General features: G+C 68.0%; 63 protein-coding genes (1 of these 63 only partly in view). 42 read left to right on the top strand and 21 right to left on the bottom strand.

Going from position 1 to position 54,762, the window contains the following annotated elements:
* A protein-coding gene (locus J7I97_RS05545) for a hypothetical protein (RefSeq protein ID WP_214931265.1) crosses the window boundary here: on the bottom strand, positions 1-1,357 show its 5' portion. It extends 449 nt beyond the left edge of the window; 1,357 of the gene's 1,806 nt are visible here — the first part of the coding sequence; its start codon is at positions 1,355-1,357; its stop codon lies beyond the left edge, outside the window.
* 513 nt (positions 1,358-1,870) lie between these two features.
* Entirely contained in the window at positions 1,871-2,068 is a 198-nt protein-coding gene (locus J7I97_RS05540) for a hypothetical protein (RefSeq protein WP_214931264.1), read from the bottom strand.
* Positions 2,069-2,273: 205 nt separating this feature from the next.
* On the opposite strand from J7I97_RS05540, the gene J7I97_RS05535 reads away from it, so the two are divergent.
* The gene (locus J7I97_RS05535) at positions 2,274-2,549 is read left to right on the top strand and encodes an isoamylase early set domain-containing protein (protein ID WP_214931263.1); all 276 of its coding nucleotides are present in this window, start codon (positions 2,274-2,276) and stop codon (positions 2,547-2,549) included.
* Positions 2,550-2,775: 226 nt separating this feature from the next.
* On the top strand, positions 2,776-2,979 hold the full coding sequence (locus J7I97_RS05530; RefSeq protein WP_214931262.1) for a hypothetical protein: 204 nt from the start codon (positions 2,776-2,778) through the stop codon (positions 2,977-2,979).
* 9 nt (positions 2,980-2,988) lie between these two features.
* Here the strand turns inward: J7I97_RS05530 and J7I97_RS05525 are convergent, their stop codons facing one another.
* Positions 2,989-3,228: a hypothetical protein gene (locus J7I97_RS05525; protein ID WP_214931261.1), complete on the bottom strand. Its 240-nt coding sequence runs from the start codon at positions 3,226-3,228 to the stop codon at positions 2,989-2,991.
* A 511-nt stretch (positions 3,229-3,739) separates the two neighbouring features.
* Between J7I97_RS05525 and J7I97_RS05520 the strand changes: the two genes are divergently transcribed.
* Positions 3,740-4,138, top strand: a complete 399-nt coding sequence (locus J7I97_RS05520) for a peptidase inhibitor family I36 protein (RefSeq protein ID WP_214931260.1) — start codon at positions 3,740-3,742, stop codon at positions 4,136-4,138.
* Here the strand turns inward: J7I97_RS05520 and J7I97_RS39815 are convergent.
* From J7I97_RS39815 to J7I97_RS05505, 3 genes are all read right to left on the bottom strand, one after another.
* Positions 4,083-4,514 (bottom strand): helix-turn-helix domain-containing protein, encoded by a 432-nt coding sequence (locus tag J7I97_RS39815; RefSeq protein ID WP_374195443.1) that lies wholly within the window; start codon positions 4,512-4,514, stop codon positions 4,083-4,085. The genes J7I97_RS05520 and J7I97_RS39815 overlap by 56 nt on opposite strands.
* 159 nt (positions 4,515-4,673) lie before the next feature.
* Positions 4,674-5,291 (bottom strand): hypothetical protein, encoded by a 618-nt coding sequence (locus J7I97_RS05510; RefSeq protein WP_214931258.1) that lies wholly within the window; start codon positions 5,289-5,291, stop codon positions 4,674-4,676.
* A 175-nt stretch (positions 5,292-5,466) separates the two neighbouring features.
* Positions 5,467-5,904: a pyridoxamine 5'-phosphate oxidase family protein gene (locus tag J7I97_RS05505; protein WP_214931257.1), complete on the bottom strand. Its 438-nt coding sequence runs from the start codon at positions 5,902-5,904 to the stop codon at positions 5,467-5,469.
* A gap of 862 nt (positions 5,905-6,766) precedes the next feature.
* Here J7I97_RS05505 and J7I97_RS05500 point away from each other — a divergent pair.
* Genes J7I97_RS05500 through J7I97_RS05490 form a run of 3 tightly spaced genes read left to right on the top strand, consistent with a single transcriptional unit; the run spans position 6,767 to position 9,483 of the window.
* The gene (locus J7I97_RS05500; RefSeq protein ID WP_308369288.1) at positions 6,767-7,156 is read left to right on the top strand and encodes a hypothetical protein; all 390 of its coding nucleotides are present in this window, start codon (positions 6,767-6,769) and stop codon (positions 7,154-7,156) included.
* Positions 7,157-7,159: 3 nt separating this feature from the next.
* The gene (locus tag J7I97_RS05495) at positions 7,160-8,272 is read left to right on the top strand and encodes an MAB_1171c family putative transporter (RefSeq protein WP_214931255.1); all 1,113 of its coding nucleotides are present in this window, start codon (positions 7,160-7,162) and stop codon (positions 8,270-8,272) included.
* 23 nt (positions 8,273-8,295) lie between these two features.
* Positions 8,296-9,483 (top strand): amidohydrolase family protein, encoded by a 1,188-nt coding sequence (locus tag J7I97_RS05490; RefSeq protein ID WP_214931254.1) that lies wholly within the window; start codon positions 8,296-8,298, stop codon positions 9,481-9,483.
* Between the two features lie 52 nt (positions 9,484-9,535).
* Here J7I97_RS05490 and J7I97_RS05485 read toward each other — a convergent pair whose 3' ends face one another.
* Positions 9,536-10,393 carry a helix-turn-helix transcriptional regulator gene (locus tag J7I97_RS05485; protein ID WP_308378342.1) on the bottom strand — a complete coding sequence of 286 codons (858 nt, stop codon included), beginning with the start codon at positions 10,391-10,393 and terminating at the stop codon, positions 9,536-9,538.
* 376 nt (positions 10,394-10,769) lie between these two features.
* Between J7I97_RS05485 and J7I97_RS05480 the strand changes: the two genes are divergently transcribed.
* The 22 genes from J7I97_RS05480 (at position 10,770) to J7I97_RS05375 (ending at position 28,085) form a co-directional block, all read left to right on the top strand.
* Positions 10,770-11,084, top strand: coding sequence for a transcriptional regulator (locus J7I97_RS05480; protein ID WP_214931252.1), 315 nt, complete (start codon positions 10,770-10,772; stop codon positions 11,082-11,084).
* A gap of 8 nt (positions 11,085-11,092) precedes the next feature.
* On the top strand, positions 11,093-11,470 hold the full coding sequence (locus J7I97_RS05475; RefSeq protein ID WP_308369289.1) for a hypothetical protein: 378 nt from the start codon (positions 11,093-11,095) through the stop codon (positions 11,468-11,470).
* A 60-nt stretch (positions 11,471-11,530) separates the two neighbouring features.
* Positions 11,531-12,118 (top strand): WhiB family transcriptional regulator, encoded by a 588-nt coding sequence (locus J7I97_RS05470; RefSeq protein ID WP_214931251.1) that lies wholly within the window; start codon positions 11,531-11,533, stop codon positions 12,116-12,118.
* Positions 12,119-12,179: 61 nt separating this feature from the next.
* Positions 12,180-12,539 carry a hypothetical protein gene (locus J7I97_RS05465; RefSeq protein ID WP_214931250.1) on the top strand — a complete coding sequence of 120 codons (360 nt, stop codon included), beginning with the start codon at positions 12,180-12,182 and terminating at the stop codon, positions 12,537-12,539.
* Positions 12,539-13,402, top strand: a complete 864-nt coding sequence (locus J7I97_RS05460; RefSeq protein WP_214931249.1) for a hypothetical protein — start codon at positions 12,539-12,541, stop codon at positions 13,400-13,402. Before J7I97_RS05465 ends, J7I97_RS05460 begins: the two co-directional genes overlap by 1 nt.
* A 2-nt stretch (positions 13,403-13,404) precedes the next feature.
* On the top strand, positions 13,405-14,130 hold the full coding sequence (locus J7I97_RS05455; protein ID WP_374195441.1) for an ATP-binding protein: 726 nt from the start codon (positions 13,405-13,407) through the stop codon (positions 14,128-14,130).
* A 62-nt stretch (positions 14,131-14,192) separates the two neighbouring features.
* Positions 14,193-14,486, top strand: coding sequence for a DUF4326 domain-containing protein (locus J7I97_RS05450; RefSeq protein WP_308378341.1), 294 nt, complete (start codon positions 14,193-14,195; stop codon positions 14,484-14,486).
* The gene (locus J7I97_RS05445; protein WP_214931246.1) at positions 14,483-14,902 is read left to right on the top strand and encodes a DUF6195 family protein; all 420 of its coding nucleotides are present in this window, start codon (positions 14,483-14,485) and stop codon (positions 14,900-14,902) included. The genes J7I97_RS05450 and J7I97_RS05445 overlap by 4 nt, the downstream gene beginning before the upstream one ends.
* 62 nt (positions 14,903-14,964) lie before the next feature.
* Positions 14,965-16,017: a DUF2637 domain-containing protein gene (locus J7I97_RS05440; RefSeq protein ID WP_214931245.1), complete on the top strand. Its 1,053-nt coding sequence runs from the start codon at positions 14,965-14,967 to the stop codon at positions 16,015-16,017.
* 211 nt (positions 16,018-16,228) lie between these two features.
* A complete protein-coding gene (locus tag J7I97_RS05435) occupies positions 16,229-16,648 on the top strand; it encodes a hypothetical protein (protein WP_251058502.1) in 420 nt (139 codons plus the stop codon).
* Between the two features lie 504 nt (positions 16,649-17,152).
* Positions 17,153-17,755, top strand: coding sequence for a hypothetical protein (locus tag J7I97_RS05430; protein ID WP_214931243.1), 603 nt, complete (start codon positions 17,153-17,155; stop codon positions 17,753-17,755).
* 9 nt (positions 17,756-17,764) lie between these two features.
* On the top strand, positions 17,765-18,742 hold the full coding sequence (locus J7I97_RS05425) for a bifunctional lytic transglycosylase/C40 family peptidase (RefSeq protein ID WP_214931242.1): 978 nt from the start codon (positions 17,765-17,767) through the stop codon (positions 18,740-18,742).
* Between the two features lie 48 nt (positions 18,743-18,790).
* A complete protein-coding gene (locus J7I97_RS05420) occupies positions 18,791-19,129 on the top strand; it encodes a hypothetical protein (RefSeq protein WP_214931241.1) in 339 nt (112 codons plus the stop codon).
* 3 nt (positions 19,130-19,132) lie between these two features.
* Positions 19,133-20,443: a hypothetical protein gene (locus J7I97_RS05415; RefSeq protein ID WP_251058501.1), complete on the top strand. Its 1,311-nt coding sequence runs from the start codon at positions 19,133-19,135 to the stop codon at positions 20,441-20,443.
* Complete coding sequence (locus J7I97_RS05410) at positions 20,424-22,052, top strand: hypothetical protein (protein ID WP_251058500.1); 1,629 nt, start codon at positions 20,424-20,426, stop codon at positions 22,050-22,052. Before J7I97_RS05415 ends, J7I97_RS05410 begins: the two co-directional genes overlap by 20 nt.
* 3 nt (positions 22,053-22,055) lie before the next feature.
* The gene (locus J7I97_RS05405; protein ID WP_251058499.1) at positions 22,056-23,582 is read left to right on the top strand and encodes an SCO6880 family protein; all 1,527 of its coding nucleotides are present in this window, start codon (positions 22,056-22,058) and stop codon (positions 23,580-23,582) included.
* A complete protein-coding gene (locus J7I97_RS05400) occupies positions 23,579-25,015 on the top strand; it encodes an ATP/GTP-binding protein (protein WP_214931240.1) in 1,437 nt (478 codons plus the stop codon). The genes J7I97_RS05405 and J7I97_RS05400 overlap by 4 nt, the downstream gene beginning before the upstream one ends.
* Positions 25,012-25,398, top strand: a complete 387-nt coding sequence (locus J7I97_RS05395; RefSeq protein WP_214931239.1) for a DUF6238 family protein — start codon at positions 25,012-25,014, stop codon at positions 25,396-25,398. Before J7I97_RS05400 ends, J7I97_RS05395 begins: the two co-directional genes overlap by 4 nt.
* Complete coding sequence (locus J7I97_RS05390) at positions 25,398-25,661, top strand: hypothetical protein (RefSeq protein WP_214931238.1); 264 nt, start codon at positions 25,398-25,400, stop codon at positions 25,659-25,661. Before J7I97_RS05395 ends, J7I97_RS05390 begins: the two co-directional genes overlap by 1 nt.
* 35 nt (positions 25,662-25,696) lie before the next feature.
* Positions 25,697-27,148: a type IV secretory system conjugative DNA transfer family protein gene (locus tag J7I97_RS05385; protein WP_214931237.1), complete on the top strand. Its 1,452-nt coding sequence runs from the start codon at positions 25,697-25,699 to the stop codon at positions 27,146-27,148.
* The gene (locus tag J7I97_RS05380; protein ID WP_214931236.1) at positions 27,145-27,651 is read left to right on the top strand and encodes a hypothetical protein; all 507 of its coding nucleotides are present in this window, start codon (positions 27,145-27,147) and stop codon (positions 27,649-27,651) included. The genes J7I97_RS05385 and J7I97_RS05380 overlap by 4 nt, the downstream gene beginning before the upstream one ends.
* Positions 27,651-28,085: a hypothetical protein gene (locus J7I97_RS05375; RefSeq protein ID WP_251058522.1), complete on the top strand. Its 435-nt coding sequence runs from the start codon at positions 27,651-27,653 to the stop codon at positions 28,083-28,085. Before J7I97_RS05380 ends, J7I97_RS05375 begins: the two co-directional genes overlap by 1 nt.
* 213 nt (positions 28,086-28,298) lie before the next feature.
* On the opposite strand, the gene J7I97_RS05370 is transcribed toward J7I97_RS05375, so the two are convergent.
* Positions 28,299-28,541 (bottom strand): DUF397 domain-containing protein, encoded by a 243-nt coding sequence (locus J7I97_RS05370; protein ID WP_214931234.1) that lies wholly within the window; start codon positions 28,539-28,541, stop codon positions 28,299-28,301.
* The gene (locus J7I97_RS05365) at positions 28,538-29,404 is read right to left on the bottom strand and encodes a helix-turn-helix transcriptional regulator (protein WP_214931233.1); all 867 of its coding nucleotides are present in this window, start codon (positions 29,402-29,404) and stop codon (positions 28,538-28,540) included. The genes J7I97_RS05370 and J7I97_RS05365 overlap by 4 nt, the downstream gene beginning before the upstream one ends.
* Before the next feature lie 398 nt (positions 29,405-29,802).
* Here J7I97_RS05365 and J7I97_RS05360 point away from each other — a divergent pair, with 398 nt between their 5' ends.
* The 12 genes from J7I97_RS05360 (at position 29,803) to J7I97_RS05305 (ending at position 40,969) form a co-directional block, all read left to right on the top strand.
* Positions 29,803-30,318: a hypothetical protein gene (locus J7I97_RS05360; RefSeq protein ID WP_214931232.1), complete on the top strand. Its 516-nt coding sequence runs from the start codon at positions 29,803-29,805 to the stop codon at positions 30,316-30,318.
* Between the two features lie 23 nt (positions 30,319-30,341).
* Positions 30,342-30,845 carry an ATP-binding protein gene (locus tag J7I97_RS05355; protein WP_308369290.1) on the top strand — a complete coding sequence of 168 codons (504 nt, stop codon included), beginning with the start codon at positions 30,342-30,344 and terminating at the stop codon, positions 30,843-30,845.
* Positions 30,845-31,264: a hypothetical protein gene (locus tag J7I97_RS05350; RefSeq protein WP_214931231.1), complete on the top strand. Its 420-nt coding sequence runs from the start codon at positions 30,845-30,847 to the stop codon at positions 31,262-31,264. Before J7I97_RS05355 ends, J7I97_RS05350 begins: the two co-directional genes overlap by 1 nt.
* Before the next feature lie 295 nt (positions 31,265-31,559).
* Positions 31,560-32,027, top strand: coding sequence for a LuxR C-terminal-related transcriptional regulator (locus J7I97_RS05345; RefSeq protein WP_214931230.1), 468 nt, complete (start codon positions 31,560-31,562; stop codon positions 32,025-32,027).
* Positions 32,015-32,428, top strand: a complete 414-nt coding sequence (locus tag J7I97_RS05340) for a DUF6415 family natural product biosynthesis protein (protein ID WP_251058498.1) — start codon at positions 32,015-32,017, stop codon at positions 32,426-32,428. The genes J7I97_RS05345 and J7I97_RS05340 overlap by 13 nt, the downstream gene beginning before the upstream one ends.
* Positions 32,425-32,850 (top strand): DUF6082 family protein, encoded by a 426-nt coding sequence (locus tag J7I97_RS05335; RefSeq protein ID WP_214931229.1) that lies wholly within the window; start codon positions 32,425-32,427, stop codon positions 32,848-32,850. Before J7I97_RS05340 ends, J7I97_RS05335 begins: the two co-directional genes overlap by 4 nt.
* A 444-nt stretch (positions 32,851-33,294) precedes the next feature.
* Complete coding sequence (gene fxlM / locus J7I97_RS05330) at positions 33,295-34,500, top strand: methyltransferase, FxLD system (protein ID WP_214931228.1); 1,206 nt, start codon at positions 33,295-33,297, stop codon at positions 34,498-34,500.
* Between the two features lie 62 nt (positions 34,501-34,562).
* A complete protein-coding gene (locus J7I97_RS05325; RefSeq protein ID WP_214931227.1) occupies positions 34,563-34,745 on the top strand; it encodes an FxLD family lanthipeptide in 183 nt (60 codons plus the stop codon).
* Positions 34,746-34,826: 81 nt separating this feature from the next.
* Positions 34,827-37,730: a lantibiotic dehydratase gene (locus tag J7I97_RS05320; protein ID WP_214931226.1), complete on the top strand. Its 2,904-nt coding sequence runs from the start codon at positions 34,827-34,829 to the stop codon at positions 37,728-37,730.
* Entirely contained in the window at positions 37,727-38,971 is a 1,245-nt protein-coding gene (locus tag J7I97_RS05315) for a lanthionine synthetase C family protein (protein ID WP_214931225.1), read from the top strand. The genes J7I97_RS05320 and J7I97_RS05315 overlap by 4 nt, the downstream gene beginning before the upstream one ends.
* Before the next feature lie 17 nt (positions 38,972-38,988).
* Positions 38,989-39,819, top strand: a complete 831-nt coding sequence (locus tag J7I97_RS05310; RefSeq protein WP_214931224.1) for a thiopeptide-type bacteriocin biosynthesis protein — start codon at positions 38,989-38,991, stop codon at positions 39,817-39,819.
* Positions 39,803-40,969, top strand: a complete 1,167-nt coding sequence (locus tag J7I97_RS05305) for a hypothetical protein (protein WP_308369291.1) — start codon at positions 39,803-39,805, stop codon at positions 40,967-40,969. The genes J7I97_RS05310 and J7I97_RS05305 overlap by 17 nt, the downstream gene beginning before the upstream one ends.
* On the opposite strand, the gene mobF is transcribed toward J7I97_RS05305, so the two are convergent.
* On the bottom strand, positions 40,908-45,338 hold the full coding sequence (mobF, locus tag J7I97_RS05300; protein ID WP_251058497.1) for a MobF family relaxase: 4,431 nt from the start codon (positions 45,336-45,338) through the stop codon (positions 40,908-40,910). The two genes, J7I97_RS05305 and mobF, sit on opposite strands and share 62 nt — an antisense overlap.
* A 460-nt stretch (positions 45,339-45,798) precedes the next feature.
* On the opposite strand from mobF, the gene J7I97_RS05295 reads away from it, so the two are divergent.
* Together J7I97_RS05295 and J7I97_RS05290 are read left to right on the top strand one after the other, a co-directional pair.
* A complete protein-coding gene (locus J7I97_RS05295) occupies positions 45,799-46,125 on the top strand; it encodes a hypothetical protein (RefSeq protein ID WP_214931222.1) in 327 nt (108 codons plus the stop codon).
* 255 nt (positions 46,126-46,380) lie between these two features.
* Positions 46,381-46,935 carry a hypothetical protein gene (locus tag J7I97_RS05290; RefSeq protein WP_214931221.1) on the top strand — a complete coding sequence of 185 codons (555 nt, stop codon included), beginning with the start codon at positions 46,381-46,383 and terminating at the stop codon, positions 46,933-46,935.
* Positions 46,936-47,231: 296 nt separating this feature from the next.
* Here the strand turns inward: J7I97_RS05290 and J7I97_RS05285 are convergent, their stop codons facing one another.
* The 11 genes from J7I97_RS05285 to J7I97_RS05235 all read right to left on the bottom strand — a co-directional run.
* A complete protein-coding gene (locus J7I97_RS05285; protein ID WP_214931220.1) occupies positions 47,232-47,942 on the bottom strand; it encodes a hypothetical protein in 711 nt (236 codons plus the stop codon).
* Positions 47,939-48,217: a DUF6211 family protein gene (locus J7I97_RS05280; RefSeq protein ID WP_214931219.1), complete on the bottom strand. Its 279-nt coding sequence runs from the start codon at positions 48,215-48,217 to the stop codon at positions 47,939-47,941. The genes J7I97_RS05285 and J7I97_RS05280 overlap by 4 nt, the downstream gene beginning before the upstream one ends.
* 200 nt (positions 48,218-48,417) lie before the next feature.
* Entirely contained in the window at positions 48,418-49,026 is a 609-nt protein-coding gene (locus J7I97_RS05275) for a DUF6349 family protein (RefSeq protein WP_214931218.1), read from the bottom strand.
* Entirely contained in the window at positions 49,023-49,421 is a 399-nt protein-coding gene (locus J7I97_RS05270; protein WP_214931217.1) for a DUF6181 family protein, read from the bottom strand. The genes J7I97_RS05275 and J7I97_RS05270 overlap by 4 nt, the downstream gene beginning before the upstream one ends.
* A 50-nt stretch (positions 49,422-49,471) precedes the next feature.
* Positions 49,472-49,900 carry a DUF6197 family protein gene (locus J7I97_RS05265; protein WP_214931216.1) on the bottom strand — a complete coding sequence of 143 codons (429 nt, stop codon included), beginning with the start codon at positions 49,898-49,900 and terminating at the stop codon, positions 49,472-49,474.
* Between the two features lie 56 nt (positions 49,901-49,956).
* The gene (locus tag J7I97_RS05260; protein ID WP_214931215.1) at positions 49,957-50,655 is read right to left on the bottom strand and encodes a hypothetical protein; all 699 of its coding nucleotides are present in this window, start codon (positions 50,653-50,655) and stop codon (positions 49,957-49,959) included.
* Between the two features lie 69 nt (positions 50,656-50,724).
* Positions 50,725-51,744 carry a DUF3560 domain-containing protein gene (locus J7I97_RS05255; RefSeq protein ID WP_214931214.1) on the bottom strand — a complete coding sequence of 340 codons (1,020 nt, stop codon included), beginning with the start codon at positions 51,742-51,744 and terminating at the stop codon, positions 50,725-50,727.
* A 381-nt stretch (positions 51,745-52,125) separates the two neighbouring features.
* Positions 52,126-52,548 carry a DUF6409 family protein gene (locus tag J7I97_RS05250; protein ID WP_214931213.1) on the bottom strand — a complete coding sequence of 141 codons (423 nt, stop codon included), beginning with the start codon at positions 52,546-52,548 and terminating at the stop codon, positions 52,126-52,128.
* A gap of 118 nt (positions 52,549-52,666) precedes the next feature.
* Entirely contained in the window at positions 52,667-53,542 is an 876-nt protein-coding gene (locus J7I97_RS05245; protein ID WP_214931212.1) for a hypothetical protein, read from the bottom strand.
* Positions 53,543-53,666: 124 nt separating this feature from the next.
* Positions 53,667-54,026, bottom strand: a complete 360-nt coding sequence (locus J7I97_RS05240) for a hypothetical protein (RefSeq protein WP_214931211.1) — start codon at positions 54,024-54,026, stop codon at positions 53,667-53,669.
* Between the two features lie 66 nt (positions 54,027-54,092).
* On the bottom strand, positions 54,093-54,762 hold a 670-nt coding region (locus J7I97_RS05235; RefSeq protein ID WP_214931210.1), incomplete at its 5' end, for a hypothetical protein.

The raw sequence follows: 54,762 nt of genomic DNA, 5'->3' as shown, positions 1-54,762 counted from the left end.
GTGCTCCGCACCATGCGGCCATGAGTGCCGCCCCGATCCAGGTGATCCAGTAAGCGGGGTGAGACTCGTATCCGCGGCTGACCCGCCAACGCCGATCGGCCGGGTCGTAGTGGAGTCGTCCACCGCGCTCGTCAGGCATGGGGCACACCAGAAGGTTGGTTCCGAGGCGGGAGTTCACCGCGCCGCCCGCGTGCAGCATGGTCAGTAACTCGGCCATTTCCGTGTTGCTGACAAGCAGGTTGCGCCACTGCACTTCCCCCACCGGCCTGTATGTCGGCTTGATCGTCCTCTGGAGAACCGGTTCCAACCGGGTGCGGCGACTGGGGCGGACCGCAGGTTCGTGCACCTCGTACTGATCGTCCCCGGCCAGCCACTGGGTGACGGTCTCGGCGACCTCGGGGGCGAGCAGTCGGCGGGCTTGGGCGATGGTCCTGTCAACCGCGGTGCTGACCAGTTCTGCCGTACCCGGAAGCAGTTCGGCGACCAAAGCGTCCTTGTGCCCGATGGTGGCGAACGTCGTGTCCACTGCGGCCGGGGTGTCGGCAGCGATCTGCGGCACATCTCCGGGTTCCGGCATCTCGATGTCCAGGAACCGGGCGAGGTCCATCTGCGTGCGTGCAGGGTCGCCGACGTGCTGTTCATACGGGATGACCAAGCGGGGGCGGGGACTCTCGGTCCCGTCGTACAGGGCGCGGGCCAGCAGAAGGGCGTTCACGACGATCAGCCGTCCCAGGGCGGTGGACGGGTCGGGGTCGTCCTGGGGAAGGAGCGGGGCGAAGGCTGTGCGCCAGCGCGGTGCGCGGGCCGTCGCGGCGACCTGCGCGTACCGGTCGCCGTAGCGCCACCGGTCCCAGAGTCGACCTCGGGCGAATGAGGAAGCGATGCCGATGGGGGCCCGGGTGAGAACAACGGCCGGCGACTTGGGCAGCATCCCCAGGACGGTGTCCGTGGCGAAGAAGAGGTTCGTCTCCTTGACCAAGTGCCGAGGCTGCCCGTGCAGGTCGCTGAGCGCGCACAGGAGATGGTGCCAGCCCAGGCCGCTGAGCCCGGTTCCCTGAAGGCTCGGCGGCACGCGGTTACCGGGCGACAGGGGGTGCTCTCGGCCGAGCTGCTGACGGAAGGGCTCGTTGTGCTGCGGCATCGCCCCGCGCAACGAGTCGGACAGCCAGTTCGAGCCAACCCGCTCGAAGATGCCCAGGGCCAGCACCGGGGCCTCGGTCGGCCTTCCGCTCCGCCCGTCCAGGTGGGCCATACGCGCGACGATGCTCTCAATGGTGCCGTCCAGCGGAACGGCAGTTAACCCCGGTCGCGGGAATACCGGCTCCGGGAACCGGCCGGTGTTGGTCGGGGTGTGCACGTGATGCCTCCCGTTGCGAAGGGTCCACCTGCTGTGCGCACAAGCCAGGGGCGTACGCCCAGGGGCCGACGAAGATGTCTCTCCGGTTCGACTTCCCGAACTAGCTTGCTGCGCGCGCTAGTTAACATTCAAGGGAAACCCCGAACGAACACTAATTGGCAAGTGCCAGTCAGCGGGCAGGGGGTGTCGCAGAGGGGACAGGCCGCGCCAAACTCCGGACATTGCCCTCTCCTTGACGGACAGACACCTCAATCAGGAGGACAGAGGCCGTGACGGAGCGGACAGCACGCCGAAGATGCGAGCACGCCTGGCGCGGTACCACCGATCTCCCCGCCGCCCGCGCACTCCCCAGCGGGTTGCCGCCCTGTTGAGACGTTGGTCGACGATTGGCCAGCGAGCCCGGAGGCGGAGCAGGCGGGCCTGCCTGCCGGTCGCGGGGGGCGGACGTGACAGAGCCCGGCCGGGGTGACTGTGAACCGGCCGGGCTCTGCGTGCGTGGGGTGCTGTTCTGCTTTAGAGCTCTTCGTCCCGCAGGTCGCGCTCTTCGTGGAGCGGGTTGTCCTCGCGGCGCCGCTTGGTCTCTTCGGGGCTCTTTCCGCGGGACGGCTGGCCGGGCTGGGGGTGGGCCGGGTCCTGGCCGGGTCGCTGTGGGCGCTGCTGCTCTTCGCGGCCCTTGCCCGGCTCCTGGCGCTTGTCCTGCGTACCGCCCATGACGGCGACTCCTCTTGATGTGGGGGTTGAGGATTTCCTCGTTCTCACGCTCACACGGACGGTTTCGATCCGCACCATTTCGGCTACAGATCGTGGCGCAAGGGTGATGTCGGGAACCGGGGTGGCTGCGTCGGAATGCGGACGTGTCTGAGGTGGCCGAGGATGAGCGAGATCCCCGCCCGCTTGCTGTCAGGAGTGCACCGCCATGCTGGAGCGCAAACCGCGCAAGGACCGCACCGAGGTCACCTTCGTCCTGCCCGCCGACACCCCGCCCGGCCCGGTCAGCGTGGTGGGCGACTTCAACGACTGGCAGCCCGGCACCCACACGCTCACGCCACGCAGCGACGGCACCCGGGCGGTGACCGTCGCGCTGCCCGGCAAGAGCGAGCACTCCTTCCGCTACCTCGCGGCCGGCGACTACTGGTTCGACGAGGAGAGCGCCGACAGCCACGACGGCCTCAACAGTCGCGTACGCACCTGAACGGCCCAACCGGCGTGACCCGGGGGGAGTCGCAGGCGTTGAGAGCGGCGACACGTGCCCCCCGGCCCACACCCCCACGGGCCGGAATCGTGTGACAGCCCCTGCCCCACCCCCCGGCGGCAGGGGCCGTCGTCGTTCCTGGGCCCTACCGCCTTGCCGGCCTCGGATTCATGACGGAACGGTCACGCGCCGCCACATCGGCCACCCCGGTTCGTTGGACCCGGGCATGGAGCAGAAAACCGTTTCGCCTCCGGAGCGAGCCGGATTCGCCCGGCTGGCCGAGGAGTTCTGGCAGCTGTCCGACGCGCCGATCTACGACGCCGTCGAGCGCCAGTGGCTCGCCGAGGGCCGGGAGGTGCCCCGCCGTCCGGGCCTGGCGTGGGGTGGCAAACTCCCGGTGAACGCTGGAGACCTGTTCCACCGTGCCTGAACCTGATCCTCACTCCGGCGCGCACAGGCGCTCGCGCAGGTACAGGAGGGCTGCGGTGTCCGCGACGGCGCCCAGAGTGGCCAGCAGCGTGCGGATGCGGGCGTCGTCGCCCTCGCGGACCGCCTGCACGATGTTCTCGATCGCTTCGCGGGCGCGGGGGTCCATACCCGCCGGACCGGCCGTGGAGGGGCCATGGCCGACCGGGTCGCCACCCCGGGACTCCTCGGGGTTCCCTTGCGCTGCCGTCATGTCATCCCCCAACGGATCGCAGTAGTCACAGCTCACGACCACCTCGAAACGGCAGCACGGACCGCGCTACGATCACGGCCGGCCCGCCGACGGTATCGAGAGGCCGGGCGGGAGCCTGTACGGGGGCAGACCGCCTGCCCCTAACCTCGGCCTCGGCGCAGTTCAGGCGAGAAGAACCCGGGCTCAGTCCTCTTTTCCCGCCAGGACACGATCAGCCGCATAGTGCGGGCAAGACAGAACATTCCACGTCACCGTCAGGCGACGCCCGGCCGCAACCGCGATCGTACGGGCCTGGCCGTCAGCCGGGCCCGCCGCGCAGTACGGACATACGACGGTCTCTGCCCTCAACTCAGCCGTCATCCTCCAGATCCTGCCCTGCCGGCGCGGGCCGTGACGAGAAGGCCGCGCCGGTCGCCGCCTAGGGAGCGTATTTGGTTGTGATCGAGGGGAAGCTCGCACTCCTGGGCGGTCCAGGCAATGACCTGCACGGGGAGGGATCGTTGAGCTTGGCATGAAGCACACCAAGCGGATCCTTGCCGGGCTGGCCAGCACAGTGGCAGTCCTGTGCATGGCGTCGGTCTCTCCCGCCTACGCGGCTGACGGGTATGACCGATGCCCTGACGGCTACTACTGCATGTTCTCGGGTCTCGACGGCACCGGAGACATGGTCAAGCTGAGGACGAACACTCCGGACCTCGCGGCACTCGGCATGAACGACCGGGCCAAATCCGACTGGAACCGGACCTCTTCGACCATCTACCTGTGGTCCGACGCCGACTACACCGGGTGCACGCAGGCCACGTCCGCCGGCCCGACCGGCAAGGGCAACTTCTTCCCGGTGTATCAGGACTTCTTCAGCTCAGTGCAGTTCGGCGGTCCGGGCGGTCCGGGCTGTGGGGGATCCGTCTGACGGAAACGACTAGGGCCCGCATTTGGTCGTGATCTGCTGCGGGATCGGCGCGGGCCTGGGCTGCGTGCGGCCGGTACTGGCCGTTGGTGGGGTGGCGGTTGCGGCGTATCTCGCGGCTGATCGTGGACGGGCTGCGGCCCAGGTCCGCGGCGATCCTCCGCACGGCCGCGTTCGCCCAGACCTGGTCGGCGATGTAGAGACGTTCCTCCACCGTCAGGTGCCTGGACGCAGAAATGACCCGCTCAGCCCGCACTCTGTGTGCGGGCTGAGCGGGTCTCTTTTTCGTTGCGGCAGTGCCGTTGCACCACCGCTTGCCGGTCCGCCGGTTGATACCAACGATCCGGCACGCCTCCCGACTGCTCACGCCTTGATCCATGAGCCGGAAGGTCCTCCCGCTCACGGTCCAGCTTCTTGCGGCCCTGCGCCAGGCGCCGGTTGCGGATCTCGAAGGCCATCGTGTCCCCGAAGGTCGGGTGTTGCGATGACCCTTAGAACCCAAGCCCACAAGGCTGACGGGGGGTTTTGTGTTTCCAGCTCAGTCGTCACCGTCGACGATCGCGCCCGGCGGGAGATCCGCCATGCTGGACTGGTCGTCGTTGGTCGTGTCGTATTGGACGCGTACGTAGGTGTGTCCGTCTCGGTGCAGGCGGTGTCCTGGCAGGCGGGTGCCGTCCTCGAAGTCCACCATCTCGGGCATGATTCCGACCCTCTCCGGCCACACCTTCACAGTCTGGTGTTTGACCAGGGGGGTCGCGCTGATGGTGTCGGCGTCCCACAGGTTGACGTGGAAGACGAACGGCTCGTCACGGTTCTTGTCGCCGGTGAAGTCGCCTGTAATGGGGTCGCTGTTGCCCTGGAGGTACCCGGCCTGAAGTCCGTAGTTGAGGGGACGGTTCGGCTCGCAGACCTGCTGGTAGTGGTCCCGGGTCGCGTTGAAGAAGACGAGGGTTTTCCCCGCGTGGGTGACGGTGACCCTGCCGTAGACCTCGGCGCAGTACTCCTCGAAGTCGACGGTGTGGGAGATGTCGTAAATCTGGATCTTGTCGATGACCAGAGAATGCCTGCCCGCCGGGTATGAGGCCGCGTGAGCGGTGGTGGACGTCATGGCCAGGCCGAGGGCGGCCAGGGCAGTCAGGGCGGTACGGAGGCGCATCGGTTCTCCTCTTCGCGGGCGTGTTCCCCGGTTAACGACCGGCGGGGGAGACGGTGACGTCACAGGCCGCGTGCCAGTGGGGGTGCCGGTAAGAACCCTGTTGGCCAACCCCTGACTGCTCGGGGGTTGACGGGACCGCCAGCAGCGCCCAGCGCGCTTCGCCTGGCTCGGCGGCCTACGCTGCGGCGTTCGCCGTTCGGGGATGCGGAGCGAGGGTCTGCCCCATCGCCCGCTCAATCGAGATCCGAATGACCACCCGCTCAGGGTCCGGTGCCGGCGTGCGCCCGTATCGCTCTCCGTAGCGGGCGACGGCGTCCTCGACCGTCGCGATGTCCGTGCAGACCTCCGCCACACCTTCGAGGGTTGCCCACCGGCCGCCGTCGACTTGGCACACCGCGACTCGGGCCGCGCCGTCGCTCGCGAGAACGTTGGCGACCTTCCTGCTGGATTTGCGGGTGATAACTCGGGCCACTCCGGCAGCGGCATCGATCGTCACGCCGACGGGCACGACGTGGGGTCGGCCATCAGGACGCAGCGTGGTCAGCGTGCACAGATGGTACTCATTCCAGAACTCCAAGTAACTATCAGGTTGACCAACTATCGCGTTCGACATGGCTGAAAGCGTAATAGCGAGTGCTGCCCGAACTGTCCTGAAGTGACCCTAGCCACACCCGTCCCGAGCAGGTGATTAGCACCATTCGCGGTTATATGCCGGAAGCCTTCCGCGCCGCAAGGTCTCGGATTGACAACGGACGCGCCACTCGACATCACATCTTGAAGCGTCCATGTCAGGAAGTAAAAGCCCAGTTCAAAGCCATGATCGGAATCGACATCAGCCGATTTGGAGCGTTTCGGTAGGCCGAGGCAACCTGTGAGCGATACGGATCGATCATGCTTTTTGCGCCATGTCTTGTCTGAACCGTCACGTACTGTCCAAAGAGGTTCCCGGAGGCTCCATTGAGACAGCCCGCTAGGTGTCTCATTGCGCGTTCGCGTCAGTGACATCAGCGTGGCGAAGCGATCTGGAGAGCTAGGCATCCGGGCCCTCTTGAGGGCCCGGTGGGGCCCGCAGGCATGCCGTCTGCGGGCGCTTCCCGGCGCTGGGAACCGGACGTCATCGACACAGGCGCGGTCTCGCCCGGCTCCGGGGAGCCATCACTGCCGGCTGGAGGGATTACTCAATGTGGTCAGGGAAGAGTGGTCGACACACGGCTGAGCCCAGGGTGCCTACTCAGGGTGGAGCGAGTCGTGGCCGCCTCGGGCGCTGGCGCATAGCCGCGAATCGGACTGTGGAGAGGGACCTGCACCACCTGATTCGGCGTGAGCTGCAAGACCTCGGGATAACTCCCCCGCTCGACGTCGAGGAGCTCTGCCAGGCACTCAGCCGACGGCGTGGGCGACCCCTGTACTTGCGGGAGGCTCCGCTGCCGAAGCCGGGGCCCTCGGGGATGTGGGTCGAGTACGACCACTATGACGTGATCCTCTACCAGCAGGAAACAACGCGCCTGCATCAAGATCACATCGTCCTTCACGAGGTGGGGCACATCCTCGTGGCAGAGAAGGAAAAGGCCGCAGCTCAGACCGCAGACGAGACGACGGCAGCAGCCCCCACGGTCGATCCAGACGAGGAGACGGCTGTCTTCGTTGAGGGCTGGGCCACCATGCTGCCGGTCTTCTCCCCCGAGACGATCAAGCGCGTTGCCCGCCGATGCTCGTACGACGACGGCGAGGAATGCTCCGTCGAGCTGCTGGCCACCATCATCCTGGAGTGGTCATCCCTTCTGGACGGCGCCAGTCCGCTGTCGGACGACCCTTCGCTTCGTCGTATCGAGTCGGCTCTCGGTGACCGTCGAGGATGGCTGTAATCCGTGGAATTGCTACTTCTGGTGCTCGTGGCCGCTGTCGTCTGGAAGCTCTACCAGCTGAAACGGTCCCCCCATGACGCACCCCTCCGCTCCGTCACCCTCTGCCTGGTCTGTGCCGCGCTGTCGTACCCCGTAGCCATGCCCGGCGGTGCATCCGGCGTCGACACGGTCGCCGGCCATGGGACCGCGAAGCTGATCCAGAACGTGCTGCTGCTGCTGGCGGTCTACTTCCTCATGTGCTTCTACCTGTACTCCGCCGACGAAGAAGCGGGCCGCGGCCGGGCACGTAAGGAAGGCGTCGTCGTCGGGGTGGTCGCGGTTGCGATCACCGTGGCCGCGGAGACTGTGCCGCACGAGGTCTTCGCTGGCAGCTTCAGTACGGCCGACATGACGATTCCGCAGATCGCGTTTTTCTACGGCGGGGCCGGTCTGTACCTCATGTATGCCCTCGGCATGGCCTGCCGGTGGACTCGCCGCTACGCCCGGATGTCCCGGCGCCCGCACTCCACCGGCCTCTGGATGGCAGCGGTCGGCCTGGGTGCCATGGCCGTCGCCTGCGCAATCCGCGCCGTCATCGTCGTCGTTCGGTGGGCCGATGTAGACGTGCCGGGGCCGCTCATGGCTGCGGTGGCCTTCCTCCTGGTGGTCTCCATCATGCTGTTCGCAGCGGGTATCACGTACTCGGGAGCGCGAGCCCGAATCTCCTCCCTGCGCCTCTGGCTCCGGCACCGGCGTGATCACCGTCGGCTCGCCCCTCTGTGGGAGCTGCTGGCGGAGGCGTACCCCGAGAACGTGCTGAAGCCGGCGTCCTCGGCTGCGCTGGACCGGCGACGGGCCCGGGGCGTGCATCGGCGCTACCACCGCCGCATCGTGGAGTGCCGCGACGGCCTGGTGGACATCAGCCCGTACCTGCTGGACGAAGACGACGACAGCGCGGTCCTCAACATCGAGTCCGCCGAGCTTGCTGCACGGCTCCGTCGCGCCTCGGCCCGGATCGGGGAGGGTGTCCCGGCACCGCGTCAGGCGGTCCCTCTCGCCATGGCTCTGGGAAGCGACCGGCAGTCGGATGTGAAACAACTGATAGCAGTGTCCGACGCCCTGCGTGGCGCTGCATAACCCCCAATGATCAAGGAGACGAGATGCTGATCACCGGTGGACGAGTGCTTGTCGACTCGGGGACCTACCTGGAAGACGGCGCGGTTCTCATCGAGGGCGACTCGATCTCTGCTGTCGGGCCGCGGGAGCGGATCGAGGAGCGGGCCGGCGCCGACGTACCCCGCTTCGAGTTCGACGGAACCGTTCTGCCGGGGCTGATCGACGCGCACGTCCACCTCGCATTCGACGGCGGCCCCGATCCGGTGTCCACCCTCCAGGACTCGACGGACGAGGTCCTGCTAGAGGACATGCGCCGTCGTGCGGCACAGCTCCTGCGAAGTGGCGTCACCACCGCTCGTGACCTCGGTGACCGGAGCTGGCTCGTGCTGCGTCTGGCTGCGGAGATCAACGATCGTCGTACGCCGGGACCGGGGATCGTGTCCGCGGGCACGCCCGCGACCACCGTGGGCGGTCACTGCCACTTCCTCGGCGGAGAGGTCTCCGGTGAAGCCGAGGTCCGCGAACTCGTACGTCGTAACCTCGCGGCGGGGGCCGGGGTCATCAAGGCCATGGTCACCGGTGGCGGCCTGACGAAGGATGGCCCCAAGAGCCACGAGAGTCAGTTCTCCGCGGAGGAACTGGCCGCCCTGGTGGACGAGGCCCACAAGGCGGGTGTGCCGGTGGCGGCGCACGCGCACGGTACCGACGGCATCGCTGCGGCCGTGGAGGCCGGCGTGGACACGATCGAGCACTGCACGTGGATGACGAGCGGTGGTCTCGACCTCCGCCAGGACGTCCTGAAGCAGATCATCGATCGGGGCATCACCGTCTGCCCGGCGGTAAGCCCTCACTGGCAGATGCTCCCCCGGATCTTCGGCGAGGAGCGGGCCGCCGCCATGTTCGATCTCGTGCGGCAGATGGCCGACGCGGGCGTACGCCTGGTGGCGGGAACCGACGCGGGAGTACAGCGGGCAGGCTTTGACGGCCTGGTCCCTGCCCTGTCGTTCTACTCCCACCTGGGCCTGGCGAACAGCTCGATCATCGACATGGCGACGTCCGAAGCGGCTACAGCGCTGGGGCTGGGCTCCACGACGGGGCGGATCGCTCCCGGCTACCGCGCGGATCTCCTCCTGGTCGACGGAGACCCGCTCGCTGACCTCGGCGCGCTGAAGAACGTCAGGGCCGTGTTCGCCTCCGGCCTGCGTCATGAGCCGAACGAGGCGGCGGAGTAGAAGTAGCTGTTCCGTGCCTGTTCCCGGGATCGAGTGAGCCCGGGAACAGGCACTACCTGTTTGCTTCGGGGTCGGCCTTGTCCAGCTCGGTCGCGAGATCGTTCAAGATCGAGAGGACATCTGCCGGCAGACCTTCCGCGCCGAGACCACGGGCCCGGGCCCGGCCCACCTTGCCCTGTTTGGCGGCCGACATCAGGCGAAGGCCCTCATAGACCTGGCGAGCGACAGCATCGTCCGGCTCGAAGTACAGACGCGAGACGCCGAAGAAGTGGGCTAGACCTTCCAGGACGACCGGGGCCGGGTCTTCTCCCCTGCCGGTTCGAAGGTCCTCGATCTCCTCAGCCGTGATGACCTGCGACCCCGCGTAGGCGTTCACCGCCTCCGTGATCTCCTCGTCCCCCGGCGCAGTCCCCGCAGGGTAGGAACGCTCCAGGATCAGGGTGATCTTCGCGGCAAGCGTGCGAGGCGGCTCCTCGACGGCTGCGACGGCGGCAGCCTGGTCCATTTCCTCTTCGCCCCTGGCCTTCACGAACGACCGCTCCTGCGCCCGCTTCAGCTCGTCCCCGGTGACGCCGTACGCATTCGCCAGAGCAGGGATGTACCTGTCCTTGAGGCGCCGCACCCCTTGCTCGGCTCCGGCCACGGGACCGTCGCTCTTGGTGCCTATGACCGGCGCCATCTCATACCGGTAGAGGCCGGCGTCGCAACGTAGGTCGGTGAGATCGGGCAGACCATCCCGGGGAAAGAGGTCGTCCAACCGCTGCTTGAGCACCCGTGCGAGGGCGGGCAGCTTCTCCGCGTCAGGCACGGACGAGCCAAGCTCCCACCCCGCCACCGTCGAATCCGCAGCACCGAGGGCAGAGGCCACGTCGGACTGCGAGATCTCGGCGGCTCGACGTACCGAGCGCACACGGGCTCTATCGAAGCGGCGAGCTGACATCAGACCTCGTTTTTTGGACGAACCGAGAAAACCTCGGACTGTTGACTTTTTGTGGGAACCGCGATAGCTTCAGTTTAGCGAAAAACGAGGGCGTTCGCACCCCCTCTGCCTTCGCCCACCTGCAAACCCTTCCGGGGCTCGCCCGGTGGAGAGGAGAAGTCGCGCACGACAGGTGCACGTCCCTTCCCCTCAAAACGCCATCGGCGCCCGAGAGTTCGCACCCCTCGGACGCCAGACAGCTCGTGATCCGCTGCCTCCTGACAAGAGGCGCAAGATCACTCGCACAGCCACTCCGTGTCCCTAGCACGGCACTAACGGAGCGGCGTACCACATAGAGGAGTGTCGCATGTCCCCTACTACGGACTGCAACCCGAAGCCGGATATCACTTGGGGACCGGCTGAGCGGCTGGCCGCACAGCTGACATCCATGCTGCCCGGAGCCGCCGTCGTACAGGTTCGCCTCCAGGGTCCCCGGACCCTCTGGCCCCACCTGGGACTCACCGCCGTGACCGACCGCGGACACACCCTTCGCGTTCCCCGGGCCAAGGCCCTGACGATCGCGCGGTGGATCATCCGCTCGTTCCCTCACGCCGGATGGGCGGCCACAGGAGGCCAGGCATTCGACCTGCGGACGGCCCAGCTGCACAGGCTGGAAGCATGATGTCAGCCGTGGCACCGGCGACCACAGGACCGGCCGCCCTCGGGCCCACCGAATTGCAGGGGCTCGCCGCCGTGATGAACCTGCTCGCACAGGTCGGTGGCATGGACGCGTTGCTGAGCAACCGCCCGTCAGAGCGTCGCGATAACCGTCTCCACATCGGATACAGCGAAGCGGCCGAGCGGCTGAACATCCCGGAAAAGTGGCTGCGCGAGCGAATCTCTACGCTCCCTCACCGGAAGTTCGGAAAGTTCGTGCAATTCGCAGAGGAAGACCTCCGCGCGATTTCCGACATGCACGCCGTAAACCCGGGCGGGACGGACGCAAAGGAGAGCGAGTCGGCACTCATGTCGCTTCAGCCCTCCAAGCGCTCACGCAAGCGTTTCTGACTCTCCTCTTGCGCTCGGTGCGCGTAACCGCGCTTAGCGCCGTGAACATCGTGAGACGAAATGAGCACTGAAATATACAGCCTCATTAAGGCTGCATATCAAGGGGATTGGTCTCCTCTCATCGAGGAGTCAAGGAAAGCCCCGGGGAAACATTGGGCTGAAGAGGCCCGTTGCGCCAACCAAGACATTGACATCTTCGTCCCCCTCGGGGATGGTCCGCGAGAAGATCCCGAGATCGTGAAAGACAAGCTGGGTATCTCACTGAATCGGCCACGTAATCTCTGCGCATCATGCCCGCTGGCTGTGGCTGCCCGGTGTCTGGTCGAATCGCTCAGGGACGACGACGAGTTCGGCATACGGGCTGGACTCCTCGCCTCGGAGCGGTCGACGATCCGCACCGCCTGGCAGCAGCGGGCGAACGAAGAGGCCGTCCAGGGCGCCCTTCAGGGCTCTACCGCAGCGCTGAGCAAGGTCGAGCGGGAGGCGGTAATCGCTCGATTCGCGGCGGACCCATCGGAACCTGCCGCTGTCGCTCGGGGGCTCGGCGTTACGCACGAATACCTCTTGAAACTCGCGCGACGCCACCGGAAGAAGTCCCAGTCGACGCCGGCCGCGCCTCAGCCTGCTTACAGCGCTGACGCCGCCTGACGCACCGCTAAGAAGAATCGATTCTTCTCACAAGAAATTTTGCGGCTCCGGGAGCTTCCCCATGCTTCAGAACGACTCCGCCGCTTCGCCGTGCCTCAATCTCGGTGACGCCATCCGCGAAATAGCCCCCACGGCAGTGCTGGCCCGTGTCTTTCCAGAGCGCCGGGCTGTTACCCACCTCTTCGAATCGGACTTCTACCGCATGCTTATCGACCGCCAGACCGAAGAAAGAGTGGCACGCATGATCAGGCGGAATTTCGGCGACGCCGCTGATTGGCGCCGCGCACACGATTTCTATCTGCCCACCGGGACGCTGCATCTCGCTCCAGAGCCGCATCAGAACGGGTACGTCCCGGAGGATGATCACTCTTTTGGTCTTGCGCTCACCCGGCGTATAGCGATATCTGACGGGAGCGACTGATGAGCGACATAGCCACCGAATTGGTCTGGTCAGATTCCAAGTCGTGCAGGGGCTCGCGTCTCGTCATGCTCGCACTCGCCCGTGAGGCCGATGATATGGGCAAGGCTACGCTGACCCTGGAAGAGATATCCCGCCTCACCCGCCTCACCGCCCGCTCGATAACGAAGTGCCTCGGAGAGTTGGCGATGCTCGGTGAACTCAGCCACGAGCGCGGTGGGGGTGCTTCCAACCCCAACAGCTACTCAATCCTCCTTTTTGATCAGGGAGCCGAGACTCCGGCTGACTCGAGCGCAGACCTTCCTACTCCGTCTCCGGAACTTCCGGAAGAGGGAACAAGGTTCCAGGACGTCTCTTCCCAGAATGACCCTTCGGCGGCCGCAAGTGGGAAGTCTCTGCGTAGCGAGTCGGAAGTTTCTTCCTCGCGTACGCGTGGTGGTAATACTCCCTACGGGAGTATTACCACCACCAAGAAGCAAGCTAGCTTGCTTGGGTCGAGCCGACAAAACAAGGCGACTGGCCAAGATTCGGTCGAGGTTCCGGATGGTGCCAAAGAGCTGGTAACAGCGATAACCGGCGCCGGAATGCTCGTCGGCTGGCGGCTGACCGAATCGGAATGGGATCGGGTAACAGCTCTCGCGGCTCGCTGGGGGCATGCACGGTTGGTTGAGATGGTGGCGCGGCGTTGGAACGCCGACCGGCCGCCCCAGTCCGCTCGCTACCTGCTCCGTATCTGGGCGGATCTCCCGTCACACACCCCCGCAGCAGTACCCCAAGGCAACGTCGTTCCCCTGCGGCGGCAGCCCGGAGGCTGGGTGCCATTTCAGAACACAGCCGAGCCCAGCGCTTACCAGAACGGATTTTGATCATGGCAGAGCCAGAACGCGCGGGCAGCGCCGGATCAATGCATGCCCTGGAACGAATACTCGCTGCGAAAGGAATTCAGGTCGTGCCCGAGAGCCTTGCCGACGAGTCGCCGGAGGAGAACCCGGGTGACCGCGAGTGGCACCGCCGTGCTCGTGCCGAGTACGCGCTGAATCGTTGGCGTACCGCGACCCCTCCTCGGTTCCGCGACGCCGAGGCGACGCTTCCGGAGGTCACCGCTTGGGCCGATCGCGCTCTCTCGGACAACGCTGCCGCTGGCGCTCTGCTCCTCACCGGCCTCACGGGTACGGGCAAGACCCACCAAGCCTACGGAGCCCTGCGGAGGATCGCGGCCGGCGGTCCGGACCGGTTCGAGCTGATCACCATGAACAGCGCAGACATGTACGGCAACCTGCGGCCTTCACAGATCATGGGTGCTGCGGAACGAGAGCTGCGGCGGCTCAGCGAGGTGCAGTACCTACTGCTCGATGACCTCGGTACAGCGAAGGGGTCGGAGTGGACCGAGGAGGTGACGTACCGGCTCATCAACTACAGGTACAACCACTGCCTGCCGACGGTCATCACGTCCAACCTTCCCGCCCGCGATGAGAACGGGCCGGACCTGACCGACTTCGTCGGTGCTCGGGTGGCGAGTCGGCTGGCCGAGATGGTGACCAGCCTCGTGCCGATGATCGGCGCTGACCGGCGGCGCGGCGGGAGGGCGGCTTGATGCCCGTCCGTCTTCACGGAGCGTTCCAAGACGCCGCAGCGTTGTCCACAGCCTGTGCATACGTGGGGCCCCGCAGCCGATACGCGAATCCGTTCAGGGCAGGGGACCGCGGTCCGTCCCCGCTCGGCCCGCCGATGGACGCGGCGGAGGCGGTGGACCTCTTCGCCGCCACGCTCCGGGGACCGGTGGGCCGCTGCTACGCCGACCGGTTCGCCCGAGCACTACGCGGCTTCGACCTGATGTGCACATGCCCTCTCGATGCGCCGTGTCACGCGGACGTCCTCCTCCACATCGCCAACGAATCCGGCGCCGGCGACACGATCCGCACGCGTTACTTCCTGGAAGGCACCCGATGAGTCACCCGATCATGGTCGCTGCGGCCAAGCGCCTCATGGCGGCCGAGGAGCGGCGCACTGCCGCTCGGGAAAACGCCTTCCGTACCTGGGGGCCGAGGTCCACCACCGCGGCGTCGAAGTACGCGCGCCATCTCCTGGGCGCCGAAGCGGTCACGCTCACCTGGGAGGTGCTGGGGCTTCTCTCCTTCGAGGAACACCTCCAGGCGTTCGCGTCGCTCGACACCGTCGGGGGTCAGCATCTGGAGCTGTACTACACCGATCAGGACGGCGTGGAACGCATCTTGCTGCGGGTGTCGTGCGCGAGCTGCCCCAGTCAGCACGTGCACGAGGTGACGTCTCTGGATCAGCTCGGGCAGTTGCTCTCTCAGACCCCGGCCTGGCAGTCCATCGACACGCGCAACGGAGGCAACCTCTGATGCCTCGCAAACCCATAGGACCGACGGAGACAGAACCGCAGAGCGCATTCAGCCTGCGCGGAATGACTGCCTGGGACCGCACAGCGATCATCCTGCTCGGCGCGGCCGGCTTCGCGTTCTCCTATGACGCGCTACGGCAGATCGCCATCGCGATCCACGCGCGGGAAACGCTGAGCTACCTGTTCCCGGTGTTCATCGACGGGTTTATTGCGTACGGCGTGCGAGCGATCGTGCTCCTGCGTCACAGACCCTTCGGCGCCCGGCTGTACGCCTGGTTCCTCTTCCTCGCTGCCACCGGGGCGAGCCTCGGGGCGAACGCCCTGCACGCCATCACGCTGAACCACGGTCCGCAGGCCGGACGGTCCGCGCTGCACCTCACGGACAGTGTCGTCGGTGTGCTGTCGACGCTCGCGCCGCTGGCACTGGCGGGCTCCGTGCACCTGTACATCCTGATGGCGCGGACCGCCGAACTGTCGGTCCGGGACGGTGCAGACAACGGTCCGGGACCGGTCCGCCAAGACGTGCCGCCGCTTGACAGCAGCGCCGTCGCGCCGGAGCCTCGTCCGCTGGAGGTCACGACGACAACTGGAATGCCAAGCATCGCGGCTCGTCCGTCCGCGGCGGACAGCGCTGCTGGTGCCGTCGTTGACCTGCGGAAACACGGGACCGTTCAGAGCGGCGAGTCTCCTTCGAATGATCCGAGTGCGTGTCCGTCCGCGGCGGCGGACCGCACGGAGGAGGAGCGGGACAAGGCGGACGGACTGCCCGCCGTCCTCGCGGACAGCGGTGCAGCGACGCCGCCCCCCACGACTGCCGGGTCCTCGGTCCCGGAGACGGTCCGCGCCCGTGCGGACGGCGAAGAATCGCCCGTCCCGGACGACGCCGATTTCCCGCAGGACCGGGAGGCCGGTGACGAGTGGCTGGAGGACCTGCTGCCGATCGCACGGGCCGCTTCCGAGCAGGCCGGACGGATCAGTCGTGACGCGGTCAAGGAGGCCGTCCGCGCACAGCAGCCGATCAGCAACGACCGCTTGGGCGTCCTCCTGGTCCGGCTGAAGGAAGAGGAGGACGAGGCCGCGAAGGTTCCCGCCGGTTCCTCCAGCGCCCTGTGGTGATCTCATCTCATAGGTGGCTCACGGCCGCTGTGGCCTCTCGCCGCGGGCCGTGAACGGTCCGCTTGATCAGAAGGGAAAGACCATGTGGCGACGCCGACAGAGCCGGGCGGAGGACACTGTCCGCCCCGATGGCGTGCAAGCAGCGTCCGCGCTCGCGCTTTACCTCCAGAACGGTGGCGAACTTGCACCGGTCCAGGTGGCTGACCTCCCCATGGCTGAGGGCGAGCTCGCCCTTGCGGACGTGATGTGTTCAGCCGCCCGGTTCTACGGAACCGACGTCGTGTCTCCGCGATCGGCCGGGTACTTCGAGGACCACCCCACGTTCGGCCGGCGGTGGGTACCCAACCCCCAGCTCGACGCCCGGCGGCACCGAGAGGCGGAAGCTGTCGCTGAACCGCAGTGGCGTGACCACACCCCGGCTCGCTTGGTCCTGACCTCCATCGGAGTGCGACTTAGGCCATCTGGTTCGCCGACCTGGCTGCCGTTCGACCACTCTCTCCTGTCGGCGGTCACGGCGGGACACGCCGAAGTCGTGCTCTCGTACACCGTGTGTGCCCCGCTGCTTCTCGCCGGCCCGGCTGCGCCCTGGCTCGGCGTTGCCATCGAGCACCTGCGCCACGCCTCCCTGTAGAGCCAAACCATCTGAAACCTCGCCCCTATCGCAGAAGTCGGAACCTAATTCCTAGAATTAGGTTCCGACTTTTTTGCTGATTCGAGTTGTCCGCAGACCCCTGCGAGGATTTGGGCACGGCCAACGCCACACGGCACTTCCTGGCCAATGGGGATTCGCTTATCGAATCTCCCCCTTTTCTGAGAGAGGGCTGATGGCCTTGATATGAGTGTTGTCGGCTTCAGCCACGAACCCATTCCTCTGCGCTGCGCCACGGGTTGATATCCCGTACGGACATAAGGATCGACAACAAACAGGTCCGCCCAGCGCTCCCGCACTCAAGGAGCACCACGGCTAGCCGCCGCACGGGCCCTGATCCATTCCTCTGATACTCCGGCAGTCGCCGGTAACAGCCCGCAGGGCGAGTCCCCCCTCCCCTGCGAAGGGGTGTTGCGGTCTCGCACCTCCACGGGACCGCAACACCCGATCTCTCAAAACCCCCTGCACCAAGGTTGTGGTTCCCGCATGCCTCGATCCAGCCCTTTCATACGTATATCTACCGCAATCAGCGTCGTCGGCTCTCTGGCCGCGCTGTCGACCGGCTGCTCCAGCTCGACCGACGGCCCGCCCAAGACCGCGACCGTGCAACCTCACTCCGTCTCGGCGGGCATCCCCGCGACGTCCACTCCGAGCACGGAAGGCCCGGCGTCGCCGCCAAGCACCGCCCTGCCGAAGGACGTTGAGAGCACCGCGCGGACGTTCACCACGGCCTACGCCGAACACGATGCCCGTGACGGCAAGGACGGCTCGTACGCCGATGCCGGCGCTCGCGCGGCCAAGCTCGCAGCGGGTGAGTTGGTGAGCATCCTGGGCCAGCAGCGGCCGAGCCAGGATGCCTCCTGGGCCGCACTGCGGGCCGAGAAGGCCCGCCAGTCGGTCAGGATCACCTCTGTCGTGGTCCCCGACGGCGCACCGGCCGTGACGCAGTCCTCCGCCCTGATTCGCGTGGGCTACAACCTCACGACCACCCCGCAGTCCGGGGAGGAACGGCACAGCAACGAACAACTCGCCCTGCGCCTGGAGCACACCTCCCAGGGCTGGCGCGTCACCGCCATGCCCTGGGCGTGACGGGGCGCCATGAACAAGGGAACACAAGCTGGACTGGGACTTTTCACGGCAGCGGCCATATCGGGTGTCGCTCTGCTGACCACCTTCGGTGGGGCGGACAGCGCTTCCGCGCAGGAGGCCGGTCCGGGCGGCGGCATCACGACGGACGCTCCTGTTCCCGGCTGGGTCCGGGAGCTCATCAACAAGCACGCGGGCGAGTGTCCGCAGGTCACGGCCTCGCTCCTGGCGGCTCAGCTCTACACCGAGTCAAAATTCGACCCCGGCGCGACCAGCCCTGTGGGGGCTCTCGGAATCGCTCAGTTCATGCCCGCGACCTGGGCTGTGCACGGTGTGGACGGCGACGGCGACGGCATCAAGGACATCCGCAACCCGGCCGACGCCATCGCGGCGCAGGCGAAGTACGACTGCACCTTGGCCACAGAGGTCAAGGGTGTGCCGGGGGACTCCACGGACAACATGCTCGCCGCGTACAACGCGGGTGGACCGGCTGTGATCAAGTACGGCGGCGTCCCGCCGTACGCCGAGACACGCGGCTACGTGAAGGAGATCCGCGAACTGGCCGCGAAGTGGGCGGCGGCGGTGAATCCCGACGCGCCTGCGGGCAAGGGTGCTGCTCGCGCCATCTCCGCCGCGAAGACGGCTCTGGGGACTTGGTACCAGTGGGGCGGCGACTGCGTCTCGCCCTACAAGGGCCAGGGCGGATGCGACTGCTCCTCCCTCACCAAGATGGCCTGGGCCTCGGCCGGCGTGAACCTTCCCCGCGTCACCTACGACCAGGTACACGCCGGAACTGCGGTCAAGAGCGTTTCCCAACTCGCCCCGGGTGACCTGCTGTTCAGCGTCCCCGGCAGCGCGGGGCCCGAGCACGTCGGCATGTACATCGGCGACGGCCAGGTCATCGACGCCCCGCACACAGGAGCCCAGGTGCGGATCAAGCCGCTCAGCTACTGGACACCGCAGATCATCGCGATGCGGCACGTCGGCTAATCACCACAAAACATCCAATTCACCATATAAAGCACTAAGGGACTGAAAATGTACAACCTTCTGTCTGCCGCTGCTGATCCTTCCCTGCACACGACCCTCGCCGCCGGAGCTGACGTCGTGTCCGGTGTGAAGCCGGACTGGGGCCCCTTCGGGCAGCTCGGCGGCACCGTGAAGGTGATCCTCGGCGTCGTCGCCGCCGTCGTCCTCGCGGTCGGGGCCGGCGCGTTCCTCGCGGGCGTCGGCAAGTCGAAGGGCTGGTTCGGTGAGGGCCACAGCACGATGGACAGCTCGCGCGGCAAGGGCATGATGGTCGGCGGCCTGGCGTGCGTCTTCCTCGTGGCTTCCTTCGGCACCATCTTCGGCATCACGTACGGCATGGGTGTGTGACCCATGGCTTCCCGATTCCGTAGGAGGAACGATTCCTCCGCGTCGGCCGGAGCACAGCGGCCGTCGGCGAAGCTCTGGGGCATCGCTGCCGGTGGGGCCGCCGTCGTAACCGTGGCCGGGGTGTTCGTGAGCCTCGCCACGGGCAACCCGTCCGACCCTGGCCCCTCGGCGTCATCGCCCGCCCACTCGGCCCCGCAGGCGAGCGGAGAGCGTGGACACGTGGTGCACGGCGTCCCGGTGGGCTACCCGCACACGCAGGCTGGCGCGAAGGCGGCAGCGGCCAACTACACCACGGTCAGCGGAAGTGCTGGCTTCCTCACGGACAAGGACGCCCGGCATCGCGCCGTGTCGGTCATGGCCACCCAGGGTGGCGCCGAGTCCGCAGAGAAGAAGGCCGACCTGGCCGCCGCTCAGGCAGCCGATGCCCTCCGGGGCGACAACTCCAAGGTCTCTGCCGGGCAGGCCATCGCCCGTACCGGTGTGCTCTCCGCTCACGTTCTGGGCTTCGACGCCCACGGGGCCATGGTCCGGCTGTGGACGACGACGGTCCGCGGCAGCGCGGCCGGGCACGCGGCGCCGAAGGTGGGCTTCGAGTCGGTGACGGTCACGCTCACGTGGGAGTCCAACGACTGGAAGGTGAGGTCCAGCGCCAGCACGACCGGACTGGTCGCCCCGGTTGACGCGCGCCAGGCGTCCAACGTCGCGCGGGACTTCTCCGGCTACGTGCCGACCGCTGCAGAAGACCCCGTTCTGAGCGGTGCGGCCGGCCAGAACGGGTTCCCGGCGGGGTACGGACGCGACGAGCACGGCGCCCGCGCCGCCGCTGTCAGCGCCACCATGCTCTACGGCGACCCCCGGTTCTTCACCGATGAGGACTGGCGGCACCGGATGCTGAAGGCCACCGCAGCACCGAGCGTGCTGCACTCGGTCACCTCGGATACGGACTCGACGGCCCGGCTCGTCGTGGAGAACCGCGGGGTCGGTGCCGACGGCAAGGCGGCTGACGGCAGTGAACTGATCACGCGTACGGCGGCTCTGGCCACCCGCGCCATCTCCTACTCCGACCAGGCCGCGAGCATCGAACTGTGGACCGCGTCGGTGGGCGGGGTCGCGGGCAAGGACGAGACACAGCGCCCGCAGGTCGCCTTCCTCCGGATGACCGTGGACCTGGTCTGGGAGGACGGCACCTGGAAGACGACGGCCGTCACGCCGTCCGAACCGCTCGTGCCGTCGCCGCCCACCATGCAGGAGGCAGACCCGGCCGACAGCTTCGCGGACGTGGGGGGTGCCAGCAATGCGCCTGCGACTGCGTGACGACGCTCCCGGTCTGCTGACCATCGAGCGGGGCACCCCCGGCCGCTGGAGGCGGCGCCTTCAGACGGTGGCCATGGTCAACCTGATCATCGGCTTCCTCTTGGTCCCGTCCGCGGTCGCCAACCCGTTCTGCTACATCCCGATGGTGTGCGAGGCGAAGGCAGCGATCGACTTCGTCAAGGACCCCCTGGGCTTCCTGCTCCAGAAACTCACCGAGGCCAATATTTGGTTCTTGAGGAAGATGTTGGAGCTGATCCAGAACACGACGAAGATCGACCTCACGTCGGCTGGCTTCCTGAAGCAGTACGCGATCATCTTCGCGGCCTCCAGCCTGCTCACCGTGGCCCTGTGGCTGATCGCCGTAGCCAAGCGGGCAGTTCGCGGCGTCGCCGTGACCACGGCGGTGTCCGAAGCGGTCGGCTTCCTGCTCCTTCAGTTCGTCGTCAACGCGATGACGCCGGGTGCGATTGCCCTGCTGATGAAAGCGATTGACGAAGTCACGGCCGTGTTCGAGCCGTACGCGACAGCGAACTTCAAGCCCTTCCTGGAGAACATCCTCAAGGTGATGGCAGCGAACCCCACGGAGGGCCCAGGTCAGCTGTTGGTCGTCAACCTGATCATGATGTTCGGTGCTCTGCTGATGTGGATCGAGTTGCTGATCCGTAGCGCGGCCATCTACGTGGCCGTCGCGCTCGGCCCCATCGTGAACGCCGGTCTCGTCGACCGCGATCTGTGGGGCAAGAGCAAGAAGTGGTTCGGCGCCCTCTTCGCGATCGGCCTGAGCAAGCCCGTGCTCTTCGCCTTGCTCGGCCTCGGCGGAGCGATCCTCAGCGACACCTCCGGCAGCATGTCCGACGCGGTCTCCAAGACGCTGGTCGGTGCGCTGATCCTCCTGCTTGCCGTCTTCGCGAGCGCCACGCTCTACAAGTGGGTGCCCGCCTTCGGCGACGAGATGGCCCAGCTCCACCACGACCGGAAGACCGCCCAGTCCTCTGGCCCGGCGGCAGCGATCGACGGTCCTAGCCAGCACGCGAACCGCGCCATCAACAGCCATGTGCAGGACTCCTTGGTCGGCGGCAGCGCGAAGACAGCGGGCAGCGCTGGGGCAAAGATGGGCGGCGGCACGGCCGTGGCCGGGCCGGTCGCCGTAGGGGTGGCCGTGGCCAAGGCCGGCGTCGACATGGCGAAGAACAAGGCCACGAGTTCCCCCGGCATGCAGGGCGCCGACGCCGCCAACGGCGGTGACTCGGAACAGCCCCAGAGCCAGCAGGGGAACGACGACCACGCCGGATCGTCCGGCGCACCGGCCGCTGCTCGCCCGGAGGGAGCGACCTCCAGCCCGGTCGTCAGCTCGCCTCCGGACTCGTCCTCTGCCGGCAGCCACGCAGCGTCCGGGCGTCCACCTGGCACCAGCGGAGCACCGAGTACGGCACAGCCGCCCTCATCGCAGGCTCCCGCGGCGGCGCCCTCTCCGGCACCGACGACTTCCTCCCCCTCCTCCGCATCAGGAACCACCTCGGGCTCCGGGCCCTCGGTCACGCCCACGCCGCCGTCGCGGCCGTCGGGCGGCCAGACACCCGGTCGGCCGACCCCCACCAAGGATCAGTGACCCATGTCGACTCGTACGTATCAGTTCGGAAAGCACCGCCCCACGGGCCTGGTGGGCCGCCGCGACCTCGGCGAACAGGTCGTTCTCGGTGGCGGTGCGGCCACCGGCATCCTGTTCGGCTACCTCTTCAGCGGCGTGACGGCCATCGCGGCGACGTGCCTCGTCGTGCCGATCCTGCTCGCCCTCGTGATCGTGTACGCCCCGTACCGGCCGAAGGGCACGTCCCAGCGGCGCACGCTCTACCGCTGGTGGAGGATCAACCGCTACCACCGCCAGGCACTTCGCCGTACCGGCGGCGTGTGGGTCTCTCCGGCCTTCGAGGCCGGCGTGGGCAGCGACGGCACCCCGCCGGATGCAGCCCTCGCGGAGCCGGAGGGCATCGCGGGCATGACGTGGGTGCCGGTCACGGTCCGCGGTCAGCAGGCCGTCGTCGTCCTCCAGCCGGAGGCCGGCTGCGTCACAGCCACACTGGAAATCGCCTCCCCCGGCCTGGGCGGCAAGGAAGTCGGGGAACAGATTGTCGCCCTGGAGCGCTGGGGCGAACTCCTCGATGCCTTCGGCAACGTTGAGGAACACCCGGTCAAGCGGATTCAGGTCCTCGCCCGGCAGATGAAGTCCGACCCCTACGCCCATCAGCGGTTCATCGCACAGCGCGACGAGTCGGCGGCAACGGCTGACGCTCCGCAGTGGCTGAAGGACTCGTACGACGTGCTCGCCAACGCCGTGTCCACCTCGGCGGAGGAGCACCGCTACTACATCACCATCCACGCGCGCTTCACCCGCGACCTGGCGGCCGAAGGCGCTGCCCGGGGCACCGGTGACGAAGGGGTCGCCGCCGCGATGGCCGCGTACCTGGGAGAACTGTGGTCCCGCGCGGAGGACGCCGACCTGTCGGTGATCGCACCTCTGGACGAGGGCCGGATGACCGCGTTCATCCGTAACAGCTACGACCCGGACCACGCCATCTGGGACACCGGCCTTCCGCAGGCGCACGCCTTCCCCCGCAACGTCGATGTCCGCCACGGAGCGCACGTCGCCACCCGCGCCGCAGGGTCCATCGAAAGCTGGTTCCACGCCACGGCGGCCGTCGTCGGATGGCCCACCACGCCCGTCGGCCCGGAATTCTTGTCGCCCTTGCTGATCGGCATGCCCGACGTGATCCGCACCATCTCGATCACCCAGCAGCTTGAGCCGAACGACAAGGCAGTGGAACGAATGCTCGCGGAGGACACGAACAACCAGGCCGAGATGCACCGGGACCGTCAGCGCGGCAAGAACATCGACCCCCGCGATCAGATCGCGGCTAGCGCCACCGGTTCGCGAGGCATGGCCCTGGCCTCGTCGGGTGCGGCCGGGTCCGCCGTCGTCGGCTACATCACCATCTCCTCGCGCAGCGCCGAGGAGCTGGAGCGCACGAAGCGCACGACCGCTTCCCGTGCCCGCAACGCCCACCTCCGGATCGAATGGCTCGACCTCGAACACGCGCGAGCCTTCTCCACCACCCTCCCCCTCGCCGGAGGCATCAAGTGACTGACCTGCTCGACCTCGCTCCGCTGTCCCCGATGCACCAGACGGTGCGCCGCCCGCTCTACACGGAGACGACCACCAGCCAGGCCCTGTACCTCCCCATCGCGCCGCCGACGCTTGGGACAGCGGGCGCGATCATCGGCCGGGAGCTGTATAGCGGCAAGGCGTTCATCTACTGCCCCTTCTCGGCGTTCGGTGACGGCCTGCCCGGCGGGAACATGATCGTCATGGGTGACACCGGCCGGGGAAAGTCGGCACTCACCAAGACCTACACCGCGCGACAGATCCGGCTCGGCCGTCAGGTGGTCGTGCTCGACACCAAAGAGCAGAAGGAGAGGGAAGAAGGCGAGTGGGCCGCCCTCGGCCGCTCGCTGACCGGAAAGGCACCGGTGAAGTTCGCCCCCGGCGGCGGGCGCGGTGCCTCCTGCATCAACCCGATGGACCCCGCCATCGCGGGCAAACGGCAGATCGAACTGGTACGGACGATCGTCGAACTCGGGCTCGGGAAACCTTTGGATGAGTTCGCCGGCTCCGCACTGCGCATCGCAATCCGCCGGGCCCACCAGCGTGCGGCCGACCTCGGCCGCACGCCAGTCCTGGCGGACGTCGCCGCCGCGCTCCGGTCCCCGGAGGAATCCGACGCGACGGCCAAACAGCGGACGCGGGACGAACTCCTCGGTGATGGCCTGGAAGCGTCCTACGTGCTGGACCGGCTCTGCGGCAGCGAGCAGGACGCGACCGGCGACCTCACCGGAATGCTCGACGGACCGACCAGCCTCGGCGTGGACCTCGACGCCGACATGATCGTCTTCGACCTCACGAAGGTGCCGAGCGGCGGCGTCGCCATGACGATCCTCGTCGCCGTGATCTCAGTCTTCCTCGAAGAGGTGTGGCTGCGCCCGCTGTGCGAGTGCGGGACGGAGCCCAGCCAGCACGAACGCGTCGTGGTCGACGCGAACTCCGGTGCCTGGGAACTCGGGCCGAACCCGGAATCACGCTGCCGTCGCTACACCCAGCGCAAGCGCATCCTCGTCTGCGAAGAAGCGTGGCACATCCTCGGGACTCCCCAGCTCGCTTCACTGCTGGAGAAGTTCCTCAAATTCGCTCGTGGCTATGGGCTGAGCTGCATCTTCATCGTCCACCACCTGTCGGACATCGATGACAGCCCGGAGACCCAAGCCGCTCTGAAGATGGCGGACACCATCGTCATCTACTCCCAGAAGAAATCCGAGGCCGAAGCGACGGTAGCCCGGCTCGGGCTCCCGTCCTGGACGGCGGAACACATCATGCGCCTGCGGCGCGGGATCGCGCTTTGGAAGGTCGGAGAGATCATCTACCCCGGCGTCCAGCATCTCCTGGTCGAAGCCGAGCAGCACCTCTGTTTCTCCTCCGGCTCGATGACGGACCTCACCAGCACTTCCCCGGAAGCCAAATGACCAGGTCCCGCCACCTCTCCGCCGCCGACCCCTTCCACGCAGATTCGGAGCGCGCAGCCTCCATGACCATCACCACCGACGAGACCACGCTCCGGGCCGACGAGCACGCGGTGCGGCAGGACATCGACCAGCTGCACGCCGATGCCCTCGACCTCGCCCGTCGCACGAAGGCGCTGGCCACCGTGCTGGACCACGGCGACTACTCCGCTGCCGGTGGCCGTGTTCGCATGGCCGTCACACACATCTGGCGGGCGGCGGAAGACCTCCACAGCGCCTTCCACACGGCCCCGCCGCGCTGTGCCGGACCCGACGCGTCGCCTTCCCGTCTCTGCGGCCGGCGCATGCGCTACCTCGCGGCCCGGGTCGCGCGGAGGGCCGAGTAATGGAGTTCATGCCGAGCGCGATCTCCCTGGCCCTGTACGCCCTGACCGGTGTGTGCGCCGTGGCCCTGATGACGATCTGGGTCCTGACGAACCGGGGGCGACGCAACGCCGGATTCGCCGCGAAATCCCAGCTCAAACGCCAGATGTCGGCCAAGGCGATCCTCAAGGCCACGGAGATCCGCCCGTCCCTTACCCGCGGTGAAGACCACCCCGCCCGCACGCCAGCGGTGAGCCTCGCGAAGAACCGCTCCGCCGGTTCCTGACCCGCCCCTCACCCCACCTCGCTTCGGAGCACGTCATGCGCCACCAGCCCCTCGATCCACACGACTTCGGCTATTCGCTGGGCACCTCGCAACGCCCGAAAGGCGTAGAGCTGTGGTCCCGCGCCGACAAGGCATGCCGGGTCATCGGCCCCATGGGCAGCGGAAAGACGCTGCGGTTCTTCGCTCCGACCATCCGTAACTGGGCCGGTCCGGTCCTCGCCACCTCGACCAAGCCCGACCTGGTGGAACTGACCCTCGATGCGCGGCGGCGTGATGGTCGGCCGGTCATGGTCTTCGACCCGCAGAACATCGCCCCCTCGCTGCCCAAGTTCCGTTGGACGCCGATCACGGGCGCGTCCGAAACCGAAGTCGCGATGATGAGGGCCAAGGCGTTCGTCGCCGGTTCCCGGACCCCCGGGTCCGCGGCACAGTCCAGCGAGGGCAGCGCCTTCTACAAGGGCCAGGCGGCAAAGATCCTCGCCGCGTTCCTCCACGCCGCAGCTCTCGACGGCGCGAACCTGGACTGGGTGCTGAAGTGGGCGCGCAAGCTGACCGACCCCGCGCCGGTCGGCATCCTCAACGCCCACCCCGGCGCCGGCCCCGGCTGGGCGGACATGCTCCGTACGGCCACCACGGGCGACAGCCGTACCGTCGGCAACACCGCCTCGACCCTCGACGCGGCCCTTGAACCCCTCATGCACCAGTCGGTCATCCGTGCTCTGCAAGGGGACGGGGAGGAGCCTACGGACTTCCACGAGTTCCTTGACGCAGAAGGCACCATCTACCTTCTCGGCAAGGACTCGGAGGTGAACACCGTCTCTCCGTTGACCACGGCGATAGCCGAGGACCTGCTAGACATCGCCGAGGCTCACGCCATCGCGTCCCCGGCGGGGCGGCTCGATCCGGCCCTGCTGGCCGCCTTGGACGAGGCGCCGAACATCGCGCCGATCCCCTCGCTTCGTCAGCGCGTCGCTGACGGCCGGGGCCGAGGCATCACAGTGATCTACGGCCTCCAAGGCTGGGCGTCGGCCCGCGCCCGCTTCGGTGAGGACACAGCGAACGAGCTGGCGTCGTTCACCAATCACGTCGTCGTCTTCGGCGGAGCCAAGGACCCCGACTTCCTCAAGGACATGTCCGACCTGTGCGGGCAGGTCGAGCGGGAGCGCACCACGAAGACCACGAGCGGGGGCGACCGCGGCGGACACTCGACCGCCACACATATGGCGTTGGAACCCGTTCTGCGCGGGGACGAGATCAGGTCTCTCCCCGAAGGTCACGCCTTGGTGCTCGCGGACAACCTCCCGCCTCTCGTCACCCGCCTTGACGGCATGTGGACCTGGGACTCATGGGCCGAGATCGAGGGTCACGTCCGCGAGCTGCGTGCTGCGAACGAGGCAGAGCGCTCCCGGCAGGCCACAGCGAAGAAGAACCAGGCCACGGCGCACGCCGCCGCGTGGGCTGGCCGAGAGGGAGCGGCTGCCGCATGACGAACCCTCTTGCGCACTTCAAGCCCTTTCCCGAGCCGCCCGCACTGATCTTGGAGTACATCGCGGAGCGAAGCGCGGAGGAGTCCGTGCTCGACGGCCCTTCCCCGTGGGATCTCGGTTCCCTATCCGCCGAGTTGCTCGCGTCGATCCCCGCATGGCTCGACTCGGTATGCCGTTGGCTGAACACGGCATACGCCTGGCAGCCGCAGGACGTCATCCCGCCCTGCTGGAAGAAGCACGAGGGCCTGGGATACGAGATCGCGGCCCTGGCTTTCGCCCGGACCGACGCGTACGCGGACGCGGGCTCGACCGTGATATGGCATGAGCAGTACGACCGGTTTCTCACGCGGATGAATAAGGCCCTTGGCAAGGCCGGCGACGAGTGCCGGGTCGGCCGGCACGAAGACCGCCCAGCGCGTTTCCAGCTCGCCGCCTGGCCCGAAGAGGCTGCCAGCGATGCCGACGAACCGAGGTCCACGGAACGCGTCGGGGAGATGGCGTGATGATCACGAACCCCGACATCGTCTTCGCCATGGAGCCCCGTCGCGGCCTGGTGGCACGGAGCGGGTGGGAGCAGGAAGAGGTCCGAACCGTTCTTCGCGATCTCGGTTGGGAGTGGGCGGAAGAATTGCACGCTTTCGTTCCACCGGATGATGCGCCGGAGGTCGGCGCCGGGGTGCAGGCCGTGGAGGAGCTGCATCTGCACGGGCATCGCACGGGATACTCGGTGGGGCGGTACGGCGCCATGCGGCTGACCCTGGACCGCGCGGAGCAGGTGTTCACGAAGCTCGCGGTGCCGGACACCGCCGAGGTCCGGCCCGAGGAGACTCACCAAGACGTGCACCAGACAGAATCGCGTCAGTGGTCGGCTTACAGCCGCAGCACAGCCGGGATGGAAGCCGTCCCACCGGAGGCACCAGAGAGCCCAGCGATCTGATTGCTGAGGCGTTCCAAGGATTCCGTCGCGGACACGGCCGTCTGGTCGGGCGGGCCGAACACGGGGACAACGTCAGCTTTCGCACGTGCGCTCGGCGCGCGCCCTTGTGGCTCCGTGACCAGGGCGGCACCATGAACACGGAATGTGGTGTGGTCCTCCCCAAAATCCCTGGGGAGGACCACACCACATTCCGTTTGACGCAGGACGAAGCGTTTAGTCGATCACCCCGAGGTCGACTTCGCCGGACTTCACCGTGCCGATGAACGCCATGAAGGTGACGCGGGGGAGGCTCAGGGCAGGGCCCTTTTTGTTCTTGGAGTCACGGACGCCAACCTCGGCGCCTCGGTCGGCAACCTCCAGGCAGTTCCCACCGCCCTGGTCGCTGTACGACGACTTGAACCACGACCCTTCCGGCGCGAACTCCGTGGAGGGAACGGGTTTCGTGTGATCAGTCATTTCCATAGTTTCTCTTCGAGTTCCATCAGGAATGACGGCGTCTGGGAGGGCCCCGGCGCCGCCTTTACCATGGCATCGAACTGCCTTTGGTACTGCCCAACATCGGAGGGCTTCGACCACATGGTGATGGATCTGTAGCCGTCGCTCTGGACGACGGCGTCCAGCTCATCGAACTCCAACACCGTGAAGCTGAAACCGGCACGGTAGGTGGACAGGTCTTCGGGGATGATCTGAACCTCGACGTTGTCTTGCTCGCAAAGGCGAATGATCTCCGCATACTGAGCGCGCATCACTTCGGGGCTGCCGATCTTCGTGCGCAGCGTGTTCTCGGTCAGGATGATGTGGACCTCGCGGTCCCCTTCCAGCAGCTTCTTGCGCTCCATCCGAGCCAACACGCTTCGCTCTACCGCGTCGGTCGTTCGCTCCTCCACGACCTTGGCGGAGCCCATGAGCGCGCTCGCGTACTTCTCGTCCTGGAGCAAGCCGTGGACGACGTTGTTCTCGAAGCCCCGGATGCGCACGGATTCGCGCTCAAGGCCGAGGTAGCGCGGCATCCCCGAGGGGAGCACGTTCCTGAAGGTCGTCAGGGGCTCGCTCTTGAGTGAATCGCGCTGCATCTGGAGGAGGACGTCGCGGTCACTGGGTTCTATGACGTCGTACTCGTCCATCAGCGCTTCGAGGTCTGCCAGCTTAGGCAACGGGATCTCGCCGGCTTCCACACGGCTCAGCTTCGATCGAGAGAAGCCCAGCTTCGTGGAGACAGCTTCAGCGGTGTAGGAGTCCACCCCGCCGTCGGGTGTAGTCGTCTCCTCAGCGTACTTCTTCTTCCGCTCACGCAGTTCACGCAGCTCCTTGCCGAGCATGACCCGCAGATACGTCGGTCCCCGTCGTGCCGCCACCTGACCCCTTATTTCGGTGTGCTGTCCACTAGATCGAAGCTCCTGTCCCCCTGATCGAGGTATCTGTCCGTCAGGAAGAGGGAGATGTCCGGAGTTTGGCACGGCCTGTCCTCTCTGCAACACCCCCTGCCCGCTAACTGTCACATGCCAATTAGTGCTCGTTCGGGGTTTCCCTTGAATGTTAACTAGCGCGCCCAGCAAGCTAGTTCTGGAAGCCGAACCGGAGAGTCGTCTTCGTCGGCCCCTCGGGGCGTACGCCCCTGGCTTGTGCGCTGTCTGGCCCTCGTAGGGGCTCACCCACGCAATCTCGGGGGCCAGGCCGCGCCGGCACCCCCACTGCCCCCTGAGAGCCGAGGCCAGCAATGCGCCAGAGCATCACCACCCGCAGGGCTCCCGACTGGATGGACGTGGAGCGCCAGCGGGACGCGAAGTGGCACCCGGACAAGCTACGGGTCGAGCCCGAGCCTCACGCACGGCTCGCTGCATTGCGGTGCGACAACCTGCGGGATGTGGTTGCGCAGGTCCGTGGCAAAGGCAGGGTGCCACGCGTCTGTCGCTACGCGCTGTCCGTCGGCGGCTACTGGCCCACCAGCTCCCTGGAGGCGAGCGCCGCCTTCGCGGTGCATAACGCCTGGGAGGTCGGCGGCGAAGATCGGATCTTCACCGACCCCTACGGAAGCCCGAACCCTGAGCTGCGCACGGGCTGGAGCCTCGTACGGAAGCAGATCCGTTCCGGCTACGCGGACGGCGTCGTCGTGACGACCGCCAGTTTGATCAGCCCACACCCGGAGGAGTACGAGCAGGAGCTGCGCTGGTTCGAGCTGCACCGTGCATTCGTGGCGGTGGTCGCTCCGACGGCTGATGCGGGGCGACTGTGAAGGCCCCGGTCCTAATGCCGGCGGTGGTGCGCGACGCGACGACCCATACTGCGCCCGCCCCCCGCACCGCCCACCTGGGAGGTCCACCGTTGACTGCCGCAGCAGCCGTCACAACGGCCGCATCGGAACTGCTGTCACAGCCCTGCGCCCGCCTCTTCGTGGTGGCGTTCACCCCTGACGAGACCCGCGTCGCCCGCATGCGAAGGATCACGGCGGCACACCTGCGGTACTGGAACGTGACCGGCGAACTGGCCAAGGAGATCGTGGTCGCGGTCTCGGAGCTGGTCACAAACGCTGTCCAGCACGCACTCGGAGACATCACTTTCAAAGTTCGGTACTCGGCCGATGAGCTGCGGATCGAGGTCACCGACGGGAATCCGGCCCCGGCCACGATGCGCCCCGCCGGAGAAGACGACGAATCGGGCCGCGGCTTGCTCATGGTCGCTCACTTCGCACAGGACTGGGGCGCCAGCGACGACGGCGAAACGACGTGGTGTGTTTTCCGGGTACCCGCGGGGCGATCGTGATGACCGCCGTCATCCATGAGACGGCTTCGCCGTTACCTGGCACGTTCGTCAACGACGATGCGATGAAGGGCCGAGTCCACTTCGGCCTGCGGCGATCACTTGCCTCTGAGGCGGTCACTGACGAGCTCTACGACGACCTGGAGACCATCCTCGGCGAGGGCGCCGTCCGCCTCTCCCTCCGCAGAAGTGCAGCCATCGCGGACCGTCTGAGGACGACTTCCACCAAGCTCGTGGAGGTAGTCCCGCTCCTCATCAAGCCGTACCCCCTGGAGCAGCAGTCCCGGATGATGGATCAGCTGTGCGCCGTGGCGTACCTGAGCGTCGAGCGACCAAGCCCCGACCGTGTACACGGTCACCTCGTGCGGTTCGCAAGCTCGATCCTCACCCTCCTCGACCAGTTGGGAGATGTCGCCTCATGACGCGCTCTCCTCTCGAAGACGTCGGGCCGCGTCCCCTTGCGGCCCGGCCCCTCGCCCGGTGCTGGGAGAACACGGCTCCATACATCCCCCTCGGGGAGCCGAAGCGGCCCAGCACCGTGCGGAGCCACCGTCGCATCGCCCTTGCCGCTCTCGCCGGGCTTACCGTCGCCGCCTTGTACCGGATGCGATACGGACGACGGTCGGCCCCCGTCATAGAGCACCTGATGGCCGTCGATGAGCTGCGGTTTGCCGCGCTATGCCACCAGATCACACACGCCCGCCGAGGAGTAGAGCAGTGACCACCAGGAGCGTCGCGCAGGTCGTCCTCACGTCGCGGGAACGACAGGTCCTCCAGGGCCTGGCCGCCGGTGACCCGATCGCCAAGGTCGCGCAGGACCTCACGATCCGCGAGGGCACTGCTACTGGTTACCTCAAACTCGCGAAGAACAAGCTCCACGGCGTGAGCGAGACTCCCGCCGCAGTCGCCGTCGGGTACGCCATCGAGGCCATCGCCCGACCGTGCTTATTGGACCCCGAGGCGCTGTACCTGCCGAGCGAACAGCGGGCCCTCGTACCGCTCATCGCTCGGGGCATGGGCCCCGCTCAGATGGCCGCGGAGCTGCACCGGCCGGTCGCCGACGTGCGCGCCGACGGCCGCGAACTGCTTACGAATCTCCAGGCCCGCAACCGAACCCACCTGATCACCCGAGCGTGGGAGTTCGAGATCCTCACCACGGACCAGGTGACCGCATGGCTTCGCTGACCCCCGTCGCGCCGGACAAGGTCGAGGTTCTGTCGAACGTCGACAAGGCGCTGGCCTGGGACCTGGCCGGACCCGACCTCCCGGCCGTCGATGTCGCGCTGGACATGGTCGAGCAGTTCACTGAGAAGGGGCGGATCGTCGCGGACGGCCTGCGCACGCTGGTCCTCAGCATCCCCGTGGACTCGGACGCCGGAATCAGCGCGCAGGCCACCCTCAACGAAGCCTCCCGGCGGCTCTACCTCTCGCCCCCGTCGGGCACGCCCCGCACTGCCGGGCACCGGGCCCAGAATCTCGCCCGCCTCGTCCAGGGTCTCTACCGCGCAGTCGAGCGGGTCACCGAGGAACAGGCGCGCTCAGCGCGCCCGCAAGCGCAGCACGTTACGACGAAAGGTTCTCGATGAAGACCTCCCATTCCGTTCTCGTTGCCTCCGCAGTCGGAGTCGCAGGGCTCTTGCTGTTCGAGCGGCAGAGCCGGCGGCAGAACGCCCTGCAAGCCGCGCAGATGCATCAGGCGTGGATCGCAGAGCTGGCAGGCAACCCCGAGTTGCAGGCGGTCTGGACGCCGCCCGGGGGTGAACTGCCCGACGGCGAGCACGCGAATCACCTGCACGCCAACCGGTTGATCAGCTTCTTGGCCGTGAAGTTCCGCGTCGGCTTGCTCGACAAGGGCTCGCTGCGGACACAGGCGACGTGGCTCATGGACCGTGACGTCGCCCGCGCCTACTGGAAAAGGTTCGGCGGCTTCCGGGAGGAGGAGGCGCGCGACCGTACGGACCGGGCATTCAACGCGATCTTGGCCGCCGAGTGCGCCGCCGTCGCCTGACCCAAGAACTTGGGTCTCCTCCCCAGTCGTGAGGACGTCCGTGCCTATGCGCGGAGGACCCGAGACCGATACCTCGGTGGAGGTGGCGCCCGTGCGCGCCCCGGCTGGCTCTGTGGAGGACCCAGCGGCCGGCCCACTCAACCGCCCGTCCGCCGTCGGCGGACGGGTGCACCACCCGGCGACCGGACCTGGAAGAAGGCTCGGGGCCGGATGAAGCGTGTGGGGAGAGGCCCCTCCCTCCTCTCCCCACACTCGATCGCATGAACGAGAGGACGAAGTACAGAGACGGTCTTCGAGACTGCTTTTCAGCCGAACTCCGAAGGCGCCCCTCCAGGCGGCGCGTATCCGCCCGCGAGACATGGGGCCCTGGCTAGCGTCCTCGCTGACCCCCAATCCGAGCTGGGCGCCGCAAGCACCAACCTCCTGACAGAAGTAGGTAACCGGATGACTGCCATTGATGACTCGACCGTCCGCGATCCCGACGTTCTGCGCGCGGACATGGTCCGCGCACTCCGCGATCAGGACGGGATCAGGTCCGAGCCTGTCGCCGCCGCCTTCGCCGTAGTGCCACGCCACCTGTTCGCGCCGGACGCGCCTCTGAAACTCACCTACGACCTGCACAGCACCGTGCCAGTCAAGAAGGATGAGCACGGCTTGGACATCAGCGTCATGTCCGCGCCCCACCTTCAGGCCGTGATGCTGGAGCAGGCCGGCATCGAGCCCGGCATGAAGATCCTTGAGATCGGTTCCGGCGGCGTCAACGCCGCGTATCTTCAGGAACTCGTCGGCAGCGAAGGCGAGGTCACCACCGTCGACATCGACCGCGACGTCATCGACCGCGCCCGGTTGTGCCTGGACGGCGCCGGATATACCCAGGTGAAGACGGTCCTCGCCGACGGCGAGAGCGGTGTCCCCGACGGCGCCCCATACGACCGGATCGTCGTCACCGCAGCCGCGTGGGACATCCCCCGGTCGTGGATCGACGGGCTCACAAAGACGGGCCGCCTCGTCGTCCCCCTGACCGTGTGCGGCACGACCCGCTCGATCGCCTTCGACCGCGACGGTGACGGTCTGGTCAGCCGTTCGTACGGCCTGGCCCGTTTCGTGCCCATGCAAGGTGAAGGCGCCGCCGAGGAGCGGAAGGCGATGCTGCGGGAGGACGTTGCCTTGCAGACCGACGACGTACGGGTGCCACTCAACGCCCAGGCACTGAACAAGGCCCTGGACACCCCCAGGCTGGAGCGCTGGTCCGGAGCGGCGTACGACCTGCCCGACGAACTGGAGCTCTATCTCACGCTCAACCTGTCGCGCGTTGCCCGCCTGCACGCGGGCAAGGACGTTGTCGAGAGCGGCCTTGTGGAAGCGTCTGCCCTGTACGGCGTGCCCGCCCTGGTGAGCGAGGACAGCATCGCCTACCGCACCCGCCGCGAGAACGAGGACACCGGCGGCTTCGAAAGCGGCGTGATCGCCCACGGTCCGCGGGCCGAAGCGCTCGCGGACGAGTACGTGAAGGTGCTCCGCCGATGGGCCCAGGACCACCGCCACCGGGGAGCCGCGACGTTCCGGTACCTGCCGGGCCCCGCGCCCACCCCCCTGCCCCAGGACGCCGTACTGCGACGCCACGGCGTCGTCACGGTGGCCTGGAACTAAGACTCCCGGGACCCGCCTCGGGTCCCGGGCCACGCACCACCCACTGCCCCAAGGAGGCATGCATGACCGTTCAGATGGAGCGCCCGGCTGCACCCGCGCAGCCGGCCGCCGAGCAGCAGGACCTCACCGGCTTCGACCTGGACATCACCATCGTCGAGGGCGGCCCCGCCGCGGAACAGCTCATCCGCCTGACGAGCGACGGCTGCAACTCCACGTGCGCGACGGCGTGCGTGAGCTGCCCGTAAATAGTCCGCCCGCGTTCATCGCGGTGCCCGGCCGCGCCCAGCCCATGGGCGCGGCTCACCGCGCCGCCACAGGAGGGGCGTATGTATCGCCACGTTGATGCAGCATTGGTCCGGGCGGCTGCGTGGCACCCCGACCACCAGACGGTCTGGCCGGATCTCATCAGCGCGTCCGCGGACACGATGTCGTGGCGGGCGTGGCTGCAACAGATCTGGCAAGCCACTGATTTCGCCGTGGCCGTCACGGCCGCCAGTCCGGACCTCGCGAGCCGGGTGGAACAGATCTGTGCCGGCCGATCACTACCATCGCCTGACGTACGACGTACCGTGCTCGCCGTTCTGCGCTATCTGCTGCGGGCTCGTACGCGCGCCACCCCGTTCGGTCTGTTCGCCGGGGTCGCAGCCGCCCGAATAGGCACTGCGCCCGCGCTGAGCGTGGGCACCGGACATCAAGCCGTCGCCAGACCTGACGCGGCAATCAGCACGGCCCTCATCGACCGTTTCGAGCAGCACCCGATGCTGCGGCCCCACCTGATGCTGCTGGCTTCCACTCTCGCTGTCGAACGCGACGGATACGTGGTGATCGAGCACCGCCCGAGCGGAACCGCCACCGGGGGGCCGGAACACATGCACGTTCGTCTGACCGCACCAATACGAGAAGTTCTGGACAGCGCGGGGACCCCGATCCTGTGGGGCGACCTCGCCTCTAAACTCTCCGCCAGCTTCCCGAGCGCGCCGCCCGCCGCGATCGACAGGCTCCTCTCGGGCTTGGTCGAGGAACGAGTCCTCCTCACCAGTCTCCGCCCGGCGATGACCGTCACCGACCCGCTTGCCGGTCTTCTCCACCACGCACAGCACCTCACTCCCAGCGAGCGAGGAGAGATACGTGAGGTTCCCAGACCCGCGCTCGACCTGCGGGTGGACTGGGACCTGACCGTACCCGAGGCGGTGGCCCAGGAAGCGGCAGCGGCAGCAAAGGCTCTCACCCGCCTCGCTCCCCGAGCGGCGCTGACCGGCTGGGCCGAGTGGCACGGCCGCTTCGTGGAACGGTACGGGCTGCGAGCGATCGTCCCCGTCGTGGACGCCATCGACGCACTCGGTTACCCGCCCGGCTCGCTCGGGGCCACCACCCCGCCAGCATCCACCTCACTGCCCGAGCGCGACGGCCAACTCATCAAACTCGCCCACGCCGCCGGGATGCGGCACCGTCTTGAAGTCGAGCTTGACGATGCCGCGCTGGAAGATCTGGCCACCACGAATCCCGGCCACCCCGTGCAACCGAGCACCGAATTGACCGTACGCATCGACGCCGCGAGCGTGGCCGACCTCCAGCAGGGCAAGTTCACCCTGCACGTCGTCGGCGTGGCACGCTCGGCCGGCGCGACGGCCGGTCGGTTCCTGGGCATGCTGGACGACGCGGACCGCCGCCGCATGACCGAGGTGTACGCCGGGCTGCCCGGAGTGCACCAAGACTCGCTCGTCGCTCAGATCAGCTCCACCCCCCTGTCCCTACGCGCTGAGAACGTCGCGCGCGCCCCACAGGCGGCCGATCTGGTCATCTCGCTCGGCGACTACCAAAGCCCGGACACCAGCCTCGTCCCCGTGACGGACCTGGCGGTCACAGCCGACGCCGAACGACTGCATCTGGTCTCGATTTCCCGTCGGCGCCCGGTGCACACCCTGCTGCTCAACGCCGTGGACCTGGGCCACCACTCCCATCCGCTGGCCCGGTTCCTGACCGAGGCCCCCGTCGCGCTCGCCGTCCCCTGCACCGGGTTCATGTGGGGCACCGCCGCCTCCAACCTGCCGTTCCTGCCCGCGCTGCGCTACGGGCGCACGATCCTTTCCCCGGCCCGCTGGCTCCTCACCCACGACGACCTTCCCGCCGCAGCGACACCATGGCCGCAGTGGGACGACACGCTGGCCCAATGGCGCCGTGACGTGCATCTGCCTGAGCGGGTGTACCTGAGCGAGGCCGACCAGTGCATAGCCCTGGACCTGACGGAGTCCTCCCACCGGGTCCTGCTGCGCACGCACCTGGACCGCGACGGCAAGGTGACGCTTCGCCCCGCACCTCAGCCCCAGGACTTGGGATGGACCGGCGGCCGGGCACACGAAGTCGTCATCCCCCTTGCTACGGACCAAGACGTTGCCCCGGTCCGGGCGCAGGGCCACGTCCTCAGTCGGGAGCATGGCCACCTGCCCGGATGTGACGACCGGATCTATCTTCAGCTCCACGGACACCGCGACCGGCAGAACGCCGTCCTGACTCGCCACCTGCCGGCCCTGCTGGAAGAACTGGACGGCCTGCAATGGTGGTTCGTCCGCTACCGCGACCCGGACGACCACCTTCGCGTTCGCCTAACGTACGCGCCCGGAGCCCTGGGTAGTGTCTTCGAGCACACCGGCGAGTGGACCCGACGGCTCCGGCGCCACGGCCTGATCACCCACGCCAGCGTGGAGACCTACCACCCGGAGACCGCGCGGTTCGGCGGCCCCACCGCGATCGACGCGGCCGAGCGGTATTTCGCCGCCGACTCCGCCGCCACGCTGGCCCAGCTCACGGCACAGGCCGAGTCGGGCGGGACGGACGCCCGCGCGGTGACTGCCGCGAGCATGGTCGACATCGCCACCGGCCTGCTCGGTGACAGCGCTACGGCGATGGCCTGGCTCATCGAACACACCCGCACCACCCCGGCTGCTCCGCCCCGCGCCGTCTACCACCAAGCCGTCAATCTGGTGAACACACACACCTCGGGCCTGGGCGAATGCGTCACGGCGGCCTGGTCCGCGCGGCGCGAGGCACTGACCGCCTACCGCCGCGCGCTCACGGACGCGGACGTACACCCCCACGATCTGCTGCCGGACCTGCTTCACCTCCACCAGGTCCGGATGCGCGGGCCGGACCTGGCCGAGGAGCGCACGCACCTGCACTTGGCCAGGGCCGCCGCCCTGAGCTGGACGGCACGAGCACGGAGGACATCGTGACCACGGCAGCTCCCGCCTCCACCGCACTGTCGACCGCCGACCGTCTGGCCCGTGCACTGGCCGACCCGAGCACCGTGTGGCCCGGCGGCCGGCCCGACGGCGGCCGGTCCTGGCCACAGTCGCTCGCCGGAGGAGCCTCGGGCATCGCCCTGCTGCACATCGAGCGTGCCCGGACCGGCCACGGCGACTGGGACACCGCGCACACTTGGATGGTTGCTGCCCTGCACGGCGACATCAGCGCCGCGGCCAACGCGAACCTGTACTTCGGCGCCCCCGCCCTTGCGTTCATCACCCACCGCGCGGCCAGCTCATCGAGTCGGTACCTGCGCGTTCTTGAACGCCTGGACACGGCGACCCTCACTGTCACCCGGAACCGACTGGCCGCAGCCCACCAGCGCATCAATCGCGCCGAGCGGCCCCCCATGGAAGAGTTCGACCTGATCCAGGGCCTGTCAGGGTTGGGCGCCTACCACCTGAGCCGACACCCCCACCACGAAATCACTCAGGACGTCCTGGCCTACTTGGTACGCCTGACCGAGCCCCTGCCCGCCCCGGACACACTGCCGCCCTGGTGGATGGACGTCGCACCCACCGGCATACCCCACGCCGACTACCCCGGTGGCCACGGAAACTTCGGGCTCGCCCACGGCATCGGTTCCACCTTGTCCGTGCTGTCCAAGGCCCTGCTTCACGGTCTGACCGTGCCGGGCATGGCCGATGCAGTCGAGCGGATCTGCGCCTGGACCGACCACTGGCGTCAAAGCGACGAGACCGCTCCATGGTGGCCGGGCCAGATCACCATGCAGCAGACGACCGACAACCAGGTCCACTCTCGCCTTCGTCCCCGGCCGTCCTGGTGCTACGGAGTCAGCGGCACCGCTCGCGCCCAGCAGCTGGCTGGGCTCGCTCTTGGCGACCCGGCACGCGTGCAAGACGCCGAGAACGCGGTCCTCGCGACGCTGCGCGATCCGCTGCAACTGGCCAAGCTCCCCGAGATCGGGCTGTGCCACGGCATGGCCGGACTGCTGCACGCCGCATGGCGGATGGCCACTGAGACGGACAGCCCCGAGATCACCGCAGAACTGCCGCGCCTGGCCAACCATCTGATCACCGCGCTCAACCGAAGCGACCACGAACCGGAACTCCTCGACGGAGCCGCCGGGGCGGCCCTCGCCCTACACACCCTCGGCACGGGCAGCGCGTCCGCACCGGCATGGGACACCTTCCTCGCCTTGGCGTGAACTCTGGAGACCGCCTCATGAATCCATCCACCTGGTGCCAGGTGAACGTAGCGTTCCGCGACTGGGAACGCGCCGAGATCACCGCCTTGACCCGACTCGCCCCGCTGCTTCGCGCCGCCGAAAGCGACGGCGCCCTCAATATGTGGTTCATCGTCCGCAAGCACCCCTGCTGGCGCGTGCGCTACCAGCTCGCCGCCGACGGGCAGGACCGCATCAGCCAGGGCCTCGACTCGCTGATGGCCGAGGGGTACATCAAGGGCTGGACGGAGATCATCTACGAACCGGAAGTCCACGCCTTCGGCGGCACCGAAGCCATGGCCTCCGCACACCGGCTCTTTCACCGCGACAGCCGCAGCATCATCGACTTTCTACAAAGCGAGGCCGGCAAACACCGCCGAGAGACATCCCTGATGCTGTGCAGCCTCATGATGCGCTCCGCTGGACTGGATTGGTACGAGCAGGGCGACGTCTGGGCCCGCGTCGCCGCCCACCGCGCCCTACCCCCTGGCACCGAACAGGACAACCACGACCAGTTGCACACCGCCGTGCGCCGCCTGCTCTCCGTGGACCCGCAATTCGCGATGCAGCCGAACGGCCCGCTTGCCCACGTCGCGGGGTGGGCTCGCGCCTACACCGACGCCGGAAGGGAACTGGCCGATCTCACAGCCGCCGGTCAGCTCCACCGTGGTCTGCGTGACGTCCTGGCCCACCACGTGATCTTCGCCTGGAACCGGATCGGTCTGCCCTACGCCACGCAGGCCACGCTCACGGCCGCCGCCAAAACCGTCATCTTCGGCCCGAACCCCACCACCGAGAGGAGCGCCGCGGACCGTGTGGAAACTCCCTGATGCCATAGCCCAGCGCTTCCCGCTCGTCGCTCGTCCCCGCCCGGCCTGCCTCCCCCTGCGCCAACGCGTGCAGGCGCTGACCGAACTCGCCGCCACCGCGGTGAAGCGGGGCGACCCGAGTGTGGCTTCGACCATCTACAACCGGGCCGCCCTGATCGCCTCTGACGTCGGCGCTGCGGCTACCGCCCGCGCGATGTGCCACCAGCACGCCGGCGCCTACCTTCACGCCGCCCCGCTGCCCGGCAGTGCCGCGATCCGCGCCCTCGAACCCATCGTCAACCTCGCGCGCCTCCAACTCCGCGCCGGGCAGGCCGATGAAGGCCGCCAATGCCTCCTGGCGTTGTTCGACGCCGTGACCAACGGACACCCCGTCGAGGTCGACGGCATCGCTGTACCTGCGGACCTCGTGGCGAACCCTGCCGACCGTCACGAAGTCCGCACCTGGCTCTGGAGCGTCGTCCTCGCCGACGGCACGCGCGCCCTGACCGCTACGGGCCGCTGGGCCGAAGCACTCGTCCACGTCGAGACCCACCGCGGCGTTGGACAGCGCATGCTCGACGGCCGACAGGTCGCGGTCCTCGCAGCTCTCACGAGCGGGAACGGCCTCGAAGCCAGCAGTCTCCTGGCTCATGCAAGCCCCGGAGAGGCATGGGAGCAGGCCGTAACGGACTACTTGTCCGTGCTGTGCCACCGCGTGTCGGGCCGGCCTTGGCGACGCTCCCTGCGGGATCTGGTAACCGCCTACGTCGAACGCCCCGACCGGGACGACATGGCCGTCTTCGACACGAGACTCGGTCTCGCTGTGCTGGACGTAGTCGACTCGGCAAAGGACCCGGTTGCGCACCTAGTGGTCACGGAGCTGCATCGCCGGACGATAAAGGCGACGGACGGTTACGTGGCCCGAGAAGCACTCGCTCACCCTCTGTTCACGGCCCTCGCCACGGACCGGGAGAAGCAAGAGTGCCGTGTTCTTCTCGACGCTTGTTCACTCGAAACCGGGGCGCTCCCCATCGAGCTGGGCGACCAGCTCACAGCCGCGCTACGCACGAGTGATCGCATCATTCGCCATAGCGTCGGCCGTCCTTCTTCTACATCAGCGGCGTGTCCGGGGTCTCCGGAGATTGAGGAAGCTGCGAGAAGTCCGTTGTAGTGCGGTTGGCGTACGAAGACTCTGGCTTCGGGGCGGACGGCGCCGGGGACTCTTCGACGTCGGCGTGCTGCCGTCCCCGTCGAGTTCGCCGCGTCATCTCCTCTTGGAGCCCGGATTGCCGGTATTCGGCGCCGCGAGCGGTGCTCCGCACCTTGGCCGCCTCCGCTCGGAGCTGTTTGGCTCCCTGGTTGTCCTTCTCCTGAGCACGCCGGAGCAGAACGTCCTTATCTGGCTGCGGGATGTCCGCCTCGGTGAGGACGGCTTCGTGTTCATCGACAGGCCCCGCGATCTCGGTAACTTCGCCGAGCCGCTTCTTCAGATGCTCCAGTTCGCGCCCGGCCTCAACGTACGTGCGACGCAGGTCGTCGCGGTCGGCTTCGGCCGTGACCCGGGCATCTCCGCGCAACGCTGGACGGCCAAAGCGGCCGGTGGCGGTCAGCTGCTGTTCGAGTCCTTCAAGTCGTCCCTGCACGCCGTGCAGACCAGTAGTCCGTTCGGCGATCATGCCGTCCAGTGCTCGGACTTCACGGATCGCCGTAGCGCGGCCGGCAACATCCTGGTGTCGACGGTTGAGGGTGAGCACGTTCGGTCCGGTTCCAGCGGCGGCTTGCTGTCCGGCACGGTCGGCTGCGGCCTCCGCCTTCTCGGCCGCCGTTCTGGTGGCGCGCGCAGCCGTGGCAGCCTTGCGCACGGCGTCGCGCAGAGCCGTGTTGCTGAGGTGAGCGTACGGGCGGTCAGCCGTAGGCGCGGGTTCCAGAGGCGCGGCCGACACCGCGGGCCGCTCCGTGGTGTCCGGAGTACGCCGGTCCTCGGACTCCGGCGCGTCCCCGGGGGCGTCCGCCTCGTGCGGGTCGCCGGCGCCGGGAGCGCGCGGGGTCGGCAGATCCGCTACGGCCTGACGGACGTGAGCGGGGACCGCGTTCTTCGGGAGTTCGGTGAGGATCATGCGCTCCTCGGTGCCGCTCTCGATCTCGCGGATGAGGCCCGCGACCGCGCGGTCAAGCTGTTCCTGCTCGGTGAGCGCGTCGCCACCGCGTGCACGGTCGGCGTCGGTTTCATAGACGGACAGCGGCAGGAAGAGATGGGACTCCTTCTTGTCGCGGCTCATCATCGTGTAGAGCGCGTTCGCCTGCGCGCCGGGTCCGTAGACCAGGGCCTCTTGGACGCTGAGACCCTGGGACTTGTGGCCGGTGATCGCGTATCCGAGGCTGAGTCCGCCCTGTGCGATGTAGTCGGCATCGACCCATTCGGCAACGTCACGGTGGCCGTCGGCGGTCTTCTCGCGCCACTCGACCAGCACCCGGCGTTCGTCGTCCACGGCTCGCACGATTCCGCGGTAGCCGTTCAGCACGTCTTCGTTCTCGCCTCGGCTCCGCTTGCCCCGGTAGTCGTTGGTCCGAAGGAGAACCTGGTCAGCGACGGACAGCGTCAGTTCGCCGCCACCGGGCAGGGCGTAGCTGTGTTCCGGGCCGGTGAGATCGCCGCTCGCCTTACGCAGGGCACGGGCACCGAGATTCAGTTCCTCCACGATTTCGTTGGTGGCGGCGAGCATGAGGAGCTGCTGCACGGCGGTGTGGTCGTCGCTGTGCGCGGCGCGCTTGTCGGCCCAGACGGTGAGCATCGCGGCGAGGGTGGCGTCCTTGTCCTGGAGGGCGTGCACGCGGCCGGTTCCGGCGAAGGTACGGAGCGCTTCCACCCTGTTGTCGTCCCGCCACAGCTCCAGTGCCCGGCGCTCGACCATGTCCTTTTGCCGGAAGTTCTGGTTGAGGGTGAGGCCGCCCACAAGGTGGTGGACGGCGGTGAAGCTGCCGCCGATGCCAGGCGAGTGCAGCTGCTTCGGGTCACCGATGCCGACGACCTTCGTCCCGGTCTTCGCGGCATGGGTGAGGAGTTCGGCGATGTCGCGGTCATCGCACATCGCGGCCTCGTCCACGACCAGTACGTCAACACCGTTGAGGCCGGCGCCGCCGGTACGGATGCCGGTGAGCCATGACGCGAGGGTGCGGGACTCGATGCCCGCTTCGGCCTTGAGGTTCCCGGCGGCGACAGCGGCCGTGCTCGCTCCGGCGATGACGAGTCCGTGGGCCTCCCACGCTTGCCGGGCGGTGTCCATGATTGTGGTCTTGCCGGATCCGGCGATGCCCACCACGGCGTCGATTCCGTGGCCGGCGGTCAGCAGCCGTTCGAGCACGGCGCGCTGTTCATCGGAGAACTTGAAGGTGCCGCCGTGCTGGGCTTCGACAGTGGACAGGGTCATGTCGACCGTGTCGCGGCTGACGACGGCGGCCTGTGTGTCGAGACGGCTCGTCGCCTCGGAGACGATGAGCGTTTCCGCGGCCACGATGTCCGCCGTCGTGTACCGGTCGGCGTGCGTGAAGTGCTGGGCGCCCTTGGGGTCCAGCTTGACCGCGTACCCGGCGTGCCGGAGGACTGAGTTGGTGAGCTGTTCGGCCTCCTCGGCGTGCGCGACTCCGTACGGGAGGGCGTCCAGGACGGCGGCGATGGCGGCGGCGTGGGTGAAGTCCTTGGAGTGGCTGGTCAGGCCGGTCTTCGGGTGGAAGACCTGGGCGCACAGCTCATCCAGGCCGGGGTTGCGCTTCGAGCTGTCCTGCTGCATCGCGCTGGCCGCGATGGCGTCGGGGTCGTCACCGGCGGCGCGGCCTTCGGCCTGCCAGTAGCCGCGCAGAACGTCGTCCGCGACTCCGGCGGCTTCTCCGTTCTTCGCGGCCTTGGACGCGGTGGAGGCTGCGGTGCGCTCGCGGGTCGTGGCGTTGTCGTAGTCGATGCCCAGCTTTGTCAGCAGGTCCCGGACCTGGTTGTCACGCTTGCTGAAGAGGCGGATCGTAGCCTCGGGGATCGCCGCGATTTCCCATGCGCCGGTTCGCTCTTCGCGGCGGAAGCTGATGCCGTACTTGTCGGTCAGCTCGCGCCGGATGCGGGCGTTCATGAGGGACTGGGTGGCGCGGGCGTGCCGGTGGAGGTCGCGGCCCCCGCTGGCCATGGTGGACCACTTGCCGTCAGCGCCCTTGACCATGTTGGCCAGGGTGAAGTGCAGGTGGAAATGAGGGTCGCCGTACGGGGCACCGTCCACGGGACGGGCCGCGCGGTGCACCATCATCCAGCCGGAGAACCCGCTCGTCTGTACGGTCTCCGCCTCGTCACCGTCACCGTGGCGACCGCGCATGCCGTATGCGGTCCACCGCTCCAGGGCGCTAATGGACTCGCGGCCGGCGGAGGTGTAGATGCCCTCCACCTCGGCGGCGATCTCCTCGGGCGCGTAGGCGAGGAACGCGGACTTCGACTTCGCGAGATCCAAGGTGACGTCGGCACCGAAGTTGCCAACCTGCACTCGTCCTTCGAGGAGAGCGGCCTTGATCTCCTCGGCGTCCCACACGTCCTCGGGTGCGAGCCCTGCCGCCTTGGCCATGGCGACGGCTTCGCGCACGTCCATGGGCAGGTCCCGCAGGCGGCGTTCGCCCTCCCCTGCGGTCTGGGCGTACCGGCGCTTCAGGGACGCGGCGGTGAACAGGTCGCCGGGCGCGCATCCGGTTTCGGCGGCGCGGACCTCGACGGCACGCAGGAGTGCGCGGGCGTCGAGGTGGCCGCCCGCCTCGGCGGCCACGGCCTTCTCCAACGCGTCTTCGCCGTACAAGTCGACGGCGTCGATGCCGACGGCGTCGGCGAGCTTGAGCAGGGTGGAGGCCGGGACGCGGTGCGATTCACCGAACCGCTTGAGCTGGCTCTCCATCCTGCGGAAGGCATCCTGCTTCCGCTTGGAGTCCAGCAGAGTCACGGGGTTCACACTGCGTTCGGCGGCGGCGCGGCGGATGGCACGAGCCAACGGAGCGGCGGGGAGCTTCGCGGCCGGCGCGATGGCGAGCTTGGGCTCCACGAGGGTCTGCCCGGTGCGGGGGTCCTCGCCGTGCATGAGGCGGCGGGCGGCCTTGAAGTACTCAGGAGCGAGGACGCTGCCGGGCGTGATGTCGAACTCGTTGAGGCCGTTGCCGATCCACACCAGGGGGCGTTCGCTGGCGTCCAGGTGGTAGTCCACCTGTCCGTCGGCGGCCGGTCGGGGAAGGGCCTGTTCGCCGTACAGGTCGCGGACGTCGAGACCGGCTGCGGTGGCGACTTCGACGGCGTCGAACCCGGTGAACCGCGCCGTGCCCTTGCTGCGGATGAGTCCGCGGGCGCGGAAGAAAGCGCGCTTGGCCTCGCGGGAGCCGAGCAAGGAGGCGACGGGGGCACTGGCCGCTTCGGCCTTGGCCTCGACGGCGGCGACGAGGGGGGCCGCGTCGACCGTGGTGGACTTCCCGCAACCATGACCGCCGGTAAGGCGGTACTCAACCTGCTCGTCGGACGGGCCGATCATGGTCACCCACCCCATCGGCCCGCTCACCCCCCGCCCTTACTCAGTCAGATTCGATCGTCTTTGCCGATTGTATCGTCACGAAGTGACGATACCTTGGTCCTCTAAGTTCAAGATCGGACATCGAAGTGGTGGGGCGCTCCCTCGTCGGCTGTCCTGTAGCGGCTGACCTTGCATAGGTCAGATTGACCTTGCATCTGGACCTGCACAGGGCAACTGGATCTTGCATACGGCTGCGGGTTCGTACGACGAGACTCGAACGAGCCTGGGCGTACTCGCCGAAGATGCAAGGTCGGGTTGACCAACTCGGGCGCCGACGTGGTGCGCCTGAAAGAGCACCACGGCGTCGAGGTCGGTGAGGACGTCGCGCTCCAGGGGTCGGTGGGGGGTGCGTCAGGACCGGTCGTGGTCGGCGCAGCCTGTCGCGTAGAACATCGGGGCCGGCCAGCGTCATTCTGAAGACATGGGGAATCGGAACGAGGAACTCGCTGCCCTTGTCCGCCAGGCCGTCTCTACTGCGGGTGCGCTGCGCCTGCTGGTCGAGCGGATGAACGATGTCGGCTGGCGCATGAACGACTACAGCGACGAGGACCTGCTCACCGTCGCCTCCGCCCTATACAGCGACGAGGACCTGCTCACCGCCGCCTCCGCCCTACGGGGCAGCGCGATGATGATGGCGATGGACACGGGCAACGTCGAGCTGCTGAGCGAAATCACCGGTCGCAAGGTGTACGAGACCGACCCCACCGAGTGGCTGCGGAAGCTCCGCGGCGATGAAGGGCAGCCCTGACTGGTACCTCCGCCCCGAACGCGTGAGGGCAGGGAGCGTGACGGCCTCCGCCCTCATCAACCCTCGCTGCGGTCTGGGGACGGAGGGCTGAGGTCCGGTGGGACTGTTACCTTCGTCGGCGCTGAGGGCAGCCTCGACGCACGGCTTCGTGAGCGGCGGTGAGGGGTGGTCGCCGCTTTGGCGCGGTTACGGAGTTGCGGCGACACCACGGAGCCTTCGGCACCAGCGGCGAAACGCCCCATAACCTGGCTGGCTATGAGCGCTACCCCCGATTCCGCCGCCGTCCCCGGTGCCATGGACCTCGCCAAGATCGTGAAGGCCCTCGGTGGTACACCCAGCATGTACATCCCGCAGGGGTCCACCGCCACGGAGACTCTCACCAAGGCCGCCTTGGCCACCGCGGCGTTCGGCCGCGCGGCGAAGGTCGCTCACCTGGCACAGGAGGAACTCGCGGCGACCGGTGATCACCAGGCCGGGGCCGCGCTGAACCACCTGCTGACCGTCGCGATGGAAGAGGGAGACGACCGGCCGGAGGCGGTACCGCTGCTGTGGTACTGGCAGGTATCCACCATCGCTTGGGTGCTGCGCGACATGCGCACGAAGGCGCCCCAGGCCGATCCGTTGATCAAGGCCAGCGCGGACACGGCCCGTGCCTTGATGATCCTCCTGGAGGCCCGGCTCAACCTGAAGGTCGAGCACGTTGACCATCTCAAGCAGGTCCTCGGCGAGGCGGAGGAGATGCTGACCAGCGCCCGGTCGAACACGGCGCGCCTCCCGCACTGGATCAAGCAGCCCGGCAACCTCGACTGAGCGGGTGCCTCCAGCAGGGGCACGGCTGCGGTGGGCCGGACCGCGTGCAGCTGTTGCATCCGCTGAAGGCATGCGAACGGCCCCCCGCGCGAAGATCGGGGGGCCGGGGCTGCGGAGCGAATGCTACGAACTCAGGGGCCAGTCACCGAAGGGAACGGGCGTCTGGCCGGTCGCTTCGCGTACGGCTTCGTCGGTGCCGCACGGAGTGCAGATCCACACGTCACGGTCGGTTGTCAGGCGGGTGCGAGCGGGGCGTCCGCCGAGCGGGCCGCCGCAGCGTGGACAGCGGGCCTCGGTCATGACGAGTCCTCCTCCGGGTGCTCGCGGGCGGACTTGAGGATCAGGTTCCAAACCGTACGGGAGTACGTCTTCTCCGTCTGGTCCTGAAGCCCCGCGATCAGGTCGGCATTCTTAGCTCCCGGGTTCGCGGCGAGAGCCTTCCGGGCAAGCGTGAGCCGTTCGTCTCCCTGGTAGGGGTAGGCCAGTCCGCGGCGGCCCCGGGGCCGTCCGCCGGCATGTCCGCGCCCCTTCCGCTCTGCGACGTACTGCCAGAGCCGCCACCGCTTCCACTTCGGGCGACGCCGGGTCGGCAGCTCGTCCCAACCGTCGGGCGCGGGCCACCCCTCCGGCGGGTTCTCGACGTAGTGCGAGACGGTGGCGGAGTCGGAGAATCCGCAGACACGCGCCGCCTCCGCCGGTCCCACTTCCTCTTCTGGGTCGCCGTCGAGCTTCGGCGGGTTCGTGGTGTTCGCGGCGGCTCGCTGGCGCTGGAGTTCGTGGTGCCACTTCGCCCAGACGTCGCCGTCCCAGTGCATGACGCCGTCGATGTTCTCCGTGACGGGCGGGTGGCCGTTGTTCTCGCGGTCGGTCCAGAGGTTCTGGAGCGTGGGCTCGCTGATGTTGTGGACCTTGCGCAGGTCGGCACGTGAGTAGAGCGTGCGGCCGGTCTTGCGGGGCACGGTCGTCTCCTGTTCGTAGTCGGGGGCGTGACCGCTCGGCGGGGTCATTCGGTGGCGTCCGGTTCCGGGGCCGGCGCCCATGAGCGGCTGCCGGTCGGTTCGAGGCGGGTGAGGGTGGCTATGTCATCCAGGGGGACGGCGGCGGCCCAGTCGGCGCGGCCGGAGTGGTCGGCGGGGAGGTTGAGCACGAGGTGCCGGCCGGTCGGCGGGAAGTCCTCGACGATGACGAAGCTGTCGGTGTCGTCGGCGCCGAGGCTGTTACCCCTCTTGAGCTGGGCGATGTCGCCGGGCTGGGGACAGTCGGGGTGTCGGTCGCATAGCATGGTGGGGTTCTTTCTGGTGAGAGAACACTGACGGCCAGCGCCGTGTTGCCCATGTGCGCTGGCCGTCGCTCGTTGTCTGGGTGGGGCGGCGTCGCTTCGACGCTCGGCCGGTCGGAGGTTGCCCTACTCCGCTGACGGCGGAGTAATTAAACCACCTTTGTGGTTTCGTGGTGGGGCTCTGGCCCGGCGGACGGCGTTCATCAGAAAAGGACTTCCTGTGCTGTCGGGCGCTCCCTGCGGTTGCTCGGGGGCCTGTCGATGCGGAGTTCGTAGCTGGGGCGTCCACGGTGCGGCGGGGCATGGGATTCGTGTCGGTAGCGGCTCCAGACCACCAGCGGGGCGCCCTGCTCCACCCACTTCGCCGGGTACAGAGAGGTCAGCTGGTGCCAGAGGCGTTGGCTGCGGGTAGCCTCCCACCGCTCCTTGACCTTGGTGATCGGCGGCAGGGTGCGCCAGCCGGGGAACGCGTGGTCGTGGGCGTTCTCGATCGCCGCGTTGTCGGCCTCGCCCCAGCGGTCGCCGCGATGGGTCGGTCCTTCCCAGTCGCAGTGGAGACAGCTTCCCCGGAACTCGTCGTCGTCCTGGATGCCGGGCCGGCTGCGGGCGAGCAGGGTCGGGGTGTGGTGCGCGGGTGGCGTGAGGTCCTGGCCCAGGTCGGAGTACGAGCCGCCCGGGTGTCCGGCCTGGATGTGCCACGTCTCCGCGGCGTTCTGTTTTTGGACACGGGCGCGCGTTCGTGCGTTTCGCACCTGCCAGTAGTACGTATGTCGTGCTCGTGCGCCGGTCCGCTCGGTGGTGGTCGCGGTCACGCTTCCTCGCTCCGGGCGGCGAGGACTTCCCGCAGCGGATCGGCTAGTACGGCCTGCTCGGCGGGTGCGTCGAGGAACCGGGCGCCGTACGCACGGCGTATCGCGCGGCGGGCGTCCTGGTGGCGGTCGAGGTAGGGGTAGTACGGCGACCGGGCGAGTACGTCAAAGCCGTGCTGGGTGAGCACGTCGGCGATGTGCGACCGGATGTCCACGGGGTCAAGGGCGCTGAGGTCGGTCTCCTCCGGGGCTGCGAGGAGTACGCGGATCAGTTCGGATGCGCTGAGGCGGGGTTGTAGGGGAACGCTGATCCGGTGGACGCCATCCCGGCTGGGGGTTGCGGCGCCTCGGCGGTTCGGCGTCCTGGTGGTGCTTCGGGATTCCTTCGTCTCGTCCATGCTGTTGGCCTTCGGGTGCGCTGTGTGCTGGTGGGCGGGGCGTCGGTTCGTCAAAACAGGGCGTGGTCGGTGCGGGCGGCGGCGTCGCGGAAGGCTTGGGCGGCTTCCTCGGCGGTGCGGCCGGGCTCGGCGCTCCACTGGTCGATCACGTCGCGGTGCTCGGTCTTCGCGGCGGCGGGATCGTCGGCGTCGACGGGGTGGCCTGCGAGCGTTTCGGCGAGGATGTGAAGCGCCTGGTCGCGGCCTGCGTGGATGCGGTCCCAGTCGTACGTCCGGCCGGCGGCTCCCCGCCCGTGTCCGGCGGCGACTTCGAGGGCGCCGCGCGGCCAGCATGGGAGGGTGGCGGTGCGGCCGGGGCCGGCGAAGAGGCCGGGGCCCTGTTGGATGCCGACGTGGACGATATGGCTGGCGGCCCATTCGAGGATGCCGGCGGGGGTGTCCGGGATGACGACGCTTTCGGGGCTGTGGCGGATCGGCATGGTGGTGTCCGTTCAGGAGTGCCCGGGGGCGGCGCCGCGCCGCCCCCGGGTTCGGGCTACTGCTGGTAGGCGGTGATCAGCGCGCGCACCCGTTCCTTGCCGACGCACCCGCCCTCGTGGCGGTAGTCGCTGGGCGGGGCGCCGTTGCGCCCGCGCAGGTGGCTCCAGAACTTCGGACCCTCCCACGGGCACAGCTCACAGGAGAGAAACCAGTGGTTGTCACTGCCGGGGAACCCGGTGTGGACTGCCCTCCAGTAGTGCTCAGCAAGACCGGCGAACGCCGTCTGCGCGCTCTTGACGTTGCGGTCGTTCACGGGCATCCGCGGGTGCAGCAGGGGCACCGGCCCGCACAGCGGCTGGGGAGCCTCGGCTAGCACCTGGTCGAGCGGGACGGCCGTGACGCGACCGGTGGCGTGCTCCCCGGCAAGGTGGGCGGCGGCCATCTCGATGCCCGGGACGCCCTTGGGCGGGCGGCGGAGGTTGTGCTCTCCCTCGCTGGTGATGACCAGCCAGTCACGGTGCCAGCGGTAGGCCCGCCCGATGACCCGGTCTTCGCCGACGATCACGGGGTAGCGGCACTGAATGTCCGGGTTCCCGATGCGGTACGGCATGGCGGCCTGAAGGGCGATGGTGGTATCCCCTTCCGGTACGGCCGTCAGGTGGTCGAGCTGGCCGGAGCCGGGAGTGGTGATGGTGCCTGGCTCGTCGCCGGAGACGGTGACGGCGGCGGGCCGGTCAAGGAGTTGAGTGGTCATGGTGGTGCCCTGTTCTGGTGAGAGAGGGGGCCCGCCCCGGGGCGCTCGGCCGCCGGGGCGGGCGGGACGTTACGCGGCGGCGGCCGAAGCGTCCGGTGCCTTCTGCTGCATCTCGTCGGCGCTCATCCGTCCCGACACGTCGTCGTACGGGGCCGTCCACGTCCAGTCGAGCCGGTTACCGGTGGCGCGCACGACGAACTCACCGACGCCGTTGTGGATGTGCGGGATGGTCACGCTCTTGGCGTTGACGCGCAGGACCTCGTACCAGGTGCCTCGGTGGAGCACGAAGTCCCCGCGCTGGAAATCGGCCTTCGACCACACCTTGAAGCCCTTGGTCTCGGCCTCCTTGATGGCCGTCTGCCAGTGCTCGATCTCCTCGGTCAGCTCCTGGTGCCGGATCTCCAGCTCCGGGTCCCCAGGGTTGCGGAAGTATCCCTTGGCGGACTCGCCGCGCTGCCACTTCTCCACCGCGCGGAGATCGGTCCGCAGCTTTTCGAGGCGGCGGAGGGTGCGGCCGGGGTTCTTCCGAAACTGCTCGTAGTTAGCGGCGGCTCGCTCGCGGTCGGCCCAGTGCTGGGCGCGGTCGCCTTCGCTGATGCTCTTGCGCATCGCGTTGTCGATCCGCTCTCGATCCCGTCGCGCGTGACGCTCGGAATGGTGACCGACCAGGATCGGCTGGCCGAAGGGAATGTTGTCGGCTATCTCCCTGCCGGACTTCCACGCAGCCTGGGAATTCCGGGCGGCGCTGTCGGCGTACCCGGCGAACCGCTCGGCCCTGTCCTCCGCTCGCTCCTCGCGGTCCTGCTCGGCCTCGCTGAAGCTGCGGCGGTCGGCGTTGTCGATGGTCAGCTCGACCTCAAACCCCTTCTCCCGGAGACGCTGTGCGAGGAGTTCGAGCGAGGGGGTGTAGGTGGCGTGGTCGCGGCTGTGCGGGAGGTACCAGCAGCCAAGGTGCCTGCTCCAGCGGAAGGGCTGGCGCCCGGTCCTGCCGTACTCGCGGAGCCGCAGGATCTCGGCCGAACTGTCGCCCCGGCTCGTGCCCTCGATCAGGGTGCCTGCCCGGCGGGTGTGCGTGATTCCGATAGTCATTGAACTGGTTTTTTCTGGTGAGAGTCTTTGGTCCGGCGATCGCCGGACCTTGCGTTGGCGGCGGTGCTGCACCACGGGCGCGGGCCGTGAGGGACGATCGGCTCGCGGGCCGTGAGGGACGATCGGCTCGCGGGCCGTGAGGGACGATCGGCTCGCGGGCCGTCGCGCCCTGCGCGACGGCAGGGGCTGCCGCGCCCCCGCGGGGCGCGTCCTTCGCGGTCCGGTGCCCGACGGCGGTCGACGGAGCCGCCTGCGGCGGAGTCGGCCGGCGGCGGTGAACGCACCGGACCTGTTCGGCCGCCCCGAAGGGGTGTCCGCTTGGGTGCTGGGGAGCCTGCCGGTCCGGGGGTGTTGCCCTCCCCCGGACCGTCGGGGCCGTGATCAGCTTCGGTGGAGCGTGTGGCGCGCGGCCGGGTCGACGTCGGCCAGTCCGGTCCGCTCGCGCCATGCCTGGCGCACTGCGGCGCGGAATGCGTCCCCGTCGTCGTAGGCGAACCGGCCCCGGCGCAGGCTGCGGACGATGTCGCGGAACGTGTCCTGGTGCATCGTGGTCAGCGTGTCGTCAATCGGCGTCAGCTCGTGCGGGAACATCGCCTGGACGCTGTCGCCGGGCTGCGGGGTCCCCAGGGTGAAGTACCAGACCACGGACATGGTGGCCTCGTCCGCGAACTCCGGTCCGCCGAACGGGCCGACGACGACGGCGGGGCGGGTGTCGAGCTGGTGGCCCCGGAACCAGGGTCCGGCCAGTACGAGCGTCGCGGTGGGGAAGTCCTGGACGGTGGGGGTCTGTCGCGTGGTGAGCATGTCGTGTCCTGTCTGGTGAGAGGTTCCGCCGGGCCGGTCGGCCCCGGCGGGGGTGTCGGTCGGGGGTGTTGCCCTCCCCCTCCGACACCATTAATTAAACCATGTTTCTAGGCTTGGGTCAACCGATGGGGGCAAGTTCGCGGCTGCGCTCGGCGGCCGTAGTAACGGCGTGGGCGATGGCGCGGCCAGTCTCGATAACCCGGACGGCGGACTCGTGAACCGGGGGCTTCTTGTCCTGGGTGATGATGCCCGCGAGCGGGGGCATGACGACCGGTCCGGGGGCGATTCCGAGGATCAGCGCGGCGACGTGGGCGGCTGAAGCAACCTCGGCCGCGTGCTGACCGGGAAGAGGGGCGTCCGCCTCGGTGATGCGTCGCCACGCGTGGCCGTACAGGAGAATGCGCGCGACGTTGTCCGGGGCGTCTCGGGTGAAGTCGAATCCTCCGGACTGCTCGGGGTCCTCGTGGTACGCATCCCGGTACTGCGTGATCAGGGAATCCCGGATGGTCTCGACGGCGAGGGGGGCGGCGGCGGGCGGCTCGTAGGCGTCGCCGTCGGTCTGGCTGATGTCGAAAACGGGCCCGGCCTTGAAGCCTGAGACCTTCCAACCCTCCCCCTCGGCGGTAGCCTCGCCCGGCGCCTGCTGCTGCCCGTCGGCGGCCGTGGCCGTCGCATCCTGCCCACTTTCGGACCGCCGCTTGATCGGCGTCCATATGCGGATGGAGGTGGACCCCTTGGCCGGGAAGCGTCCGGCCTTCCGCCAGTCTCCGGAGCTGAGTACGCGGGTGGCGTGGGGGCACTGGACGGCTACGGCAATGGAGTTGACGGGGCTCCGGTCCGCCAGCGTCGCGGCGGTACGCATGACCACTGCCCAGAAATCCTCACTGGCGACCATCGCGCCGTACGCTCGATCCATCACCGCTTCGAGTTCTCCGCGCATCTTCGCGCTGTAGGCGCGGCGTTCTTCGTCGGTCATCTTCGGCTTGCGGGGCATTTCGCGGTCCTCCTGGCGAGAGATGGGCGTCCGGGGCCGGCTGACCCCCGGGAGTCGGTCGGGGTGTTGCCCTCCCCTTCCGACATCACTAATTAAACCATGTTCTTGGCTATTCGGCAACCTTTCAGATCCAGTACAGCCCTTCCGCGTGGCTCGCCGCTCGGTATGCCTCTATGACCTGGTCTTCAATTTCCGTCCAGTGTTCGAGGATATCCGGGGCGGTATGCCGGTCGTTGGCCGCGCGCGTTCCCCTGCGCCACTCAATCGCAATTTTGAGCGTGCGGAGTTGTGACCGGGTGAGCAACCATCGGCCGGAATCCGGGAGTTCATTTGCGTAAGCCATCGCTACCGCGTTATTGATGTGCTCGGTGTCGGACCAGACATTTTGTGTTGCCTGGAGCGCAAGACCCCGTTTGAGCGTGCACCGGAGGTGCGGGGCCTGCACGGTCCATCGCGGCTCGATAACGAATATGTCGGCGCTCATCACATAGCCTTTCGCCGCGGAGGGGGCGGCGCGCTACGGGAGCACGCCGCCAGAAATGCCAGGGGGTTAGAGGGCGTATTCGTGCTCGCCGTGCTCATCCTCGGGGGTCTGGACGTGGGGCAGAAATCGGCTTACTGCAAATACGACGGCATCGGCGATTATCCGGGGTGCGTCGTTGAGTACGACGTTCACGGTGCCCCCGTCAAGTCCGATTCGCACTTCGCCCGGCTCAAGGTTCATGTAGATGTAGGCGCATGTCCCGTCGAGTCGGGTTCGGGCTCCGGGAAGCCGGTCGGAGATGTCGCGGGCGAGTTCTTCGACGTCCCGTCGCGTCTCGGCCTGTTCGCGGTTGTGCTGCTTCACGCGCTCGTGAACGTCGCGGTGCAAAGGGATCAGATCGCCGGAGATCAGGGCGGCGATGCCTGCGGGGTCCTCGCTCATCGCGACGCGGACGCTGTCGCGCTCGCCCCTGCGGAACGGGTAGTCCGTGGCGGGGAATGCGCCCCGGATGTGGACGTATCCGGGGTCATCGAAGCGCTCGGAAAGGTGCAGTTGTCGACTGTCGGGGTGGGTGAGGGTGGCGGCGTGATGCAGCTCCTGAACGCCGTGGTAACCCTGCTGCGGTCGCCAGGTCCCGCCGAGCGCGACGGCGATCGGGTGGGCAAGGTCTGCGACGGTGGGCCGCTGTTCCATCTCTGTCTCCTGGTGAGAGTGAGTGCCCGAGGCCGGCTGGACC

Source organism: Streptomyces sp. ISL-87 (assembly GCF_018614095.1).
Taxonomy (GTDB): Bacteria; Actinomycetota; Actinomycetes; order Streptomycetales; family Streptomycetaceae; genus Streptomyces.
Note: the sequence above shows the minus strand (reverse complement) of the source record. Positions and strands in the feature narration are given on the sequence as shown.

Coding starts and splice junctions, on each gene's coding strand:
- mobF (WP_251058497.1), bottom strand. CDS start 45,338: ATGATCGGCCCGTCCGACGAGCAGGTTGAGTACCGCCTTACCGGCGGT.
- J7I97_RS05470 (WP_214931251.1), top strand. CDS start 11,531: ATGAGCACTGAAATATACAGCCTCATTAAGGCTGCATATCAAGGGGAT.
- J7I97_RS05325 (WP_214931227.1), top strand. CDS start 34,563: ATGACCGTTCAGATGGAGCGCCCGGCTGCACCCGCGCAGCCGGCCGCC.
- J7I97_RS05375 (WP_251058522.1), top strand. CDS start 27,651: ATGATCACGAACCCCGACATCGTCTTCGCCATGGAGCCCCGTCGCGGC.
- J7I97_RS05280 (WP_214931219.1), bottom strand. CDS start 48,217: ATGCTATGCGACCGACACCCCGACTGTCCCCAGCCCGGCGACATCGCC.
- J7I97_RS05365 (WP_214931233.1), bottom strand. CDS start 29,404: ATGCTCGGCAAGGAGCTGCGTGAACTGCGTGAGCGGAAGAAGAAGTAC.
- J7I97_RS05410 (WP_251058500.1), top strand. CDS start 20,424: ATGCGCCTGCGACTGCGTGACGACGCTCCCGGTCTGCTGACCATCGAG.
- J7I97_RS05335 (WP_214931229.1), top strand. CDS start 32,425: ATGAAGACCTCCCATTCCGTTCTCGTTGCCTCCGCAGTCGGAGTCGCA.
- J7I97_RS05530 (WP_214931262.1), top strand. CDS start 2,776: ATGGAGCAGAAAACCGTTTCGCCTCCGGAGCGAGCCGGATTCGCCCGG.
- fxlM (WP_214931228.1), top strand. CDS start 33,295: ATGACTGCCATTGATGACTCGACCGTCCGCGATCCCGACGTTCTGCGC.
- J7I97_RS05525 (WP_214931261.1), bottom strand. CDS start 3,228: ATGACGGCAGCGCAAGGGAACCCCGAGGAGTCCCGGGGTGGCGACCCG.
- J7I97_RS05270 (WP_214931217.1), bottom strand. CDS start 49,421: ATGGACGAGACGAAGGAATCCCGAAGCACCACCAGGACGCCGAACCGC.
- J7I97_RS05465 (WP_214931250.1), top strand. CDS start 12,180: ATGCTTCAGAACGACTCCGCCGCTTCGCCGTGCCTCAATCTCGGTGAC.
- J7I97_RS05430 (WP_214931243.1), top strand. CDS start 17,153: ATGCCTCGATCCAGCCCTTTCATACGTATATCTACCGCAATCAGCGTC.
- J7I97_RS05340 (WP_251058498.1), top strand. CDS start 32,015: ATGGCTTCGCTGACCCCCGTCGCGCCGGACAAGGTCGAGGTTCTGTCG.
- J7I97_RS05395 (WP_214931239.1), top strand. CDS start 25,012: ATGACCAGGTCCCGCCACCTCTCCGCCGCCGACCCCTTCCACGCAGAT.
- J7I97_RS05510 (WP_214931258.1), bottom strand. CDS start 5,291: ATGCGCCTCCGTACCGCCCTGACTGCCCTGGCCGCCCTCGGCCTGGCC.
- J7I97_RS05285 (WP_214931220.1), bottom strand. CDS start 47,942: ATGACCCCGCCGAGCGGTCACGCCCCCGACTACGAACAGGAGACGACC.
- J7I97_RS05415 (WP_251058501.1), top strand. CDS start 19,133: ATGGCTTCCCGATTCCGTAGGAGGAACGATTCCTCCGCGTCGGCCGGA.
- J7I97_RS05420 (WP_214931241.1), top strand. CDS start 18,791: ATGTACAACCTTCTGTCTGCCGCTGCTGATCCTTCCCTGCACACGACC.
- J7I97_RS05370 (WP_214931234.1), bottom strand. CDS start 28,541: ATGACTGATCACACGAAACCCGTTCCCTCCACGGAGTTCGCGCCGGAA.
- J7I97_RS05240 (WP_214931211.1), bottom strand. CDS start 54,026: ATGAGCGCCGACATATTCGTTATCGAGCCGCGATGGACCGTGCAGGCC.
- J7I97_RS05290 (WP_214931221.1), top strand. CDS start 46,381: ATGAGCGCTACCCCCGATTCCGCCGCCGTCCCCGGTGCCATGGACCTC.
- J7I97_RS05535 (WP_214931263.1), top strand. CDS start 2,274: ATGCTGGAGCGCAAACCGCGCAAGGACCGCACCGAGGTCACCTTCGTC.
- J7I97_RS05440 (WP_214931245.1), top strand. CDS start 14,965: ATGACTGCCTGGGACCGCACAGCGATCATCCTGCTCGGCGCGGCCGGC.
- J7I97_RS39815 (WP_374195443.1), bottom strand. CDS start 4,514: ATGGATCAAGGCGTGAGCAGTCGGGAGGCGTGCCGGATCGTTGGTATC.
- J7I97_RS05380 (WP_214931236.1), top strand. CDS start 27,145: ATGACGAACCCTCTTGCGCACTTCAAGCCCTTTCCCGAGCCGCCCGCA.
- J7I97_RS05385 (WP_214931237.1), top strand. CDS start 25,697: ATGCGCCACCAGCCCCTCGATCCACACGACTTCGGCTATTCGCTGGGC.
- J7I97_RS05250 (WP_214931213.1), bottom strand. CDS start 52,548: ATGCTCACCACGCGACAGACCCCCACCGTCCAGGACTTCCCCACCGCG.
- J7I97_RS05480 (WP_214931252.1), top strand. CDS start 10,770: ATGTCCCCTACTACGGACTGCAACCCGAAGCCGGATATCACTTGGGGA.
- J7I97_RS05520 (WP_214931260.1), top strand. CDS start 3,740: ATGAAGCACACCAAGCGGATCCTTGCCGGGCTGGCCAGCACAGTGGCA.
- J7I97_RS05320 (WP_214931226.1), top strand. CDS start 34,827: ATGTATCGCCACGTTGATGCAGCATTGGTCCGGGCGGCTGCGTGGCAC.
- J7I97_RS05505 (WP_214931257.1), bottom strand. CDS start 5,904: ATGTCGAACGCGATAGTTGGTCAACCTGATAGTTACTTGGAGTTCTGG.
- J7I97_RS05255 (WP_214931214.1), bottom strand. CDS start 51,744: ATGACTATCGGAATCACGCACACCCGCCGGGCAGGCACCCTGATCGAG.
- J7I97_RS05455 (WP_374195441.1), top strand. CDS start 13,405: ATGGCAGAGCCAGAACGCGCGGGCAGCGCCGGATCAATGCATGCCCTG.
- J7I97_RS05445 (WP_214931246.1), top strand. CDS start 14,483: ATGAGTCACCCGATCATGGTCGCTGCGGCCAAGCGCCTCATGGCGGCC.
- J7I97_RS05540 (WP_214931264.1), bottom strand. CDS start 2,068: ATGGGCGGTACGCAGGACAAGCGCCAGGAGCCGGGCAAGGGCCGCGAA.
- J7I97_RS05490 (WP_214931254.1), top strand. CDS start 8,296: ATGCTGATCACCGGTGGACGAGTGCTTGTCGACTCGGGGACCTACCTG.
- J7I97_RS05310 (WP_214931224.1), top strand. CDS start 38,989: ATGAATCCATCCACCTGGTGCCAGGTGAACGTAGCGTTCCGCGACTGG.
- J7I97_RS05350 (WP_214931231.1), top strand. CDS start 30,845: ATGACCGCCGTCATCCATGAGACGGCTTCGCCGTTACCTGGCACGTTC.
- J7I97_RS05405 (WP_251058499.1), top strand. CDS start 22,056: ATGTCGACTCGTACGTATCAGTTCGGAAAGCACCGCCCCACGGGCCTG.
- J7I97_RS05425 (WP_214931242.1), top strand. CDS start 17,765: ATGAACAAGGGAACACAAGCTGGACTGGGACTTTTCACGGCAGCGGCC.
- J7I97_RS05265 (WP_214931216.1), bottom strand. CDS start 49,900: ATGCCGATCCGCCACAGCCCCGAAAGCGTCGTCATCCCGGACACCCCC.
- J7I97_RS05295 (WP_214931222.1), top strand. CDS start 45,799: ATGGGGAATCGGAACGAGGAACTCGCTGCCCTTGTCCGCCAGGCCGTC.
- J7I97_RS05245 (WP_214931212.1), bottom strand. CDS start 53,542: ATGCCCCGCAAGCCGAAGATGACCGACGAAGAACGCCGCGCCTACAGC.
- J7I97_RS05460 (WP_214931249.1), top strand. CDS start 12,539: ATGAGCGACATAGCCACCGAATTGGTCTGGTCAGATTCCAAGTCGTGC.
- J7I97_RS05360 (WP_214931232.1), top strand. CDS start 29,803: ATGCGCCAGAGCATCACCACCCGCAGGGCTCCCGACTGGATGGACGTG.
- J7I97_RS05435 (WP_251058502.1), top strand. CDS start 16,229: ATGGCTGAGGGCGAGCTCGCCCTTGCGGACGTGATGTGTTCAGCCGCC.
- J7I97_RS05390 (WP_214931238.1), top strand. CDS start 25,398: ATGGAGTTCATGCCGAGCGCGATCTCCCTGGCCCTGTACGCCCTGACC.
- J7I97_RS05260 (WP_214931215.1), bottom strand. CDS start 50,655: ATGACCACTCAACTCCTTGACCGGCCCGCCGCCGTCACCGTCTCCGGC.